Source organism: Caulobacter sp., assembly GCF_017744445.1.
Lineage (GTDB): Bacteria > Pseudomonadota > Alphaproteobacteria > Caulobacterales > Caulobacteraceae > Caulobacter.
Map to the genome: position 1 here is coordinate 1 of NZ_JAGIBH010000022.1, position 41,049 is coordinate 41,049.

A 41,049-nucleotide genomic window follows, 5' to 3' on the forward strand; every position below is an offset into this window, starting at 1 on the left:
CCAAGGGCCATCACAGCCAGATCGACATCTACAGCGGCCAGAAGGCCACCCTCGGGATCCGCGCACGGTTCTGATCCCGCATCCACCGGGCGCGCCTCGACGGCGCGCCCGGCAGCAAGCCATGACCAGGAGCACACCCATGAAGGCATTCCTGCCCGCGCTCGCGCTATTAGCGTTGGCGTCCAGCGCCAACGCGCAACCGTCCGTAACCGAAATCGGCAAGCCCCTGCCCGCCTGGCAAAAGGGCGAGTTTGACATCCACCACATCAACACGGGACGCGGCGAAGCCCAGTTGATGATCCTGCCGGACGGCACCAGCCTGTTGGTCGACATGAGCGGCAAGACCAAGGAACAGCCGCCCTTCTCACTGCCGACCCGTCCCGATGCGTCGCGCCCGCCCGGCGAGTGGGTGGCGCGCTACGTGCGACGCGTGCTTCCACAAGGCGCGGACAAGATCGACTACGCGCTGATCTCCCACTTCCACGGCGACCACATGGGCGGGATCGTCAAGGATTCACCGCCAGCGTCGAACGGCGCCTATCGCTTGAGCGGCGTCACCGAGGTCGCCGAACATCTGCCGATCGCCAAGCTGATCGACCGCGGATGGCCGGACTACAGCTACCCCGAGCCGATCCATAACCCGACCATGGACAACTACCGCGCCTTCCTCGCTTGGCAAATCCAGCACCAGGGCCTGCAGGTCGAGCAGTTCAAGCCCGGGCGCAACGATCAGCTCGTCCTGAAGCACGAGCCCGCAGCCTACCCGCGGTTCCAGATCCGCAACCTGTACGCCAACGGTGTGCTGTGGACCGGCGCGGGCGACGAGACCCGCAGCCTATTTCCACCCGTGAGCGCCTGGCCCGCGAACCAGCAACTCGATGAGAACAAGTTCAGCATCGCGTTCCGCGTCAGCTACGGCGCATTCGACTACTATACCGGCGGCGACATCTCCTCCATCGACGAGGAGACCTCTTCCGCGCCGCCGCCGTGGGGCAACGTAGAGCCCCTGGTGGGCCAGGCCGCTGGCCCCGTCGAGGCGATGAAGGCCAACCACCATGGGAGCTGGGACGCCAACAGCATCCCGTTCCTGGCGGCGCTACGCCCTCGGGTGATCGTGATCGGCGCGCGCGCGGATGGCCATCCGGCGGTGAACACCTGGAAGCGCATGACGTCGAAAAAGGTGTGGCCGGGCGACAGGGACATCTTCGTCACCAACGTCTCACCGGCGACGGCCAAGACGACCTACGACATCGAAAAGACGGCCAAGAGCACCCAGGGTCACGTGGTGATCCGGGTGGCGGAAGGCGGCTCCAGCTTCCGCGTCTTCGTCCTGGACGACACTGACGAGGACATGCGCGTCAAGGCCGTCTTCGGGCCATACGTCAGCCAGCCAAGCGGCAGATAGCCGGCGAGCTGTCAGGCCAGGGCGCCGGGGACCTCCCCGGCGCCAAGAGGCAAGGTCGCGCCACTTGCTGCCATTGGCGCTCCGCCCGGAACGCGACGTCCGATATGGTCATCTGCGGCAATTGCTGGTTCCTGACGTCATGTGAGGTCCGACGACAATGGGCCCACGTCGAAGCACCAAACAGCGGCTGCCGAGATGCGGCTCGAACCTGGAGGCGTAGGCGGCGGCCGAGCTGTCGGCTTCTAAACAGACGCCGCAACGCAATCGGTCCAAACCCGTTCAAGCATGGCCGTGAGGCCGCTCGGGAGGGTATGAATCAATGACAGACGGGACTTCCCGCATCTCGACGGGTAACGAGGGCCTGGACCTCATTCTGAACGGCGGCCTGCCCGCCAACCGCCTCTACCTGGTCGAGGGCGAGCCGGGTTCCGGCAAGACCACCCTGGGCCTTCAGTTTCTGCGCCATGGCGTCGCCGCGGGCGAGCGCGTCCTCTACATCACCCTATCGGAGACCGCCGAAGAGCTGCGCGGTGTCGCCGCTTCGCATGGCTGGGATCTCGACAAGATCGACCTCTTCGAACTGTCCTCGGCCGAGGAGGTCCTGGGCGATGACCGGAAACAATCGGTCCTTCATCCCTGGGAGATCGAACTGGGCGGCACGATCAAGCTGATCCAGGACGAAGTCGAACGCGTATCGCCGACCCGCGTGGTGTTCGACAGCCTCTCGGAAATGCGCTTGCTGGCCCAGGATCCCCTTCGCTATCGTCGCCAGGTCCTGGCGCTGAAGCAGTACTTCGCCACCCGAGAATGCACGGTCCTCTTGGTCGACGACTTGACGACCAACGAAGGCGGCCGCGACAGCCACCTCCACAGCCTTTGCCACGGCGTCGTCACCCTGGAGCGCCTGACCCTGGAGTTCGGCGCGGCGCGGCGACGCCTGCAGGTCCAGAAGCTGCGCGGCGTCGACTTCACCGCCGGATACCACGACATGGAAATCCGGCGCGGGGGCCTGCAAGTCTTCCCCCGCCTGATCGCCGCCGAGCATCACAGCCCGTTCGTCGGCGAACCGACGCCAAGCGGCGTACCAGAACTTGACGCCCTCTTCTCAGGTGGCCCGCTGCGAGGGACCTGCACCTTGCTCACCGGCCCCGCCGGCTCGGGCAAGTCGACCATCGCCCTGCAGTACATCCATGCGGCCTGCGCGCGCGGCGAGAAGGCGACGTTCTTCGAGTTCGACGAGCGGGTCGGCACCCTGATGGTTCGCGCCAAGGCCATGAACCTGGATCTCCAGCCGTTCATCGATCAGGGACTGCTGAACGTCCAGCAAATAGACCCTGCCCAGATGTCGCCTGGCGAATTCGCCTCGATCCTCCGCCGAGAAGTCGAGGCGCGCGGCGTGCGCATGGTCGCGATCGATAGCCTCAACGGCTACCTGGCGGCCATGCCGGAGGAAAAGCAGCTGATCCTGCAGATGCACGAGATGCTGTCCTACCTGAACCAGCAGGGCGTCGTGACGCTGCTGATCAACCCGCAGTCGGGCCTCGTCGGCGGGATGTCGACCTCGCTGAACGTGTCCTATGTTTGCGACGCCCTGGTGCTCATTCGGTTTTTCGAAGCCGACGGCCGGATCCGCAAGGCGATCTCCGTCCTGAAGAACCGGGGCGGGCCGCACGAGGACACCATCCGCGAGCTTCGCATCGACGGTGGCGGTGTCCGAGTCGGCCAGCCGCTTACCCAGTTCAAGGGCGTCATGACAGGCACGCCGGAGTATGTCGGCAAGAGCGGTCCCCTGATGGAAGACCGCGGCCTTGCCGAATAGACGGATCCCAGAAGGTAGCTGTGTTCTCGTCGCCGCCCCCTACGGCAGCGACGCGGAGAACATTGGCCGTTTGCTGGACGGGCGAAGCCTGCATTGGCGCGCGTGCTCCAACCCGCAAGCGATCGCCGAGCATTTGAACGAGAATACAGGCGTCGTCCTGGTCACCGATGAAGCGCTGCGCGGCGACCTTGGCCCGCTCCGCCAAGCGCTCGAACAGCAGGCCGAATGGTCGGATACGCCGTTCATCCTGCTCATCGCCCGCAACGCCCGCTATCCCGGTGGCGGCGAGCTGGCCCGCCAGGCGCTCGGCGACCTGACGACCAACCTGATCGTCCTGGAACGCCCCTTGAGCTCGGTGTCGCTCCTGAGCGCGGTCGACACGGCGCTTCGAGCTCGGGCCCGCCAGTTCGACCTCCGCGACCGCCTCGCTGAACTGAACACCAGCCGCTCGGCGCTCGCCGCCAGCGAGGCCGAGGTCCGGCTGATCGCCGACGCCCTGCCGGTGCTGATCGGCTTCATTGACAAGGACCTGGTCTATCGTTTCGCCAACAAGGCTTATGCGGACTGGTTCTATCGTGATCCGGCCGAGGTCGTCGGTCGCCACGTCGGCGAGATCGTCGGCGCCGGGGGCCTCGCCGCCCGACGCCCGGCGATGGAGCAGGCCCTGGCCGGCGAGCCTGCACAGTTCTCGCTGGCCTGGCCCCATGCGGACGGAGGCCGCCGCGATGCGGATATCCGCTACCTGCCGCGCCGGAACGCCAGCGGCGAGGTCGACGGCTTCCACGTCTTCGTCGCCGACGTCACGGATCACGTGCAAGGCGAGGAGATGCTGCGTCTCACCGCCCAGGCGCTGGAACAGCGCGTTCGGGACCGCACCGCGGACTTGGAAACCGAGATGGAGCGTCGCGCAGGCGTCGAGGCGGCGCTGCGCCAGAGCCAGAAGATGGAGGCCGTTGGTCAGCTCACGGGCGGCATCGCCCACGACTTCAACAACATGCTGACCGGTGTGATCGGGGCCCTGGACATGATCAAGCGTCGGCGCGCGGCCGGTCGCGACCAGGACACCGATCGCTATCTGGAGACGGCCCTGACCTCGGCGCACAGGGCGGCGGGCCTCACCCATCGCCTGCTGGCGTTCTCGCGCCGCCAGTCGCTCGATCCGCGCGCGCTCGACGTCAATGCGCTGGTGCTGTCCCTGGAAGACCTGATCCAGCGGACGGTCTCCGAACAGATCGCCGTCGACTTCCAGCTGACCGCGGACGCCCCGGCCGTCGCCGACGCCAACCAGCTGGAAAGCGCCATCCTCAACCTGGCGATCAACGCGCGTGACGCCATGCCGGACGGCGGACGCCTGACCATCGAGACGTCCACCGTCGACCTCGACACCCGCTACGTCGAGACACGGCCCGACACGCGGGCCGGCCGGTACGTGGTGATCGCCGTGTCCGACACCGGCGTCGGCATGGCGGCCGACGTCCTGGAGAAGGTGTTCGATCCTTTCTTCACCACCAAGCCTATCGGCCAGGGGACCGGCCTTGGCCTCTCCATGGTCTACGGCTTCGCCAAGCAGAGCGGCGGCCACATACGCATCCACAGCCAACCGGGCCAGGGCGCATCCGTGAAGATATTCCTGCCGCTCGCCGAGGAAGAGGCCGCGCCGGCGCCTCAGGCCAGGCCGCCCGCAGCGGCCGATGGCGCTGGACGCACCGTTCTGCTGGTCGAGGACGAGAGCGCCGTACGCCTGCTGGTCCGCGAGGTCCTGGAGGAGTTGGGCTACCGAGCCATCGAAGTCGCCGAGCCCCAGGCCGCGATCAGTGTGCTGAAATCCCAGACGCCGATCCACCTGATGATCTCCGACGTCGGCCTGCCCGGCATGAACGGACGCCAGTTGGCGGAGGTAGCGCGCGACGCCCGTCCCGATCTCGCGATTCTGTTCATCACCGGATACGCCGAGAACGCCGCGATCCGAGCCGGCTTCCTCGGCTCCAACATGCAGATGATCAGCAAGCCCTTCGCGCTTGACGCCCTGGCCGCGAAGATTGGGGAAATGATGACGGCGCCGCCCTAGAGAGACCGAAGCGCGCCAGAAGCTGACCTTCGCTCATATCCAGAAAGCCGACGTTCGCCATGGCCATGCAAGCCGGCGACCAACGAACCCATCGTGCAATGTCGCCGGCCCCGCAGCCCACGTCTCATTACGGCTCTCGACAGCCGTAATGCCCATCGCCCGCCAACCCGCGGGCATTGGGCCTTTTCCGCCCGCAAGCGCGAAGTCCGCGGGTTCGTTCCGTCAAATTCACATTCAACACTCTGAATCTGCGCTGGAAACGCCGCCGGAACCGACCTTGCAGACCCACCGTTGCTCAGGCCTCGGGGAGTTCAGGAAGAGGCCCAATGACCCAACGTACGCTGACCGTCGCCCTCGTGGGCGCCGTCTCTGCCCTGGCCCTCACGGCGGCCGGCTGCTCCAGGAAAAACGAAGAGAACAAGACGACGGGCGACAGCCCCGCCGCCGCCAGCCAGACCACCGACGCCGGCAAGGCCGACGCCGACATGCAGGCGGTGCTGGACAAGCTGGCCTCGCTGGGCGGCAAACCGATCGAAACCCTGACGCCGACCGAAGCCCGCGCCCAGCCGACCCCGGCCGCGGCGGTCATGGCGCTGATGAAGGAAAAGGGTATCGCCGCCGACACGACGGTGACGACCAAGGACATCGCCTACACGGCCGGCGCCGGCTCGCAAAAGGCTCGCGTCTACACGCCTGTCGGCGCGGGGGCGAACACGCCGGTGGTGCTGTACATCCATGGCGGCGGCTGGGTGATCGCCGACCTCGACACCTATGACGGCGGCGCTCGCGCTCTGGCCAAGGAAAGCGGCGCGATCGTCGTCTCGATCGAGTATCGCCACGCGCCGGAGGCCAAGTTCCCGGCCGCCCACGACGACGCTGTCGCCGCCTATAGGTGGCTGCTGGCGAACGCAAAGACCATCGGCGGCGACCCGACTCGCATCGCCGTGGCCGGCGAAAGCGCCGGCGGCAACATGGCGGTGAACGTCGCCATCGCCGCGCGAGATATGAAGCTTCAGGCTCCGAAAGCGATCATCGCCGTCTACCCAGTCGCCGACAGCAACATGGCCACGGGTTCGAAGGTGGCCAAGGCGACCGCCAAGCCGCTGAACACACCGATGTTGGCCTGGTTCTTCACCAATATCCTGGCCAAGCCGGGCGACGCCCTGGACCCGCGTCTGAACCTGGTCGCGGCCACGCTGGAAGGCCTGCCGCCGACCACCATCATCCTGGCCGAGATCGACCCGCTGCACGACGACGGCGTCAACTTGGCCGACAAGCTGAAGGCGGCCGGCGTCCAGACCGACCTCAAGGAATATGCCGGCGTCACCCACGAGTTCTTCGGCATGGGCCCGGTCGTGGCCGACGCCAAGGACGCCGAGGCCTATGCAGGCAGCAAGCTCAAGGCTGCCTTCGGAATTTAGCCTCCGATGCGGATCGCCACCTTCAACGTCAACGGCGTCAACGGCCGGCTCGCCTCGCTTCTAAGGTGGCTGGAGGAAGACAAGCCCGACGTGGCCTGCCTGCAGGAACTGAAGGCGCCGCAGAACCGGTTTCCGACCAAGGCGATCCGCGAGGCCGGCTACGGCGCCATCTGGCACGGCCAAAGCGCCTGGAACGGCGTGGCGATCCTGGCGCGAGGAACCGATCCGGTCGAGCGCCGCCGGGGCCTGGCCGGCGATCCCGAGGACACCCACAGTCGCTATATTGAGGCCGAAATCGGCGACCTTGTCGTCGGCTGCCTTTACGCTCCTAACGGCAATCCGGCGCCGGGACCCAAGTTTGACTACAAGCTCAAATGGCTGGCGCGGTTTCTGCTGCACGCTGAAGCGTTGCTCGAGGAAGGCCGGCCGGTGATCCTGGCCGGCGACTACAACATCATCCCCACTGATCTGGACGTCTATGTTCCCGACCGTTGGCGGGACGACGCCCTGTTTCGACCCGAGGTGCGGACAGCCTATCGCTACATGGTCGACCAGGGCTGGACCGACGCCTTGCGCACCCTGCATCCGCATGAGCGGATCTATACGTTCTGGGACTATCTGCGCCGCCGCTTCGACCGGGACTCGGGACTGCGGATCGACCACCTGATGCTCGATCCGCGCCTTGCCAGGCGCCTTAAGGCCGCCGGGGTCGACCGGCATGTGCGGGCTCGCGAGAAGCCCAGCGACCACGCGCCGGTGTGGGTAGAGCTCGACGTTGCCTAAGATCGGTTGCAGGACAGCGCGCAAGTATGCGAACCAGGCCTCGCCTCGTGAGTTCCTCAAGACATGGAACAGCGTTGGCCCACTCGTCTTTGGATCGTCCGCCACGGCCAGAGCGCCGGCAACGTCGCGCGCGACGCGGCCGATGCGGCGGGACTGGCGCGGATCGACATCGCTGACCGCGACATGGACGTGTCCCTGAGCGGGCTCGGAAAAGAACAGGCGCGGGCGCTAGGCCGATGGTTCGGCAAACTGCCAGCGGACCAGCGCCCCTGCACCGTCATGTCTTCGCCCTATCTACGCGCGGTGCAGACCAGTGCGTCGATCCGCGACGCCGGCGGGCTCGCGTCTCCGACCCGCAAGTTCTGCATAGACGAACGGCTGCGCGAGAAGGAGTTCGGCGTCCTCGATCGCCTGACCCGCCACGGCATAGAGCAGCAGTTCCCTGAACAGGCCGAGTTTCGTCGCCTGCTGGGGAAGTTTCATCACCGGCCGCCGGGCGGCGAGAGCTGGTGTGATGTCATCCTGCGCCTGCGCAGCCTGCTTGATACGCTGAGCCTGCACCACGGCGGCGACCGGGTGCTGATCGTCGCCCACCAAGTCGTCGTGCTCTGCATGCGATACCTGCTCGAAGGCCTGAGCGAGGAAGAAATCCTGGCGATCGACCGGCAGGCCGACATCGCCAACTGCGGCGTCACGGAATACCGCTTCGACCCGAACAGCGGCCCGGACGGAGAACTCGTCCTGACGCGCTACAACTTCACCGCGCCGCTGGAACAGGAAGCCGCGCCCGTGACGGCAGAGCCTGACGCAAACGTGGCGGCGCGATGAGCGACATCGAAACGCTCGACGCCGGCTGGATGCGCGAGCGCCCGCTCCCCGAGCGGGGCGATGAAGGCAAGCATGCGCGGGGTCAGGTGCTCGTCGTCGGCGGTGAGGCGGAACTGGCCGGCGCGGCCATGCTGGCGGGCGTGGCGGCCTTGCGCGCCGGCGCCGGAAAATTGCAGGTGGCGGTCGCGGGCGCCGCCGTGGCTCCGCTCAGCGTCGCCCTTCCGGAAGCGCGCATCCTCGCCCTTCCTGACGCTGAGTCCAGCGCTGCGGCCGATCTGGTCATGCAGCATGCCGAGCGTTGCGACGCCCTATTGATCGGCCCCGGCATGATGGACGATCGTGCGGGGCTGGCTGCGGCCCTCCTCGCGCTCGAAACCGAGGATCCCGTCGTGGTCGACGCCGGCGCCCTTATGGCCGTGCCGTCGGCGCCGGGCCGGCCCGGCCGCGTGCTCACCCCGAACGCCGGCGAGATGGCGCGGCTGCTGGATTTCGAGAAACGCGCGGTCGACGCCGATCCGTTAGCGGCCGGTCGTCAGGCCGCCCAAAGATTCGAGGCGATCGTGGTCATGAAGGGCGCCGCCACCTTTGTCGCCTCACCCGACGGCCAGATCGGCCGCTATGCCGGCGGCGGTCCCGGCCTGGGCGTCTCCGGCTCGGGCGACGTGCTGGGCGGATTGATCGCCGGCTTGCTGGCGCGCGGGGCCTCTCCCTTTGAAGCCGCGGCCTGGGGCGTCTACCTGCATGGCGAGGCTGGCGCACGTCTGGCGTCGCGGATCGGCAAGCTAGGCTTTCTCGCCCGCGAGATCGCCGACGAGGCGCCGCTTATCCTGTCGAGCTACTGACGTCCTGCAATTCGGCCACCTGGCCATGCCGAGCTACAAGCTTCATGGGCTTGCCGCGAACCCACAGTCGATCGACCTCGATCGCCTCCCACCCCGTCGGCAGGACGACAGGCGCGCACGGCCAGGTTTCCGGCGCCTCGTCACCGGGTTCAAGGCGTGGAAAACCCAGCAGCAGCCCGGATAGGAACCCGCCCATATTGGCGAAAAATGGCCCGGCGCGCGGTTGGTCGGGGAACTTGTCTGGACGGTACTCCAGGATCTGGCCAAAACGTCCGCTCTCGAACTTGGCGTAGCCTTCCTCGAGCATTTTCAGCGCCAGGGCTCGATCTCCCGTTCGCGCCGCCCAGGCGCCGTAGAGCGCCGAGAGCATGGGACTGCCCAGATAGCGATCGGCCTGATCGAGATAGAATGCCAACGTCGCTTGTTCTTGCGCTTCCGGCAGCGGAAAGCCGAACGGCCACAGTCCCATCAACGGGTCCGGGGTCGCGCCCTTTTCCTCGGTCTTGCGATAGCCGTCGTGGGAGAGCACCACCTCCCCGCGCCGAGGAAGAGTCATTCCGGCGGCGATCGCGCGCCATTCGGGGTCGATCTGGCGTCCCGTACGCTCGGCGCAGCGGATCGTATCGTTCAGCACCACGACCGCGGCCATGTTTGTGAAGGCGGCGTTGTCCACCGGCAACGCGCGCTCGGCGATGCCCATGGAGGCGCGGATCGCATAGCCGTCGTCCGTGCGGTGGACACGCGAAACGATCCACTCGGCGACACCCGATAGCACTGGCCAGGCCCTGTCCCGACGAAACTCCGCCTGCCCCGTCACATCGGCATGGAGCGCGAAGGCTCGGCTCACGTCCAGCGATACGTGATCCTCGTGCCAGGCGGCGGTTCCGGGCAAGGGCGCGGCTTCCTCGCCCCATGAGGGCGAGCTCTCCCACGGAAACTGCGCGCCCAGCCGCCCCATCAGCTTGGCATTGGCGCGGGCTCGATCAAGGTTTCGAAAACGATAGTCCAAGAGGCTGGCCGCGGCCTGCGGCTGGACGAGACTCAGCACCGGAACGGCGAAGGCCTCGATGTCCCACATCACGTGGCCATAGTAGTAGTGATAGTCGTGCCAGGTCGCGAGGCCGAAGATCGATGTCGAGGCGCACGACGACGAGTGCACCGAGCTGTTCAGGTAGAAGAACGCCGCGTCCGCCGAGGCTTGCCAGCGCGGCTCGGCGCCGACGAGCTGGATGCGTCCCTTCCAGATCTCTTTCCAAGCCGCCCGGTTCTCAACGCGGAGCGTGTCAAAGCCATCGAAGGCGGCCTTGGCGACCATTCGTCCTGCCTGTTCATCGGGACGGGTGTGCATGGCGCTGGGCGTCAGGCTGGCGATCTGCCGCAGATGGTACGATTTCCCCGCCTGCGCTCGGAAGCCGTAGGTCGTGATCAGCCCACTGCCGTCCAGCGCTGGCCGCTTGGGCTCGATCGCTTTCGCCTCGCCCCCGGATATCTCTGTGACATAGGCCAAGCCCAGGCGCCCCAGCTTGCCGGCCGACTCCCAAAGCAGCGTTCCGTCGGAGTGCCGCGCCCCTTCGCCCGGCGTGTCGCGCCTGAAGCGGAGCGCTCTCCCGAGGACGCCCGCCGTCGACACGCCCCCACGGAGTTGCAAGTCACACGCGCCATCCACCCGCACGGTCAGTTCTTGGCAGACCAGTGTCGGATCCTCGCGGCTGGCGAACGTCAGGACCGTGCAGTCGATGCGCCTTCCCTGGGCGGCGAACACGAAGCGTGAGGTCAGCTCACCGCAGGAAAAGTCATAGGCCTGTTCCAGATCCACGACCTGATGGCCCAGGTCCGACAGCCAGACTCCGTTGACCGCGATGTCGCCCGCCAGCGGATAGGGCGCCGGCGCGGCTGCCTCGATCCCACGCTCGGGATCCTCGCCGACGTAGCCGCTGACCAACGCCATGCCCGACTGCAGCGGCTGACAGCGCACTCGCAGGCCGATCAGGCCATTGCTGACATAGGCCGGGAGGTCCTGGCCGCCCTCACCTGAGACCGGCGGCGGACTGATCGGTTCGGACATCACGTCCCCTGGGCGGTTGGCAGACCTGATGAACTCGGCGTCATGGGAAAGGTTCGCGAACCGCTCGATTGATCCGACGTTGGCCTCCGGACACCAAACGAGGAACAGACCATGGGACAGCTGGACGGCAGGATCGCGATCGTCACCGGATCGGATTCGGGGATCGGCCAAGGGATCGCCGAGGAACTCGCCCGCGAGGGCGCCGATGTCGCCATTACATATCTTCATGACGAGCAAGGCGCGGACGAAACGCGGCGCAGGATCGAGGCGTGCGGTCGGCGCGCCTTCGTCGCACGCCTGGATCAGGCCGACGAGGCGTCGGTTACGGCTCTGTTCGACGGCGTTGTGGAAGCTCTCGGCAGGCCCGACATCCTTGTCAACAACGCCGGCGCCACGGATATCAAGCAGACGCCCTTCGCCGAGACCCCAACGGCGGATTTCGACCGGATGCTGAAAGTCGACCTGTACGGTCCATTCTTCTGCAGCCGTGAATTCGTGCGCCGGCGTGAGCATGGCGGCAAGATCATCAACATCACCTCGGTGCACGAGGTCACGCCCAGTCCGAAATATACTGCTTACAATGCCGCCAAAGGCGGGTTGCTGAGCTTCACGCGCGGCCTGGCCCTTGAGCTAGCGTCGCGGCGGACGACGGTGAACGCCATCGCGCCCGGCCTGACGCGGGCCCCGCCCACGCTGGAGCGGATTGAAAGCCCCCAAGGTCAGGAAAAGATCAAGAAGAACATCCCGCTGCAGCGCGCCGGCGAACCGCGGGAGATCGGGCGCCTGGCCGTCTACCTCGCCTCCGACGACGCCGACTATGTCACCGGCCAAACCTTCACGATCGACGGTGGCCTGGAGACCAACTGGGGCCAGGGCGCTTAGGCAAGCCGGCGCGCATACGCGGCTGGATAGGCTTTGGATCTCGCGCCGAACGAAGATTTTTGGACCCGGAACTGCTCCTCCCAGCCGTCATTACCCCTTGCGACAAATCGCTGTGAGGCTGGGAAAGATGGGCTGTTTTGAACCTCGGCGAGTTCTGCTGACGGCAAGTTTCGCCGCCCTGCTCGGCCTTACCGCCTGCGCGACCGGGCAAGGCAGTTTCGTCGCCGGCTCGGGTGGGTCGTCCAGCGATGGCGAAGCCTTCGCCTTCGACGAAAGCGGCGATACGAGCTTCGAGCAGAATGCGCCCGGACTGCTGGCGGCGAGCGGCAACGCCCTGCTGCCGGGCGGCCGCAACCTGGCGCCGCCCCGCCTGAACGCCGCTACGACTAACGCAGCCCCGCTGCTGAGCACTGGTCCGGTCAATGCCGACCTCAACGCCAATGTCAGCCTGCTGAACGGGAGCAACGCTTCAGTGGGCCTGAACAGCGCCTTGGGCTCGGTGAACGTCAACGCCGCCCTCGGCGGGCCGCTGCTGGCGCTGAACGGCTCCAACGCCGCACTGCTCGGGATCAACGCCATCGGTCCCAACGTGATGGGCGTCACCCCCAATCTCACGGCCTCGCTGGGCGGGGCCATCAATCCCGCCACGGCCGCCACTCAGACCCTGATCAGCGCCACCGTCGGCGCCACGCAGCAGCCGAGCCAGCCCACGACGGGCCAGCCGCCGCTGCTGCCGCCAGTGCTGGGCGTGCCCGGCGCGACGCCGTTGCAGACGCTGCTGCCATTGCTGACGACGCCGAAGCCGCCCGTCCTCCCCGGCCTGCTGGGCCAATAAGAGATCCTCGATGCTCAAATGCACCCTGCTCGTCGCGGCCGCGCTGGCGCTGCCGCTGTCCGTCCATGCCCAGACCAGCACCAGCCGGGTGGTGCCCCAGGACCGCCCGGACCAGAACCCGCGCGCCAGCCGCGCCAAACCCGCGCCCGGTCCGCGCGCGCCGCGGGGCCGCATGCGCTCGACGCCTGTCGCGCCGTTCCAGCTGCAAGATGTCCGCATCGAGGGCTCGACACTTCCGATCGCCGATCTGCAGGCCGCCTGGCGTCCGTTCGTTGGCCAAACGGTCGACACCAAGGGGCTGGTGAAGATCACCGACGCGGTGGCCCGGCTCTATGAGCGCGAAGGCTATGCCATCTACACCGTGCTGGTCCCCGACCAGACCTTCGAGGGTGGCGTCCTGCGCCTGCGGGCCCTGGAGGGCTACATCTCCGAAGCCGTCGTCACCGCGCCTAACGCCAAGAGCCGCGCCCTGGCCGATCAGTACGTGGCTCGGCTGAAGGTCGATCGCCCGCTGAAGCGCAGGACGCTGGAACGCTACGTCTCGCTGATCCGCGACATTCCCGGAACCAGCAACGAAATGGTCCTGGAGAACGGCGACGGCGACAACGGCGTGCGGCTGAAGATGGCGCTGAAGCCCCGGCCCGTGCAGGTCGCCGTTTCGGTCAACAACCGGGGCACCGCCTATCTTGGCCGGACCCAGGTGCAGGCTGACCTTTACCTGAACAGCCTGCTGCGCTCGGGCGACCAGACCCGCTTCACCGTCGCGGTCCCCACCGACATCGACCGCTTCCGGTCGTACTCGATCGGCCACGTCACGCCGCTCGGCTCGAACGGCCTGTCGCTGGGTCTCAACGCCGGCTACCTGAAGACCAAGCCCGCGGTCGGCGGCCTGGTCGGCCACGCCAAGTCGGCCGGCGCCCAGCTGTCCTATCCCATCATCCGGGGCTACGAGCGCGACCTCTACGTCAACGTCTCGATCGACGGCGTCGACAGCGACAACGCTTTCCTCGGCTATACCTTCGCCAACGACAAGACGCGCGCGGCCCGCGCCGCCCTGTCGACCAGCGTCCAGAAGGATCGCAGCCTGTGGTACGTCAGCGCGACGGTCAGCCAGGGCATCGACGGCCTGGGCGCGCGCACCGATCCGGCGCTGGCCAAGCTGGCCTTCCGCAAGCTGAACGTCCGCGGCGGCGCGGCCTGGAGCATCGGCAAGCAGGGCGCGTTGCGCGTCAACGCCGCCGGCCAGACAACGTCGGACCGCCTGCCCGGCACCGAGCAGTTCGCCGTGGGCGGCGACGAGTTCGGCCGGGGCTACGAGGCCTCCGTGATCGCCGGCGACAGCGGCGTGGCGGCTTCCGCCGAGCTGGCCTTCGTGCCCGCCAAGCCGCCGAAGGGCTTTGGCGGTTCGGAGCTCTACAGCTTCATCGACGGCGGCAAGGTCCGGTACCGGGGCCGCTTCGGCTACGCCACCTCGCACGCCGACCTGCGCTCGGCCGGCGGCGGCGTGCGGGTGCGGATCCAGAACAAGGCGATCGTCCAGGTCGAGGCGGCCAAGGCGCTATCCAACGACATCGCTTTCTTGGACGGACGCGCTTGGCGGGGCGTCGTGAGCGTCAAGACCGTCTGGTGACGGCTTCCATCCGCCGCACAAAAGAAAGGCCGCCTGATTGGGCGGCCTTTTTAGTTGGGCTTTTGAGGGAGAGACGTAGCGGGCGCGGCCGAAGCCGCGCCCTGTAGGCCCGTTAGCGCGGGGTCGACGACGACGAGTTGTTCTGGCTGCCGTTGCTCGAACGGTTCGACATCGACGAACGGCCCGAGCTCTTGTCGCTCGAGGACTTGCTCGAGTTGTTGTAGCTGTTGCCGCCGGCGCTCGAGCGCGAGACGCCGCCCAGGGTCACGCCGTCGGTGCTGACCGGCACGCCGATGTGCAGGCCGCTCGACGAGGCGTCCGAGCTGTTGTTGTTGGCGTTGTTGGCGCCGTTGCTGTTACCGCCGCCGGCATTGTTGCTCGACGAAGCATTGTTGCTGGACGTGTCGCGGTACGTGCCGATCTGCGGATCGGCGTGGATGCCGCCGATCGTCGTGTCACGCAGATTGGTGTTGTTGTCGTGCCAGCGTTCGCCGCTCTTGTTGCTCTCGCGGTTCTGGACATTGTTCTTCCAGGACTCGTTCGAGTTCGAGCTCTGCGAGTTGTTCGTCGAGCTGTTTTGCTGGGCGTTGCTGCCGTTGGTGTTGCCGCCGCGGCCGAGCAGGTTCGAGCCATTGCCGCTGCTGATCTGGGCGAAGGCGGGCGCGGCGATCATGGTCAGCGCGACCGCGCCGGTCAGAATGTAATTACGCACTGAAAAATCTCCTGAATTTAAGTCTGTGGGCGCCGGCGGGCGCCGACATAGAGCTAACTCAGGGGAAGGATCTTGGTTTCTAAAATAAGAGTATTATCCAGTATTTTCTAAGTTTATAATGTCACGCTTACAAACTTTAGTCGACATGCCGACCAAACTTCTCAAAACTTATACTTCACTGCGTACGACGATTTACTGATATTGGATCTCTCTGCATCGATATTTTTTGATGCCTCGCCGAACCAACTCGGAGACCAAGGGTTGGTGAAGCACCCTGCGCCGAATGCGGAACGCGATGCCCCCCTTCTCTGCCGCCACCCTACGCCGCGTCGAGACGCCGGCCGACTGGATCGCTCGCATCGCGCATCAGCGTGATCGCCAGGCTTTCGCCGACCTGTTCCGGCGCTTCGCGCCAAAGCTGAAGAGCTACTTCCTGCGCAATGGCTTCGACGATGGCGAGGCCGAGGACCTGACCCAGGAGGCGATGCTGCGCGTCTGGCGCTGCGCGGAACAGTTCGATCCCGCGCGATGCGAGCCGTGGGGCTGGATCTACGCGATCGCGCGCAATTTGCGGATCGACCGCTTCCGCAAGGCCGTACGGCAGGCGCGGCACGACCACACGCCGCCCGATGCGCCGCCCAACCCCGAAAGTGAAATTCTCCGCACCGACGACGCCAGACGCCTCAAAGGCGCCCTCGACACCTTGCCGAACGACCAGATCGCGGTCGTACATCTAGCCTATTGGGTCGAAAGTCCCCATTCTGAGATCGCCCGACGGCTGAGCCTTCCGCTTGGAACGGTCAAGTCGCGACTGCGCCGCGCCGCGGCGCGACTTCGGGAGAGCCTCGGTGAGTAAGCGTTGTCGGCCCACAGTCATCCCTCCCCCCTCCTGCTGAGACGGTTCGCGGCCGGCGACCTGGCGATCGCGCCGGCGCTGGTGGTCGAATGCCATCTGGAAACTTGCCGCGCCTGCGCTGACGCGGTGTCGCGCGCCGAGACCGAGCACGGACACGCCTTGTCGCGTCTCCCGAACGCGCCGCTACGTCCGGACGCTCTGGCGCGGGCGCTTGATCAGCTGGATGTAGATGCGGCGCCTGAGAGACCTTTCCTCGGCGACGTCGCTCTGACCGACGCTCTGGTCAGACAGGGATTTCACGCGCGGCGCTTTCTGGGCCCTGACTACTGGGTCGCCCCGGTCCGTCGCACCCGACAGGACGGCTGGCGCGCTTATCTGCTGCGCGCCCCGGCCGGAACCGGGATCCCGGCGCACCGGCATCTGGGGCAGGAGTATTTTCAGGTGCTGATGGGTACGGTCACGGACGGTGAACGGCGCGAGGCCGGAGACTTCGTGAGCGGCGCGCCGGGCGATGATCATGCGCTTCAGGTCACAACGGACGGCCCCTGCGCCTGCCTGATCGCCGCCGAGCATGGCGCGCAGTGGCGCGGGATCACGCGACTGCTTTCGCCATGGCTCGGCATCTAGACTGGCGCGGGCTCAGCGTTCTCCAGAACCCGGCTCGGCCACCTTGCGGTGCTGTTCGGCCAAAACGCTCTGAGGCGTCACGGCCGCCATCGCCGCCTGCAGCTTGTTCTTGAAGCCGGCGACGACATCGCCCTCGCCCTTCTGCATGGCGCGGTAGCCGACCAGAGCCACGTCGGCCGGATCGGCCTTCTTGGGATCGGCGCCGACCTTGGTGTCCAGCATGCCGGCGCGCTCGAAGAACTCGGTATCGGTCGCGCCCGGCATCAGGCAACTGACCGAGACGCCGGTCTCCTTCAGCTCGTTGCGCAGCGCCCAGGCGAAGCTGTCCAGGAAGGCCTTGGTGCCGTTGTAGACGGCCTGGAACGAGCCCGGCATCAAGCCAGCGATCGAACCCGTGATCAGGATGCGACCACGATCACGATCGCGCATGTCGCGGGCCACCTTCTGGATCAGATAGACCGTGCCGGTGATGTTGGTGTCGATCACGAACCTGGCCTCGGTCCAATCCTGGTCGAGGAAGCCGTGACCAAGGCCGCGTCCGGCATTGGCCATTAGGGCGTCGACCTGTCGGCCGCCGATCAAGGCCAGCAGCTGGTCGACGCCTCCGACGGTCGAAAGATCGACCTGGAGCGCCTCGACCTTGCCGCCATGCCGCTCGAGGCCGGCCTGGGCCTCGACGATGGCCGGCTCGTCGGCGGCAATAACGAGGTCATAGCCGTCTTCGGCCGCCAGGCGGGCCAGCTCATAGCCGATGCCGGAGGAGGCGCCGGTGACCACGGCCAGGGGGCGAATATCGTCGATCATCACGCGGCTTCCTTTTCCCATTCCGGCTTGAGGACGACCTTGGTCACCTCGTTCTGGTTTTCCTTGAACATCTTGTAGCCGTCCGGCGCGCGCTCCAGCGGCAGGCGGTGGCTGATCAGGAAGGTTGTGTCGATGACGCCCTCGCCGATCAGGTCAAGCAGCGGCCGGAGATACTTCTGGACGTGGGTCTGACCCGTGCGGATCTGCAGGCCCTTCTCCATCAGCGCGCCGATCGGGATCTTGTCGCCCATGCCGCCATAGACGCCGGGGATCGAGACACGGCCGCCGGTGCGGCAGGCCATCAGCACTTCGCGCAGTACGTGGGCGCGGTCGGTGCCGATGCGGGTAGCGACCTTGACCGCGTCGACCACGTTGTCGATCGAGAAGCCGTGGCTCTCCATGCCGACGGCGTCGATGCAGGCGTCTGGCCCGATGCCGCCAGTCATGGCCATCAGCGCTTCGCGCACCTTGACGTCGTGATAGTTCAGCACCTGGGCGCCCAGAGACTTGGCCAGCTCCAGACGGTGGGGGTGGTGGTCGATGGCGATCACCTTGTGGGCGCCCTGGATTAGGGCGCTCTGGATCGCGAAGAGGCCGACCGGGCCACAGCCCCAGACCGCCACCGTGTCGCCGGGCTCGATCTGGCAGTTCTCGGCCGCCATCCAGCCCGTGGGCAGGATGTCGGAAAGGAACAGCACCTTCTCGTCCTCCAGACCGTCCGGGATGACGATGGGCCCAACGTCGCTATAGGGCACCCGGACATACTCAGCCTGGCCGCCGGCATAGCCGCCAGTCATGTGCGAATAGCCGAACAGGCCGGTCATCGGCGTGCCATAGGCGATCTCGCCTAGGTCCTGGGTCTCGGCGGGGTTCGAGTTTTCGCAGCCCGAGAACTGCTGCTTCTCGCAGTGGAAGCATTTGCCGCAGGCGATCACGAATGGGACGACGACGCGCTGGCCCTTCCGCAGGGTCGAGCCCGGCCCGGTCTCGACGACCTCGCCCATGAACTCGTGGCCCAGAATGTCGCCCTTCTCCATCGACGGGATGAAGCTGTCATAGAGGTGCAGGTCAGAGCCGCAGATGGCCGTCGAGGTGATCCTGATGATCGCATCACGCGGATTGACGATTTGCGGGTCAGGAACGGTGTCCATGCGGACGTCGTGTTTGCCGTGCCAGGTCAAGGCGCGCATGCGCTCTCCAGTTCTTGAGGATGTTGCGGGATCAGCCTTGCGGCGCGGCTTCGGGGGTTTTGGCGGTGGAGATCTCGCCGGTCTCCATCAGCTGCTTGAAGCGGCGCAGCTCGCGGCGCGCCTGGATCTTCGGCTCCTTCTGGAACAGCTTGGCGATCAGCTTGCCCAGGTCCCCGCCCGGGGGCTCGTAGACGATGGTGGCGGTGACCTCCGTGCCGCGCCCGGGCGGCCCGTCGCGAAACTCGATGCGGCCGGCGTTCTTGATGTCGGCGCCGGGGGCCGACTCCCAGGCCAGCAGTTCGTTCTCGACTTCTTCGGTCAGGACGCTGTCCCACTCGACGGTGCGCCCGGCCGGCGCCTTGACCACCCAGTGCGAGCGCTGGTCGTCGCCAGGCGTGACGCTCTCGACGTTCTCCATGAAGGTCGAGAGATTTCGGGAGTCGCGCCAGAAGGCGTAGAGCTCGGCGCGCGGACGATTGATGGTCACGGTGCGGCCCACGAGGGCGGCTTCATGCCACCCTCGCTCCTCCGCGATCTCATGACCCACATCACGTTGATGCACAGCGGCGGCTAGCGGCGCGTCGCTTTCCAGCGCGCGAGCGATCGTCTCTTCAGACATCGTCGATCTCCAGGGGTTCGGGAGATCAACCGGTCGGCGCCCGGTGCGTTCCTAGGGCCAAGTTCTCGCGCGTCTCAGGCCATCAAATGAGAATTTCCCGCATCATCGGACTTGAGCCAGACTTCAACGGTGTGGACCGCGCCAGGGCCGTCTTCATTGAGGCTCAAGGCGACGCGCCAGGCGGCCAGGTCGGGATGGCGACTGAAGAAGTCCAGATCGTGCGCGGCGTGGACGACGAAGGTCGCGTCGGCGGGGCGTTCGGGAATGTCGTGCTTGGGCTCAGGGCTCGCCGCGGCCCAGCTGGCTTCGGGCTTAAGCCAGATGAGGACATCCCAGTCTTGAACGTCGGCCTGGCCCGCCTTCATCGCCACCTTGTAGCGCTCGACATCCGGATGGCGGTCCCAGAACGCCTCGTCGTGCGGCTGGCCGCGGATCAGAAGATCGGCGCCCTCCGGCGCTTCCGGAGCAGGAACCGGCGCGGCCTGGGACGGATCGGATGACGGTGTCTCGAACATAGGCATCTCCCTGTCCGCGCCCCTGCGACGCGGATCCGCCTTAAACGCGCGAAACGCCCGAGACCCGATCCGGGTTGACTTACGGCGCCCCAAGGAACCCGTAGCCAACGGAGACCGTTGCTGCTCGCCGATCCGAATGGAGCCGTCCGTCATGTACACCTATCTTGTCTTTCCCAGCGTAGACGGCTGGCGCGTTCAGCTGCAGGACGAGATGAGGATGGCGCTGTTCACGAGCTTCGCCGCAGCCGAACGGCGCGCGCGATGGCTGGCCGCACACGCCAGCGTCAAGGGCCACGACAGCGAGATCCTGCTGCTGGACGCCGAGGGCGCTCTGGTCGGACGCTGGCATGCCGAGGTCTATGCGCCAGCGGCCCCGCCCGCCCACGAGGTCGCCGCATGAGCGATGGATCGGCGCCCATTTTCGACGACGGCCTGACCCTGCCGCCGGCCGCTTTCGCCGGCCCGCGGATCCTCCTCGCCGGCCCCGTCGACTACGGCATGTACGCCCACTTCCGCGATCAGCTCGCGACTGCGCGTGATGACTTGGTCATCGTCGAGCTCTCCACGCTGGGCGGCGATCCGGAGGTGGCGCGGATGATGGGCGAGGATGTGCGCTTCCACAGCGAGATCACGCCCCAGCGCCGGTTCGTCTTCCTGGGCAAGGCGGCGATCTATTCGGCGGGCGCGACCTTCATGAGCTTCTTCGCCACGGCCAACCGCTACCTGACGCGCGGCACGCGCCTGATGATCCACGAGCGCAAGCTGGCCAAGACCCTGGATCTCAACGGCCCCCTTACCTCGTGCGTGGCCTCGGTCAAGGCCGTGCTGCACGAGATCGAACACTCGATCGCCATCCAGAACGAAGGCTTCGCCAATCTGGTCGCCGGCTCGTCGGTCGACATGGCCACCGTGCTCGAGCGCGCGCCGGAGAACTGGTACATCGAGGCTGAAGAAGCTCGCCAGCTAGGCCTGATCCGCGCCGTCATCTGAGCAAACGCCAGCCTTAGCCCGCGCGCCGCAAGGCCTCTTCCGGCAACTGCGCGTAGAACCACGCCAGCTCCGGATGACGCTCGGCGAGGTTGGCGAAGGCCCGGCGGATCCTGGGCGTCAGCGACGTGTCCTTGGCGCACATCGAGACCACTAGCGCGGCGCTGGTGCGCAAGCTCGGGTTCCGCAGGGCCACACGTTGCTCCTCCAGGCGCCGACGATAACGGACAGCGCCGTCCTTGGACGGCAGCTCGGCGATCGACCTGTCGATGCCGCGAAGGGTTTCGGCGATGGTCTCGGCCAGGCCGATTTCCAGCGCCAAGGTCAGGAACTCACCCTCGATACGCGACACGCTAAGCACTCCCCACTGATGCGACGATGGACCGTTTCGCCGCGTCCGTCGTCTGCGACGCGGCGTCGCAATCCTCACGGTTTCAGCGCGTCTCGTGTTCTCGCGCAAGCGGAAAGTTCTCATTATGTTCACGCAGAGCGATTGACCTGCTCGCCACGATCTTCCACTGGCCTGCCGCATAGGTTGGAGCCGGGAACCGGTGCCAGAAACGCCCATTTCTCAAGTCTCCGTAGGAGCGCATCGACCTTGGCGCCTGTCGTGAGGCGACCTGGCCGTTCCGGCCGCCTGGTGGGGGACCGGCGGCCGGTCGCGCCCCATCTCCACGAGATAGGGCGCTTCCAGGTCGGTCAGTAGGTGACGTCCTGCGCTTCCATGAAGGCCTCGGCGTCGAGATCGTTCTTGATCTCGCGATCCCACTGCCGCAGTTGGCCGCACGCCAGCAGGAACTCGGGGACGTCGTCGGCGGTCTCCAGCAGGATCACGCCTTCGTCGCCCTGTTCGATCCCGGCCTTCTGGAACAGGACCTTGGCCGCGGCCGTATGGCCGATGAACTTGCCGTGAGCGAAGGCGTCGTTGACGAAGTCGAGCGCCGTCTTGTCCTTCGCCAGTTTCTTGGCGCCAGCTTCGGACACCACCAGGGCCACAGCGTCGTAGAGCACCGAAGGACCGCCATCGATCTTCTGCTTGGCCTCGACCATCGTGCCGTCGTCGAGTTCGGCTCCGGCGATGTGAGGCGCGACAATCTCGTAGACTGCTTTGAGCGCCTTGACCCGGTCGATCAACGCCGCGACCAGGGCCGCTGGCGCGCCGTCGGTCACCAGGATGCCGAGCTTGCGACCCTCGAACGTTCCGGTGATGCGCTTGACGATACTAAGGGCGTCCGACGGCGGCAGGTCCATGCGTGTCGGCTGCTTGGCTGGCGCGGGCTCAGGCAGCGTCTTCATGCCCAAGCCCGTGGCCACGGCCTTGGCCAGGGCCTCGTCGATGTTGAGCAGGTGGGCGACCATGCGCTGGCGAATATCGACTCGCTCGCACTTGGAGAGTTCGAACACCAGGGCGTCGCCGATGTGCTTCTGCTCGATCGGAGCCTGGCTGATGAGGAACTGCCGGGCCTGGCTGTAGTGGTCGCCGAACGACTCCGGGCGCAGCTGGCGCTTCTCTCCGCTGACCGGCTCGGCGAAGTGCTTGTAGCCGGTGGTCGGGCTCTCGCGCGGCCCGCCCCAGGTATTGGGCTCGTAGTTCACGCGTCCTGTCGGATTACGCATGGCCATGTGGCCGTCCTGCTGGAAGTGATGCATCGGACAGCGCGGCGCATTGATCGGGATGTGGGTGAAGTTCGGCCCGCCCAGGCGCTTCAGCTGAGTATCCAGGTACGAGAAGTTCCGCCCCTGCAGCAGCGGATCGTTCGAGAAGCCGATGCCTGGCACGACGTTCTGGGTGCAGAAGGCGACCTGCTCGGTCTCGGCGAAGAAGTTGTCGACCCGACGATCCAGCGCGAAGCTGCCGATGATCCGGACCGGGATCTGCTCTTCCGGGATGATCTTGGTCGGATCCAGCACGTCGAACTCGAACCGCTCGGCGAAGGCGTCGTCGAACAGCTGCACGCCCAGGTCCCACACGGGCGGATTGCCCAGGTCGATGGCGTCCCACAGGTCGCGGCGGTGATAGTCGGGGTCGGCGCCGTTGATCTTCACCGCCTCGTTCCACATCACCGACTGCAGGCCCAGGCGGGGCTTGAAGTGGAACTTGACGAAGGTGCTGGCGCCCTGGGCGTTGATCAGGCGGAAAGTGTGGACGCCGAAGCCTTCCATGAACCGGAAGCCGCGCGGGATCGCCCGGTCGGACATGGTCCACATGATCATGTGCATCGACTCCGGGGTCAGAGTGATGAAGTCCCAGAAGTTGTCATGGGCGGTCTGGGCCTGCGGGAACTCACGGTCCGGGGCCGGCTTGGCGGCGTGGACGAGATCGGGGAATTTGATGGCGTCCTGGATGAAGAACACCGGGATGTTGTTGCCGACGAGGTCCCAGTTGCCTTCCTTGGTGTAGAACTTGGCGGCGAAGCCGCGCACGTCGCGGGCCAGGTCGAACGAGCCCTTGGCGCCGGCCACGGTCGAGAAGCGCACGAACATCGGCGTCTGCTCGCCGACCTCGGTCAGGACCTTGGCGGTCGTGTATTCGGCCAGGGACTCATTCAGCGTGAAGACGCCATGGACGCCGTAGCCACGGGCATGGACAACGCGCTCGGGAATGCGCTCATGATCGAAGTGGAAGATCTTCTCGCGGAAATGGAAGTCTTCGAGTAGCGCCGGCCCCCTATCGCCCGCCCGCAGCGTGTTCTGGTCGTCGGCGACCGGCACGCCCTGGGAGGTGGTCAACACCTCGCCGCCGTCCGGCGCGATCTGATGGGTTTCGCCGGCCGCGCCCGGCCTATTTTCGAAAGTCTGCGCGTTCGAGATCGCGCCCAGGTCCTTGCCCAAAGTGCCGGCCATCATTTCCCTCCACGAATTGGCGGGACTTCAACCAGAGGCCGGCCCTGCGGTTGCCGCGCCTGTCCTATGATGGGCGGGCCGGCTGTGGGCGCCGGCCCGCACACCTTATCGGTAGAGGCTTTCGGGGACCTGGCCACCGTTGTCGGCGAGCTTCTTCATGACGGCCTTGTGCAGGGCGATGTTCTGCTCGGCGCTGCCAGCCTCGCCGGCGTGGACGCCGAGCTCATCGGCCAGCGCCTTGCGAGCCTCCAGGCTCGAATCGAGCTTCAGCAACTTCAGCAGGTCGACGATCGAGGTGCGCCAGTTACCGCCGCCGCCCTCGATCTCGGCCATGGAGGTCAGTACGGCCTCAACATCGACCGGCGCGGCGGGCGCGACCGGAGCGGTGGGCGTCAGCGCGGCGGCGGGCGTTACCGGCGCCGCCGAAGGCGTGGGCGCTAGCGCCGGGGCCGCACCGCTGGGCGCGGCCTTGTCGTGATGGAAGATCTTGTCGACAATCTTGGAAAACAGACCCATGTGGCCGCTCCTTCTATCCAATGGGGGTTAGTGAGCGCCCGACGCCAGGCCTTGGACATGGTCCAGGTGCGCCTTGATCTTGGGCAGGGCCTTGGCCGCGCCGCCCTTCAGGCCGGCGTCGTCGCCGTGATCGGCGTAACCCTGCATCAGGGTCAGGGCCTCGTTGTGGGCGGCCTCCTGCTGGGTCAGATAGACCTTGTCGAAGTCGGCCGGCGCGGCGGCGTTCAGATTGTCAATCATCCCCTTGCGGCGCTCGTCCAGACCCGTCGGCGCGGTCTTGCCGGCGGCCACGACCAGCGGCTTCATGGCGTTGGACAGGGCCGTGTGGTCCACGACCATCTGCTTGCCGAAGTCCTTTACCGCCTGCGTCTGACCCCGAGCCTGAGCGATCTGACCAGCCTGGATCTCGTACATGTCGCTGATCGCGGCGTTGGTCACGAAGGCGTCGGTCGACATCGGACCGGTAACGGCCGCGGCGGTCCCCACGGCCGCCCCGGTCGCGTCCTGGGCGGCGTTGACCGCGGCGTTGGACGTGCCTGGATCGACCGGCGCGGGCGCGGCGTCCTTCTTCTGGCAAGCGGCGAGAGACAGGGCCGTCAGGGCGGCGGCGGCCAGCAGGGTGTGTCGAACCATCGGTCAGGCGTCTCCAGGAATTTGAGAGACCCTCTGAACGACGCGACACCCGCGACGTTCCGCGCCGTGCCTTAAGCGCAACCGTCCTAGCCACCAGCCATGCCTCGACCAATCATTGCTCACGGTCAGTTTTGCGCGAGGCCCAAGGCGTAGCGGCGGCAGTGTTCGAGATAGGCGGCCTCGTGGACGGCGGTCAGGTCCACCACGCTCGACCAAAGCCACGACGGTGCGTCGAGCGCCCCCGACCTGTTACGGGCCAGGTGGGCGATCCAAGCCTTGCGATCGGCTCCGTCCATCTGCCGCCCATGGGCGTGCCCCACGACCCGGGCCAGGGATTTGGCCGCGTCCATCGCCTCGGCTGGCGACAAGCCGACGATCTCCAGCTTCATGTCCTGCGGCATCAGTTCGCGCACGAAGACGGCCTTGTCCAACAGGCGCCCCGCCGCCATGCGCTGTCCAAGATTAGGCGACAGGGCCAGCGCCCCGGCCACCACCCGCTCGGCGTTATCGCGCGGCATGGCGGCCTTGGGCTCGCGCGGCGCGGCGGCCTTGATCGCCTCCTTGATGTCGAGGAAGCAGATGTCGGGCGCCCCCTCCCCGCCATCGACCTCCAGCAGCACCGCAAAGCGCAGACGCCCCAGCGAACTGCAGCCCTTGACCCAATAGGCGGCGTCCAGGACGCGTATCTCATCGCTACGACGTCGCGATTTGAGGCTGGTGACAAGATCGCGCACGGCGTCGCTCTGGCAGATCGCCTCGATCTCGTGGCGTTCGGTGCGGGTGATCGGCCAGAAGCGCCGGCCGATCGGAATCTCGGGCCGCGCGCCGCGCAGGCGCTCGCCGGCCAGGTGTTTCCAGGTCCGCCGCTCGGCCTCGCGCACGACCGCGCCGATCATCGGCGGGTGCGGCGCTTCGATATCGAAATCGCCAGCAAGCGCGTCCTCATAACCTTCGACCATCGCCTCCAGCATCTGGGCGGTGATGACGCCGGGCAGGTCCGAGCCACGCGCGGCCGAGGCCAGTGAAAGACCCAGCCGGACCAGATCGTGGGCTGGATTGCCGATCACGGTCTGGTCGAGGTCGCGGATCTGGATGTCGACCTCACCTCGCGCGTTGGCCAGGGGGCCAAGATTGCCCAGATGGCAGTCGCCACAGATCCAGACCGGCGGCCCGCTGGGCAGGGTCTTTTGCCGACTCTCAAGCCATTCGTAGAACTTGACGGTGGAGCCGCGCACATAAGCGTGGGCCGAACGCGCCATCTTGAGATTACGCGTGCGCACGAGCACGGGTCCGCGCTGGGCGGGCCGCGCCGCCAAGGCTTCGCGCGCGGCGCCTTTGGCGCGGTCGATACGATCCTTGGCCATCAGGGCAGCGCCTCGGCCGGACGAATATGTCGGAAGGCCGCCTCGACGAAACCGAACAGCCCGAAGGCGACCAGCCCCATGGCGAGCAGCGCCAGCACCCCCGATCCGAACGGCTGGGCCTCGACCGCTTGCAGCGCTCCGCCCCAGCTGCGCGCGTCGCTGCTGCGTGCATCAAGGCCCGCTTCGATCAGGAAGACGCCCGCCGGCACGGTCGCCAGCCCTCGGGCCGCGTAGCCGATCTTGGCCATTGGCACGACCCAGCGACAGACCTTGTCATCGCACGACAACCGCTTGGCGAAGTCCTGCTTCAGGCCTTGGATGACATTGCCGACCCCGACCCCGACCAGCGTCGCGCCGGCCAGCATCAGCAGGAGGTCGCCGTATGGCAAGGCCAGGATGGTCGCCGCCGCGCCATGGGCGGCCTGTTCCTCGTCCGCCTCGCCGACATCCTCGACCTCGTCGAGCAACTCCAGCGCCCAGAGGCCAAGACCGCCATAGATCAGTCCGCTGATGGCCTGGCCAATCCGGATGGCGATGCCCTTGAGCGAGGTCCCGTGGCGGTCGGCGTCGAACACGGCTTGCAATGCCCGCCAGGCCGCGAACCCCAGGAGACCGACCGCGACCAGCGCCACGATGACGAGGCCAAGAGACCAATCGGCCCAGGCCGCCAGCATCGCCTTGGCCCCGCGCGCCTTGGGCAGCACGTCCGCGGCGGCCAGCAAGACGATCGCGCCGAGACCAAGATAGACCACCCCGCGCGCCGCGTAGCCCAGGCGCGAGGCCCACTCCAGCGACCGCGCCAGATCGAAACGCCTCGCCCAACGCGGTATCTTCAGTCCTGCCAGCACGGCCCTGCTGCGCCCCACGTCCAGCCCTCATGAAATCCGCGGCGGCCAAGCGCTGCCGTCGGGCAAGGTCAACGGCGCCCTGGTCATCGGCGTTCCCGCCGCCCCACTCACTTGTTTCAAAAGATTGCTGGAAACGCGCCGATCGTCCCTGCGCGGGCTTGCCCCCGGCGCGCCTGCAACTTCCCTGATCATCGGGTGTTCTGGCCCTGCTCGCGGCTGGGCGAGTGTCTGTTGTTCGAAGAGCTTTCACATGTCCGAGACCGCCGGCCTGACCCCCACCGTCGGCGAGACCCTGGCGCCGGGCGCGCGGCCGCACCGCGAGGCGAAGGCAGCCAGCGTCCAGACGCCGGCCTCGGCCACGGCCCTGGCGCTGTCCCGCAAGATCGGCGCCGGGCGCGGCGCCCCGCTCGTCCACTTAGCCTCGAGTGAGCGACGGGCCGAGGAGATCGGGCGGGCGCTGGCGGGCTTTGCGCCCGCGCTCGAGGTCTTGGTCCTGCCGCCATGGGACTGCCTGCCCTACGACCGCGCCTCGCCGTCGCGTGACGTCATGGGTCGGCGCATGCGGGTGCTGCAGCGATTGAACGACGGTGGACGAGGACGTGTCCTAATCACCTCGCCAGAAGCACTCGTGCAAAAGTTGCCGCCGCGTGAGACGTTTACGGCCGCTTTCCTCGACCTGGAGTGTGGCCAGACCGTCGATCGCCAGGCCCTCGCCGACTTCGCCGCTGCGGCCGGCTATGTGATCGACGACCGGATCGACGAGCCCGGCGAGATCGCCTTCCTGGGTGAGGTCATCGACGTCTTTCCCGCCGACGCGGCCCGTCCCGTGCGGATCGTGGTCGACCAGGACCGCATCGCCGAGATGCGGACTTATGATCCTCTCACCCAGCGGTCAGAAGGCGAGATCGAGATCCTGCATCTGGGGCCGGCCAGCGAATTGATCCTCTCGCCGGGACCGGACGGCGCCCTGCCGGACCGCGCGTCAGGCGCTGAACATTCGATGGCGCAGCACTACGGCGCGCTGGTCTCGCTGTTCGATCTCTTGCCCAAGGCGCGCCTGTCGACCGACGCGAAGGCCTTGGCCCGGTTGGCCGAGGTCGAGGAACACGTGCTGGACGCCTTCGAGGCGCGAAAAAGCCTGGGTGGCGGCGGCCAGGAGCCGACATCGCCGGACGCGCTCAACGTGCTCGGTCCAGCGCTCAAGGCCGAATTGGCCGCATGGTCGAACGCCCGCTTAGACCTCAAGGGTTTCGCGCCCGTCAGCAATCTGGCGCTGCAGCGCAATCCCGGGCGGGCATTTTGCGATTTGGTCGACAGCCATCGCCAGGCCCATCGCCGTGTCGTGCTGACCGGGCTTCGCCAAGAGCTTCGGCCACTGGCCAGGGCCCTCGCCCGGGGTCTGGATCTCAGGCCTCAGCCGATCTCGGACTGGTCGGCGGCGTTGTCGGCGGAGCGCGGCGCGGTGGTCAGCGTCGAGCTGGATCTCGATACCGGCTTTGTCGAGATCGCCAACGATCTCGTGGTCATCGCCGCCAGTGACGTCGCTGGCGGCCGGACAGCGGCGCGCGGCGCCACCAATGTCGAGGACCTGCTGGCTGAACCGGACCTGCGCCCTGGCGACGTCGTCCTGCACGAGGACCACGGGGTCGGCGTACTGCGCGAGCTGGCCCGCATCGAGATCGACGGAGTCGGTCGCGACACTCTGCAGCTCGAATACTACGGCGGCGACATCCTGCAGGCGCCTGTCGAGGAGATCGGCCGGATCTGGCGCTACGGGGCCGAGGAAAGCGCGGTGACCCTCGATCGGCTCAAGGGAGACGGCTGGGCCAAGCGTCGGGCCGAGGTCCATCGCCATCTCGAGACGGCCGCCGAACAGCTGGTGGCCCTGGCCAAAGCCCGACAGGAACGCCAGTGCGCGCCTATCGTCCCGCCCAAGGCCGCCTATGCCAAGTTCGCCGCCCGCTTTGCCTATCCCGAGACCCCCGACCAATCCGTCGCGATCGACGCGGTGCTGGCCGACCTCGCCTCGGGCCGGCCGATGGATCGGCTGGTGTGCGGCGACGTCGGTTTCGGCAAGACCGAAGTGGCCTTGCGCGCGGCGGCAGCCGTGGCCCTGAGCGGCCGTCAGGTGGCTGTGGCCGCCCCGACCACGGTGCTGGCCCGCCAACATGTCGAGACCTTCAAGCGCCGCTTCGCCGGCACAGGGGTCGGCGTGGCGCATCTGTCACGCTTGGTCACGCCAGGAGAAGCCAAGGCGGTTAAGCAAGGCCTGGAGAGCGGCGAAGTCCGCATTGTTATCGGCACGCAGGCCCTGGGCGGCAAGGACGTAGCCTTCGACAACCTCGGCCTGATGATCATCGATGAGGAGCAGAAGTTTGGCGCGGCGCTAAAGGGCCAATTGCGCGCCCTTCCAGACGACGGCCACCTCCTGACCCTGACCGCCACCCCGATCCCGCGCACTCTGCAGGCGGCGATGGTCGGCGTGCAGGACGTTTCGGTGATCGCCAGCCCGCCGGCCCGCCGTCGGCCGATCCGCACCTTCTTGGCGCCGTTCGATGCGGCCAGTGTCCGCACGGCCCTGCTGCGCGAGAAACGACGCGGCGGTCAGAGCTTCCTGGTCGTGCCGCGCATCGAAGACATCGCGCCGATCGCCGAGCAACTGGCCAAGCTCGTTCCGGAACTGCAGGTCCGTGTGGCGCATGGCGGTCTTTCCGCCGACGAAGCCGATGCTGTCATGGTCTGGTTCGCCGATGGCGATGGTGACGTGCTGCTGGCGACCAACATCATCGAAAGCGGCCTCGACGTGCCGCGCGCCAATACCATGATCGTCTGGCGACCCGACCGCTTCGGTCTCTCGCAACTGCACCAACTGCGCGGTCGGGTTGGCCGGGGCCGCATCCAGGGTGTGGCCTATCTGCTCTCGGACCCGCAGGACGATCTCTCCGACGCCACGCGGGCGCGGCTTTCCACCTTGGAGGCGTTCGATCGGCTGGGTTCGGGACTGGCGATCAGCGCGCGCGACCTTGATCTGCGCGGCGGCGGCGATCTGGTGGGCGAGGATCAAGCCGGGCACGTGCGGATGATCGGCGCGGGTCTCTATCAGCGACTGTTGACACGGGCGGTTCAAGTGGCGCGCGGCGAGGCGGATGTCGCCGACTGGACGCCTGATATCAGCCTGGGCGATCCCGGTGCGATCCCCGTCGACTACGTTCCCGACGCGGTGACCCGGATCAACCTCTATGGTCGGCTGGCCCGGTTCGACGGTTCCGGCGACATCGACGCCTTCGAGGAGGAACTGGAGGATCGCTTCGGAAGCCTTCCCGCGCAGCTCACCGACCTGCTCGACCAGGCCCGACTCCAACGCCTGGCCAGAGCGGCGGGCGTGCGCCAGCTCCGGGCCGGTCCCAAGGGCGTGTCGCTAGCCATGCCGGCCGCGGCCATTCCCGTCGCCGAGAAGGCCTTGTCCAGGTGGGGCGGCAAACTCTCTACAGGCGATGGCAAGATCGTTGTCGGTGTCGCCACCGAGACCGATGCGGAGCGCCGAGACCTGGTCCAGAGCCTGCTGTCGGCGCTCGCCTAGAGCCTCCGGCAACGCCCCGCCATTCGAGGCGTTCTGAAATCCCAACCGAATGAGGACGCGGCGATGGCCAAGGAACGCACCGACGACAACCCCATGTCGCCGCAAGAGGTACAGGACCGCATCTGGGAGCTGGCAGAGAAGATCGATATCTGCATGTTCACGACCTGGGATGGCGAGCAGCAGCACGCCCGTCCGCTGTCGGCGCGCGTGCGGCGCGACGAGCACGCCATCTACTTCCTGGTCGACGTCGAGGGCGACAAGAATGGACAGGTCGAGCACTTCCCCAGCGTCTCGTGCGCCTGGGCCGACAACGGGAACTACAAGTACGTGCTGATGGCGGGCAGGGCGCGGATCAGCAACGACCGCGCCAAGATCAAGCAGCTCTGGACCAAGTTCGACGAGGCCTGGTGGGAGGACGATACCGACCCGTCGATCCGGCTTCTGACCTTCGCACCCGAGAACGGCGAACTCTGGGACAGCCCCGGCAAGGCCGTGGCGTTGGTGAAAATGGTCGTGGCGGCGGTCACCGGCGCCGCGCCGGAAATGGGCGACAACGCCAAGGTGACGCTCTAGGGACCATTTCAATGTTCTGCGCCGATGCCCGTCGGCGCAGAACATTGACGTCGGCCAACGCCGCATCTGTGTGTCTCGGCTTACCGCGAACAGACCTTCCCAAGATCAGCGAAGAGTCATGAGCTGCCGTTAGCGCGCCGCCAGGAACGCGACCTTCATGAGCCAGGCGCGCCAAGAGGCCTTGCCGTTCAGCGCAACAGCTTTTCCCGGCGCGCGAAGTCGACGAACAACGGCAGCCACGGACCGTCGGGGCGGCCAGGCTCGGCGCCGACGCCAAAACCGTGACCCCCGTGCGCGAAGAGATGGGTTTCGACTGGAACCTTGGCGGCCAGCAGCGCCTCGCGCAGCCGCGTCGTATTGGCGACCGGCACCAGGGTGTCGTCCTCGGCGTGAGCCAGGAAGGTCGGCGCGGCCTGCGGCGTGACGTTCAGGTCCGGCGACCATTCGCGGATCTGGGCCGGCGACGGCGGACCGCCGAACAGTGACGGAGCGACGCCCACATAGGCGTAGGCGGGATCGACGGACTGCACGGGATAGATCGGCGCGGCCACCAAGGGCCTCGCGCTGAGCTGATCGGCCGCGTCGACCGGCGCATAGAACCGCGCCCCATGCCGGATCGCCAGGGTCGCGGCCAGAAAGCCGCCGGCGCTGAAGCCCATGACGCCCACGCGCGCGGGATCAACGCCAAAGCGCTGGGACCGAGCTCGGATGAGGCGCAGGGCGCGCTGGGCGTCGGCCGGACCAACGCTGGCCGGATCCGCCCACCCGTCGTTGGCCAGGCGATAGAACAGGACGAAGCAGCTGATGCCGGCCCGGTTCAGCACGTCGGCGACGTAATAGCCCTCGTGCTCGAAATAGTTCCAGCCAAAGCCCCCGCCTGGGATGATCAGCATGGCCGCGCCATTGGGCGAGGCCGCCGGGCGGGCGACCATATGCGGTGTGAGAATGCCCTTCCGGCGACGGCTGCTGTAGCCGGGCGTCGTCGAGGTCTGCTCGATGACTTCCGGCATCTGCGGATGCAGAGCGCCGGCCGGCGTGCTCGGCCATAGCGGAATGATCTCGCCCGGACCTTGCCGGGCCTGGGCCTTGCCCAGCCCGAGCGCCGAGACGCCGCCCAGGGCCAGGGCCGACTGCAGCAGATGGCGTCGCGACGGGCTCATGCGCGCACCAGGGCGCCGTTGCGCACCACGAGGCGAGCGCTCTGGCCCTTTTTCAGCATCACTTTCAACGTCGAGCCGGCATGGACCACGGTGTGCTCGCCATCGGCCTTGGCGGTCAACACCGCCTCGGTCAGCTTGCCGCCCGCCCAGCGGACATCGACGCCGACCGCGCCTCGCGCCCGCAGGCCCGTGATGTGACCCGTCGGCCAGGCCGACGGCAGGGCCGGCAGCAGGTAGATGCGGTCGTTGCGGCTTTGCAGGACCATCTCGGTCATGCCCGAGGTCCCGCCGAAATTGCCGTCGATCTGGAACGGCGGGTGGGCGTCGAACATGTTCGGATAGGTGCGCTCGGGACCGAGCAGCAACCGCAGAACCGCGTGGGCGTGGTCGCCGTCGCCCAGACGCGCCCAGAGGTTCAGACGCCAGGCGATGGCCCAGCCGGTCGTCATGTCGCCACGCTTCAGTAGAGTGACCTTGGCCGCGGCCGCCAGCTTGGGCGTCGTGTCGATCGAGATCTGATCCGACGGGAAAAGCCCATAAAGGTGCGAGACGTGGCGGTGCTGGGACTCCTTGGCGTCGGCGTCCCAGTCCTCCTGCCACTCCTGCAGCTGGCCTTCCTTGCCGATCTTGTAGGGGGCCAGCTTGTCGCGGGCCGTCTTCAGCTCGGCGACGAAAGCGTCGTCGGCGCCCAGGATGGCTTCCGCCCTCAGGCAGTTGTCGAACAGGTCGCGGATGATCGCCTGGTCCATGGTCGGGCCCGCCACGAGCGACGAGCCATGGCCGTGTTCGTTCTCAGGCGAGATCGACGGATTGGTGACCAGCACGCCGAACTTGGGATCGACCACCAGGGTGTCGAGGAAGAACCGCGCCGAGCCCTTCATCAGCGGGTAGACGCGGGCCAGATAGGTCTTGTCGCGGCTGTAGTCGTAGTGGTCGTAGACGTGCTTGCAGAGCCACGCGCCGCCGGTCGGCCAGACGCCCCAGAGCGGGCCATCGATCGGCGCCGTCGCCCGCCAGAGATCGGTGTTGTGATGCACGACCCAGCCGCGCGCGCCGTACATGGCCTTGGCCATCCGCGCGCCGGTCTCGGCCAGCCCCTCGACCATCTTGATCAGCGGCTCGACCAGCTCGGGCAGGCTGGTCGGCTCGGCCGGCCAATAGTTCATCTCGGTGTTGATGTTGATCGTGTATTTGCTCTCCCAAGGCGCGGAGGTCTTGTCGTTCCAGATGCCTTGCAGGTTGGCCGGCTGGCTGCCGGGCCGTGAGCTGGCGATCAGCAGGTAGCGGCCATACTGGTAGTACAGCGCCGCCAGGGACGGATCGTCGGTCGTCTCCGAGGCCTTGATCCGCTGGTCGGTCGGCAAAAGGTCGGCGCGGGTGCGGCCAAAGTCGACGCCGACGCGGCGGAACAGGCCCCGGTGGTCGGCCTGATGCTCGGCCAGCATCTTGGCCCACGGCTTGGTCGTGAGTTTGGACAGCGTCGCCTTGTTCAGCGCCACGGGATTCCCCGAGACGTCGTCGTAGCGCCTGTAGCTGGTGGCGGCCGCGATCAGCAGGAGCACCTCGTCAGCGCCCTTCACTGACAGCTTATCACCCTGCCCGCTCACCCTGCCGCCCTTGGCGCGCACGTCGACGCGACACTCGAACGTCAGCCTGGCCGGGATGCCCTCCTGGCTGTCGTTCGTCCCGGCCAGGATCAGCTGGCTTCCCTCGACCGAGGCGACAGGCTTGGACTTCAGCGGCGAGGCGAACGACAGGTCGACGCTGATCGCGCCCTTCTTGCTGGCGGTCAGGCGCACGGCGATGACGCCGTCGGGCGCGCTGCCGATCACTTCGCGGACATAGCGAACCCCGTCAGCCGTAAAGCTGGTCGTGGCGATCGCGCCGTCGATGTCGAGGTCGCGGACATAGTCGCCGCCGGCCTGGCCCAGGCCCGGAAAATCCAGCTTCAAATCGCCGATCGTCTGGTACGACATCTGGCGCTTGGGGGTCCCCATGAACTTGGCGCCGGCAAGCTCGGTCGCCTTGGCGTATTCGCCGGCGTCGATCAGGCGGCGGATCTCCGGCAGGGCCGCATGAGCCTCCGGATTGATCGGCTCGTACGGACCGCCGGCCCACAGGGTGTCCTCGTTCAGTTGCAGCCGCTCGGCCGCGACGCCGCCGAAGATCATCGCCCCCAGCTTGCCCGAGCCGACCGGCAGGGCCTCGACCCATTCCTTGGCCGGCTGGCGGTACCAGAGGCGCAGCGGGCCGGCCTTCACCTGGGCGCGGGCGGGCGCGGCGGTCAGGGCCGAGGCGGCGCCGAGAACAGCAAGGGTGGAACGGCGCGTCAGGGTCATGGGGCTCTCAAACGGCAACAATACTCCGACAAAAGCACAGCGAACCGCTACCTTACAAGCCGGTTCCGTCTATCGATATTTTCCAGAAAGTTAGCGCTACCATTGAGAAAACACGCGCGCTAGGGTGTGCCCGAAGCCGTCTCGGCACGGTAATCAGAGCCGGCAACTAGCCAGACATAATAAGGACTGCGCGTCAGCCGCAGCCGGTAGATAGGAAACGCCATGTCCGCGTACGCTTCATCAGGCCATCGGTCGCGACAGTCGCTCTATGGAATGGCGGCGGCCCTCGCGCTGCTCGCCGCCAGCGCCGGCCAGGCGCACGCCCTCGAGGCCAAGGCCCAATCGCCCGCCCCCAACGCCGCCTTCGACTGGTTCGAGTACGAAGGCGCCGATCCGTCGGACGCGGCTTTCAAGCCGACCGCTGGCCAGTACGCCAACCCGATCCTCAAGGGCACCTATCCCGACCCGGCGGTCATGCGGGTGGGCAAGGACTTCTACTTCGTCAGCTCGACCTTCGCCTGGTTCCCCGGCCTGCCGGTCTTCCACTCCACGGATCTCGTGACCTGGAACCAGATCAGCAACGCCATCGACCGTCCGGGCATGCTGGACTTCGGCAAGCTGGGCCTGTCGCGCGCCGTGTTCGCGCCCACGCTGAGCCATCACGACGGGGTCTTCTACATCCTCAACACCTGCGTCGACTGCCAGGGCAACTTCCTGATCACGGCCAAGGATCCCAAGGGTCCGTGGTCGGATCCCGTCTGGCTGCCGGCGGTCGAGGGCATCGATCCGTATCTGTTCTTCGACGACGACGGCAGCGCCATGATCGTCTTCAACGGCGAGCCGCCCGGCCCGCCGGAGTATCAGGGCCACCGCGCCATCTGGGCGATCAAGTACGACCTCAAGACCCAGAAGACCGTCGGCGAGCGCAAGCTGCTGCTGGACAAGGGCGTCAATCCGGCCGCCAAGCCGATCTGGCCCGAAGGCCCGCACATCCTCAAGAAGGACGGCTGGTACTATCTGGTCGCGGCCGAGGGCGGCACCGCCGAAGGCCACAGCCAGGTGGTCCTGCGATCCAAGGACCGCTGGGGGCCGTATGTCCCCTATGAGCACAACCCGATCCTGACCCAGCGCGGTCTGCCCAAGGACCGGCCGCTGCCGATCACCTCGGCCGGCCACGCCAACCTGGTCGACACGCCAGACGGCAAGTGGTGGGCGACCTTCCTGGCCGTGCGTCCTTATGGCGACGACCTCTACAACACCGGCCGCGAGACCTTCCTGCTGCCGGTGGAATGGAAGGACGGCTGGCCGGTCATCCTGGAGAACGGCAAGACCATCCCCTACGTCCACGCCAAGCCGGACCTGCCGGCGACGACGCCCAAGCCGCCACCGATGTCGGGCGCCTTCAAGGTGCGCGAAGAGTTCGACGGCAAGGCCCTGCCGCTCAGCTGGGTGACCATGCGCATCCCGCAGCAACGCTGGTGGAAACTGGAGGGCGGCAAGCTGGTCCTCAACGCCCGCCCCGAGACCATCGGCGGCATGACCCAGCCGTCGTTCTGGGGCCGGCGCCAGCAGCACATCAACGCCAGCGCCTCGACCGAGATGCGCTTCGCGCCCGCAAAGCCCGGTGACAAGGCCGGCATGGTCGCCGTGCAGAACGACGACTTTTTCTTCTTCCTGGGCCTGGAACGGAACGCCGCCGGCCAGGACGAGATCGTGCTGGAGCGTCGCGCCGGTCCGAAAGATCCCGAGAATGGCGTGAAGATCGCCAGCGCCCCGGTGACGCTGAAGGCCGGCGCGCCGGTGCAGCTGAAGATCACCGCCCGCGGCGGCGCCTACGACTTCTCGTACGCTCTCGCCGCCGGCCAGTGGAAAACGCTGAAGGCGGGCGAGGACGGCTCGATTCTCTCGACCAAGACGGCGGGCGGCTTCGTGGGCGTGCTGATGGGCGTCTACGCCCATGGCGGCGCGGCCAAGGCTCAATAAGGGGAAACGCCATGATCAGAATGACCTGGCCGATGGCCGCCTGCGCGCTCGCGCTCACCGTGGCCGCGCCGGCCCTGGCCCAGACCAAGGCCGATGCGCCGATCGCCGTGCAGATCGATACGGACGCCAAGGGCGCGAAGATCGACCGCAACATCTTCGGCCAGTTCGCCGAGCACCTGGGCTCGGGGATCTATGGCGGCGTCTGGGTGGGCAAGGACTCGCCCATCCCCAACACGCGCGGCATCCGCAAGGACGTGGTCGAAGCGCTGAAGGCCATCAAGGTGCCCAACGTCCGCTGGCCGGGCGGCTGCTTCGCCGACGAGTATCACTGGCGTCACGGCATCGGCCCGATCGCCAGCCGCCGCAAGACCATCAACTCCAACTGGGGCGGCGCGGTCGAGCCCAACACCTTCGGCACCGACGAGTTCATGGACTTCGTCGACCAGATCGGCTCGGAGGCCTATGTCTCGGTGAACGTCGGCTCGGGCACGGTGCAAGAAGCGGCCGAGTGGGTCGAATACATGACCGCCGATCCAAACACGACGGCCGGCAAGGAGCGCGCGGCCAACGACCACCCCGCGCCCTACAAGGTCAAGTATCTGGGCATCGGCAACGAGAGCTGGAGCTGCGGCGGCGCCATGCGGCCCGAGTACTATGCCGACGAGATGAAGCGCTACGCCCGCTTCGTCCGCAACTACAATCCCAAGCAGACCGGCGCCGAGGCCATGCAGCGGATCGCCGTGGGTCCCAACCAGGCCGACCCGGCCTATACCGAAGCGGTGATGGCCGCCCAGAAGGGCCACGACTGGGCCTGGAACATCGAAGGCCTGTCGCTGCACTCCTACACGACGGGCGGCTGGCCGCCGTCCTATTCCAGCACCAAGTTCGACGAAACCGCCTACGCCAAGCTCCTGAAGGAAACGCTGGGCATGGACGACCTAGTCACCAAGCACTCGGCGATCATGGACAAGTATGATCCCGACAAGAAGGTGCCGCTGGTCGTCGACGAATGGGGCGTCTGGCTGGCGCCGCTGGAAGGCACCGATCCCGGCTTCCTGGTCCAGCAGAACTCGCTGCGCGACGCCATCGTCGCGGCGCTGAACCTGAACATCTTCGCGCGTCACGCCGACCGCGTGCGGATGACCAACATCGCCCAGATGGTCAATGTGCTGCAGGCGATGATCCTGACCGACAAGGACAAGATGGTCCTGACCCCGACCTACTACGTCTACAAGATGTATCTGCCCTTCCAGGATGCGACCTTCGTGCCGGTCAGCTTCGACGCCGGGACCTACACGCAGGGCGACGTCAAGCTGCCGCGCATCGACGCCACGGCCGTGCGCGACACCAATGGCAAGCTGTGGCTGGCGGTGACCAACCTGGATCCGGTCAAGCCGGCGACCATCGCGCCGAAGCTGGCCGGGGCCGAGACCGCCAGCGCCAAGGGCCAGGTGCTGACCGCGTCCCGCGTCGACGCCTTCAACACGTTCGAGGCGCCCAACACGGTTTCGCCCAAGCCCTATACGGCCAGGACCACGGCCAAGGGCCTGGTGCTGGACATCCCGCCCAAGTCGGTGGTGGTTGTTCAGCTTGAGCCTGAGGTCTGACCATAGATGTCGCGAGGTGGGCATGATCCTGCCCCCTCGCGGCCAATGGGACTGAAAATATCTTCGGATTTCAACGAAGACACGCCTCGCAAGCAATTGGCGCCGACGCTGCAAATTGCCTGACAACTTGCCAAGACTCGCTGGGTTGCGCTTATAGATTCACGCGCAACCCAGGAATCGCACGCCCATGCCTTCGGACGAGCCAGACGACAAGCCGATCACGCGATCGGTGAGAGGGTCTGGCCGACGCCTGCGCGGCGCTGTCGCCCACTACCTGGGCACCGCGATCGTCTCGGGCCAGATCGCGCCTGGCGAGACGCTGAGCGGCGAGATCGCCAATGCCGAAGCGTTGGACGTGTCTCGCAGCGCCTATCGTGAAGCCGTCCAGGTCCTGACCGCCAAGGGCCTGGTGGAAAGCCGCCCCAAGGCGGGCACACGGGTGCTGCCGCGCAGCCGCTGGAACATTCTGGACCCGGCGGTGCTGGCCTGGGCCTTCGCGGCCGAGCCGGACGTGGCCTTCGTGCGCGACATCTTCGAGCTGCGGGCTGTGGTCGAGCCAGCCGCCGCGCGCTTCGCCGCCGAGCGTCGCGACAAGGACGACATCAAGGCCATGCGCGAGGCCCTGGCCAAGATGAAGCGCCACACCCTGGCGACGGAAGCGGGCCGCATGGCCGACCGCGAGTTCCACGACGCCCTGCTGCGCGCCACCCACAACGACGCGATGATCGCGCTGAGCGCCAGCATCAGCGCCGCGGTCAGCTGGACCACCGAATTCAAGCAGCGCTCGCGCGCCCTGCCCCGCGATCCGGTGCCCGATCACGCCAAGGTCTGTGACGCCATCGCCGCCGGCGATCCGGACGCGGCCGCCGCGGCGATGCGGACCCTGGTCGACCTGGCGCTGGAGGATACGCGCCTGTCGATGTAGCTACGGCTTGTCCAGGGTGAAGCTGTCGATATCCAACCGCCCCTGACCGCCCTTGGGATTGTAGCAGAACAGGCCGTACTGCTCGCCCTGGAAGGTGCCGGTGCGCCAGTCGAACTTCAGCGGGAAATCGTCCGGCATCTTGGTCCAGGTCTTGCCGTCCAGGCTGTAGCCCAGGGCGCTCTTGTCGGTGGTGAAGTCCATGGCCACCGACAGCCAGAGGTCCTTCAACGGGATCGATTGCGGCGTCGACTGCGATCGGGTCTTGGGGCCCTCGGTCGTGCTCTCGATCAGCCGGGCGCTGACCTGGCCCTGACCAGCGGCCGTGCGGGTGACCACCAGCTGGCCGGAGAACTTGCCGAACGTGCCCAGGCCGCATTCGTCGCCGACCGCCAGGCCGCGCAAATCGAGCTTGGCCACGGCCCGACTACGAGGCCCCTGCCCCTTCTGAACCAGCGTGTTGCGCGCGGTCCAGAACCCGTCGCTTGTCGTCGCCTTCAGGCGCATGAACCCCGGCCGCTCGGTCAGCGACCAGCGCGTATCGTCGGGATTGTGGTTCCACTGCCACTGACGGCCCAGCACGCGGCCGGAGAAGTCGTCGGAGCTGGGCGGTTCCTTGAAGGGCTGCCCCAGGATCGGCTTGGCGGCGGTGTCGGGAACGCGGTTGGGCGCCTCCGGCGTGCCCCACACCGGCCAGTCATCCTGCCAGAACACCGGGCTGATATTGGTCACCCGGCCCACGGCCCCGGCGTCCAGCATGACAAAGCCGTACCACCCGCCATTGGGCAGATCCACCAGCGCGCCCTGGTGGCCGCCGCCGGTCTTGTCGTCGATCTGCGGGCGGGTCTCCCACGGTCCCGTCAGACTCTTGGCGCGCGACACGGTCAGGGCCAGACGCGAGGGAATGGCGTTGAACAGATAGTACCAGTCGCCGCGCCGGATCAGCTTGGAGCCCTCGGCCCCCTTGTTGAAATAGACCACCTTGGCGTCGGTCACCGCCGACAGGTCGTCGGTCAGGCTCAGCAGCGTGATCGTGCCGTCCGAGCCGATCGAGGTGACCAGATAGGCCTTGCCGTCCTTGTCGATGAACAGGCCGGGATCGAAGGCCTCGCGGTCCAGTTCGCGCATGGTCCACGGGCCGGTGATCTTGGCCGACGAATAGATCCGCGTCTTGCCGCCGACCGGGGTGACGGCGATGTAGAAACGCCCCTTGTGGTAGCGCAGGCTGGGCGCATAGACCCCGTGCCGATAGTCGCCGCCGTCAGCCAGATCGTACTTCGGGCTGCCCGTCAGCCGGGGCATGACGTGGCTGACGATGTCCCAGTTCACCAGATCCTTGGAGTGCAGGATCACCAGCCCCGGCGCGTTCATGAACGTCGTCGAGGCGAAGTAGAAGTCCTCGCCGACCCGGATGATGTCGGGGTCGGGATAGTCGGCGTTCAGCGGCGGATTGGCGTAGGTCCCGTGTCCGGAATCCGAGCGCCAGACCTGGGCGGACGCGCCCGTGGCCGTGGCGACAACCGCCAGGCCCAGCAAGGTCGCGCCCAGCGCGTTCAGGCTCTTCCGCATGACGCCTACTCCTAGTGATTATCGCGCGGCAGGCCCTTGGACTGGGCGATACGCTGGTACTTCACGGCAGGCTCCAGCACCGCGCCGGTATCCATCTGGCCGACGACGGCGCGCTGCATTTCCTGCCACGGCGTCTGGCTTTCGGGATAGGCAAAGCCGCCGGCGGCCTCCAGCGCCTTGCGACGCTCGACGATCTCGCTGGGCGAGACCAGCACGTCGACGC

The 41,049-nt window shown here is 66.9% G+C and carries 34 protein-coding genes and 1 pseudogene; 19 read left to right on the forward strand and 16 right to left on the reverse strand.

Annotated elements, in window-relative coordinates; all coding sequences use genetic code 11:
• The first annotated feature begins 139 nt into the window (after nt 1-139).
• From J7528_RS22105 to J7528_RS22135, 7 genes are all read left to right on the forward strand, one after another.
• A complete protein-coding gene (locus J7528_RS22105; RefSeq protein WP_291879058.1) occupies nt 140-1,405 on the forward strand; it encodes a hypothetical protein in 1,266 nt (421 codons plus the stop codon).
• A 319-nt stretch (nt 1,406-1,724) separates the two neighbouring features.
• Nucleotides 1,725-3,224, forward strand: a complete 1,500-nt coding sequence (locus tag J7528_RS22110) for an ATPase domain-containing protein (RefSeq protein WP_291879061.1) — start codon at nt 1,725-1,727, stop codon at nt 3,222-3,224.
• A 133-nt stretch (nt 3,225-3,357) separates the two neighbouring features.
• Nucleotides 3,358-5,292 (forward strand): PAS domain-containing sensor histidine kinase, encoded by a 1,935-nt coding sequence (locus J7528_RS22115; RefSeq protein WP_291879063.1) that lies wholly within the window; start codon nt 3,358-3,360, stop codon nt 5,290-5,292.
• Between the two features lie 326 nt (nt 5,293-5,618).
• Complete coding sequence (locus tag J7528_RS22120) at nt 5,619-6,713, forward strand: alpha/beta hydrolase (protein WP_291879066.1); 1,095 nt, start codon at nt 5,619-5,621, stop codon at nt 6,711-6,713.
• Nucleotides 6,714-6,719: 6 nt separating this feature from the next.
• A complete protein-coding gene (gene xth / locus J7528_RS22125) occupies nt 6,720-7,496 on the forward strand; it encodes an exodeoxyribonuclease III (protein WP_291879069.1) in 777 nt (258 codons plus the stop codon).
• 63 nt (nt 7,497-7,559) lie between these two features.
• Nucleotides 7,560-8,324 carry a histidine phosphatase family protein gene (locus J7528_RS22130; RefSeq protein ID WP_291879072.1) on the forward strand — a complete coding sequence of 255 codons (765 nt, stop codon included), beginning with the start codon at nt 7,560-7,562 and terminating at the stop codon, nt 8,322-8,324.
• Entirely contained in the window at nt 8,321-9,166 is an 846-nt protein-coding gene (locus J7528_RS22135; protein ID WP_291879076.1) for an NAD(P)H-hydrate dehydratase, read from the forward strand. The genes J7528_RS22130 and J7528_RS22135 overlap by 4 nt, the downstream gene beginning before the upstream one ends.
• Here the strand turns inward: J7528_RS22135 and J7528_RS22140 are convergent.
• Nucleotides 9,147-11,231 (reverse strand): glycoside hydrolase family 65 protein, encoded by a 2,085-nt coding sequence (locus J7528_RS22140; RefSeq protein ID WP_291879078.1) that lies wholly within the window; start codon nt 11,229-11,231, stop codon nt 9,147-9,149. The two genes, J7528_RS22135 and J7528_RS22140, sit on opposite strands and share 20 nt — an antisense overlap.
• A 111-nt stretch (nt 11,232-11,342) precedes the next feature.
• Between J7528_RS22140 and J7528_RS22145 the strand changes: the two genes are divergently transcribed.
• From J7528_RS22145 to J7528_RS22155, 3 genes are all read left to right on the forward strand, one after another.
• Complete coding sequence (locus J7528_RS22145) at nt 11,343-12,113, forward strand: 3-oxoacyl-ACP reductase family protein (RefSeq protein ID WP_291879080.1); 771 nt, start codon at nt 11,343-11,345, stop codon at nt 12,111-12,113.
• A gap of 127 nt (nt 12,114-12,240) precedes the next feature.
• Nucleotides 12,241-12,948, forward strand: coding sequence for a hypothetical protein (locus tag J7528_RS22150; protein ID WP_291879082.1), 708 nt, complete (start codon nt 12,241-12,243; stop codon nt 12,946-12,948).
• A 10-nt stretch (nt 12,949-12,958) separates the two neighbouring features.
• A complete protein-coding gene (locus tag J7528_RS22155) occupies nt 12,959-14,578 on the forward strand; it encodes a ShlB/FhaC/HecB family hemolysin secretion/activation protein (RefSeq protein WP_291879085.1) in 1,620 nt (539 codons plus the stop codon).
• Between the two features lie 112 nt (nt 14,579-14,690).
• Here the strand turns inward: J7528_RS22155 and J7528_RS22160 are convergent, their stop codons facing one another.
• A complete protein-coding gene (locus J7528_RS22160; RefSeq protein ID WP_291879086.1) occupies nt 14,691-15,290 on the reverse strand; it encodes a hypothetical protein in 600 nt (199 codons plus the stop codon).
• A 283-nt stretch (nt 15,291-15,573) separates the two neighbouring features.
• On the opposite strand from J7528_RS22160, the gene J7528_RS22165 reads away from it, so the two are divergent.
• The gene (locus tag J7528_RS22165; protein ID WP_291879089.1) at nt 15,574-16,146 is read left to right on the forward strand and encodes a sigma-70 family RNA polymerase sigma factor; all 573 of its coding nucleotides are present in this window, start codon (nt 15,574-15,576) and stop codon (nt 16,144-16,146) included.
• A gap of 3 nt (nt 16,147-16,149) precedes the next feature.
• Nucleotides 16,150-16,773 (forward strand): cupin domain-containing protein, encoded by a 624-nt coding sequence (locus J7528_RS22170; RefSeq protein WP_291879092.1) that lies wholly within the window; start codon nt 16,150-16,152, stop codon nt 16,771-16,773.
• A gap of 12 nt (nt 16,774-16,785) precedes the next feature.
• On the opposite strand, the gene J7528_RS22175 is transcribed toward J7528_RS22170, so the two are convergent.
• The 4 genes from J7528_RS22175 to J7528_RS22190 form a co-directional block, all read right to left on the reverse strand.
• On the reverse strand, nt 16,786-17,577 hold the full coding sequence (locus J7528_RS22175; RefSeq protein WP_291879094.1) for an SDR family NAD(P)-dependent oxidoreductase: 792 nt from the start codon (nt 17,575-17,577) through the stop codon (nt 16,786-16,788).
• The gene (locus tag J7528_RS22180; RefSeq protein WP_291879096.1) at nt 17,577-18,767 is read right to left on the reverse strand and encodes a zinc-dependent alcohol dehydrogenase; all 1,191 of its coding nucleotides are present in this window, start codon (nt 18,765-18,767) and stop codon (nt 17,577-17,579) included. Before J7528_RS22180 ends, J7528_RS22175 begins: the two co-directional genes overlap by 1 nt.
• 31 nt (nt 18,768-18,798) lie before the next feature.
• On the reverse strand, nt 18,799-19,386 hold the full coding sequence (locus tag J7528_RS22185) for an SRPBCC family protein (RefSeq protein ID WP_291879098.1): 588 nt from the start codon (nt 19,384-19,386) through the stop codon (nt 18,799-18,801).
• A 74-nt stretch (nt 19,387-19,460) separates the two neighbouring features.
• A complete protein-coding gene (locus tag J7528_RS22190) occupies nt 19,461-19,901 on the reverse strand; it encodes a hypothetical protein (protein WP_291879100.1) in 441 nt (146 codons plus the stop codon).
• A 151-nt stretch (nt 19,902-20,052) separates the two neighbouring features.
• Between J7528_RS22190 and J7528_RS22195 the strand changes: the two genes are divergently transcribed.
• Nucleotides 20,053-20,301: a hypothetical protein gene (locus tag J7528_RS22195; protein WP_291879103.1), complete on the forward strand. Its 249-nt coding sequence runs from the start codon at nt 20,053-20,055 to the stop codon at nt 20,299-20,301.
• Entirely contained in the window at nt 20,298-20,891 is a 594-nt protein-coding gene (locus tag J7528_RS22200) for a peptidase S14 (protein ID WP_291879105.1), read from the forward strand. The genes J7528_RS22195 and J7528_RS22200 overlap by 4 nt, the downstream gene beginning before the upstream one ends.
• A 13-nt stretch (nt 20,892-20,904) precedes the next feature.
• Here J7528_RS22200 and J7528_RS22205 read toward each other — a convergent pair whose 3' ends face one another.
• From J7528_RS22205 to J7528_RS22230, 6 genes are all read right to left on the reverse strand, one after another.
• Nucleotides 20,905-21,240 carry a hypothetical protein gene (locus J7528_RS22205; protein WP_291879107.1) on the reverse strand — a complete coding sequence of 112 codons (336 nt, stop codon included), beginning with the start codon at nt 21,238-21,240 and terminating at the stop codon, nt 20,905-20,907.
• A 347-nt stretch (nt 21,241-21,587) separates the two neighbouring features.
• Complete coding sequence (locus J7528_RS22210; RefSeq protein WP_291879110.1) at nt 21,588-23,732, reverse strand: catalase; 2,145 nt, start codon at nt 23,730-23,732, stop codon at nt 21,588-21,590.
• A gap of 105 nt (nt 23,733-23,837) precedes the next feature.
• On the reverse strand, nt 23,838-24,248 hold the full coding sequence (locus J7528_RS22215; protein ID WP_291879113.1) for a DUF3597 domain-containing protein: 411 nt from the start codon (nt 24,246-24,248) through the stop codon (nt 23,838-23,840).
• 27 nt (nt 24,249-24,275) lie between these two features.
• Nucleotides 24,276-24,881 carry a DUF4142 domain-containing protein gene (locus J7528_RS22220; RefSeq protein ID WP_291879115.1) on the reverse strand — a complete coding sequence of 202 codons (606 nt, stop codon included), beginning with the start codon at nt 24,879-24,881 and terminating at the stop codon, nt 24,276-24,278.
• Nucleotides 24,882-25,006: 125 nt separating this feature from the next.
• Nucleotides 25,007-26,245, reverse strand: coding sequence for a DUF2252 family protein (locus J7528_RS22225; protein ID WP_291879118.1), 1,239 nt, complete (start codon nt 26,243-26,245; stop codon nt 25,007-25,009).
• On the reverse strand, nt 26,245-27,111 hold the full coding sequence (locus J7528_RS22230) for a DUF1206 domain-containing protein (protein WP_291879119.1): 867 nt from the start codon (nt 27,109-27,111) through the stop codon (nt 26,245-26,247). Before J7528_RS22230 ends, J7528_RS22225 begins: the two co-directional genes overlap by 1 nt.
• 232 nt (nt 27,112-27,343) lie before the next feature.
• Between J7528_RS22230 and J7528_RS22235 the strand changes: the two genes are divergently transcribed.
• Complete coding sequence (locus J7528_RS22235; RefSeq protein WP_291879122.1) at nt 27,344-30,673, forward strand: DEAD/DEAH box helicase; 3,330 nt, start codon at nt 27,344-27,346, stop codon at nt 30,671-30,673.
• Nucleotides 30,674-30,736: 63 nt separating this feature from the next.
• A complete protein-coding gene (locus tag J7528_RS22240) occupies nt 30,737-31,246 on the forward strand; it encodes a pyridoxamine 5'-phosphate oxidase family protein (RefSeq protein ID WP_291879124.1) in 510 nt (169 codons plus the stop codon).
• Between the two features lie 188 nt (nt 31,247-31,434).
• Here J7528_RS22240 and J7528_RS22245 read toward each other — a convergent pair whose 3' ends face one another.
• Both J7528_RS22245 and J7528_RS22250 read right to left on the reverse strand, forming a co-directional pair.
• Nucleotides 31,435-32,406, reverse strand: a complete 972-nt coding sequence (locus tag J7528_RS22245; RefSeq protein ID WP_291879128.1) for an alpha/beta hydrolase — start codon at nt 32,404-32,406, stop codon at nt 31,435-31,437.
• Nucleotides 32,403-34,745, reverse strand: coding sequence for a glycoside hydrolase family 95 protein (locus J7528_RS22250; protein WP_291879130.1), 2,343 nt, complete (start codon nt 34,743-34,745; stop codon nt 32,403-32,405). Before J7528_RS22250 ends, J7528_RS22245 begins: the two co-directional genes overlap by 4 nt.
• 273 nt (nt 34,746-35,018) lie before the next feature.
• Here J7528_RS22250 and J7528_RS22255 point away from each other — a divergent pair, with 273 nt between their 5' ends.
• From J7528_RS22255 to J7528_RS22265, 3 genes are all read left to right on the forward strand, one after another.
• Nucleotides 35,019-36,728 (forward strand): glycoside hydrolase family 43 protein, encoded by a 1,710-nt coding sequence (locus tag J7528_RS22255; protein WP_291879133.1) that lies wholly within the window; start codon nt 35,019-35,021, stop codon nt 36,726-36,728.
• A gap of 11 nt (nt 36,729-36,739) precedes the next feature.
• On the forward strand, nt 36,740-38,335 hold the full coding sequence (locus tag J7528_RS22260) for an alpha-L-arabinofuranosidase C-terminal domain-containing protein (RefSeq protein WP_291879136.1): 1,596 nt from the start codon (nt 36,740-36,742) through the stop codon (nt 38,333-38,335).
• 187 nt (nt 38,336-38,522) lie between these two features.
• Complete coding sequence (locus J7528_RS22265) at nt 38,523-39,260, forward strand: FCD domain-containing protein (protein ID WP_291879139.1); 738 nt, start codon at nt 38,523-38,525, stop codon at nt 39,258-39,260.
• Here the strand turns inward: J7528_RS22265 and J7528_RS22270 are convergent, their stop codons facing one another.
• Nucleotides 39,261-40,826, reverse strand: coding sequence for a glycoside hydrolase 43 family protein (locus J7528_RS22270; RefSeq protein ID WP_291879141.1), 1,566 nt, complete (start codon nt 40,824-40,826; stop codon nt 39,261-39,263).
• A gap of 11 nt (nt 40,827-40,837) precedes the next feature.
• Nucleotides 40,838-41,049: pseudogene (locus J7528_RS22275) on the reverse strand (dihydroxy-acid dehydratase); the annotation flags it as partial.

Coding starts and splice junctions, on each gene's coding strand:
- J7528_RS22200 (WP_291879105.1), top strand. CDS start 20,298: ATGAGCGATGGATCGGCGCCCATTTTCGACGACGGCCTGACCCTGCCG.
- J7528_RS22165 (WP_291879089.1), top strand. CDS start 15,574: ATGCGGAACGCGATGCCCCCCTTCTCTGCCGCCACCCTACGCCGCGTC.
- J7528_RS22210 (WP_291879110.1), bottom strand. CDS start 23,732: ATGGCCGGCACTTTGGGCAAGGACCTGGGCGCGATCTCGAACGCGCAG.
- J7528_RS22250 (WP_291879130.1), bottom strand. CDS start 34,745: ATGACCCTGACGCGCCGTTCCACCCTTGCTGTTCTCGGCGCCGCCTCG.
- J7528_RS22270 (WP_291879141.1), bottom strand. CDS start 40,826: ATGCGGAAGAGCCTGAACGCGCTGGGCGCGACCTTGCTGGGCCTGGCG.
- J7528_RS22195 (WP_291879103.1), top strand. CDS start 20,053: ATGTACACCTATCTTGTCTTTCCCAGCGTAGACGGCTGGCGCGTTCAG.
- J7528_RS22260 (WP_291879136.1), top strand. CDS start 36,740: ATGATCAGAATGACCTGGCCGATGGCCGCCTGCGCGCTCGCGCTCACC.
- J7528_RS22155 (WP_291879085.1), top strand. CDS start 12,959: ATGCTCAAATGCACCCTGCTCGTCGCGGCCGCGCTGGCGCTGCCGCTG.
- J7528_RS22145 (WP_291879080.1), top strand. CDS start 11,343: ATGGGACAGCTGGACGGCAGGATCGCGATCGTCACCGGATCGGATTCG.
- J7528_RS22240 (WP_291879124.1), top strand. CDS start 30,737: ATGGCCAAGGAACGCACCGACGACAACCCCATGTCGCCGCAAGAGGTA.
- J7528_RS22175 (WP_291879094.1), bottom strand. CDS start 17,577: ATGATCGACGATATTCGCCCCCTGGCCGTGGTCACCGGCGCCTCCTCC.
- J7528_RS22120 (WP_291879066.1), top strand. CDS start 5,619: ATGACCCAACGTACGCTGACCGTCGCCCTCGTGGGCGCCGTCTCTGCC.
- J7528_RS22225 (WP_291879118.1), bottom strand. CDS start 26,245: ATGGCCAAGGATCGTATCGACCGCGCCAAAGGCGCCGCGCGCGAAGCC.
- J7528_RS22215 (WP_291879113.1), bottom strand. CDS start 24,248: ATGGGTCTGTTTTCCAAGATTGTCGACAAGATCTTCCATCACGACAAG.
- J7528_RS22150 (WP_291879082.1), top strand. CDS start 12,241: ATGGGCTGTTTTGAACCTCGGCGAGTTCTGCTGACGGCAAGTTTCGCC.
- J7528_RS22180 (WP_291879096.1), bottom strand. CDS start 18,767: ATGCGCGCCTTGACCTGGCACGGCAAACACGACGTCCGCATGGACACC.
- J7528_RS22135 (WP_291879076.1), top strand. CDS start 8,321: ATGAGCGACATCGAAACGCTCGACGCCGGCTGGATGCGCGAGCGCCCG.
- J7528_RS22265 (WP_291879139.1), top strand. CDS start 38,523: ATGCCTTCGGACGAGCCAGACGACAAGCCGATCACGCGATCGGTGAGA.
- J7528_RS22235 (WP_291879122.1), top strand. CDS start 27,344: ATGTCCGAGACCGCCGGCCTGACCCCCACCGTCGGCGAGACCCTGGCG.
- J7528_RS22190 (WP_291879100.1), bottom strand. CDS start 19,901: ATGTTCGAGACACCGTCATCCGATCCGTCCCAGGCCGCGCCGGTTCCT.
- J7528_RS22255 (WP_291879133.1), top strand. CDS start 35,019: ATGGCGGCGGCCCTCGCGCTGCTCGCCGCCAGCGCCGGCCAGGCGCAC.
- J7528_RS22130 (WP_291879072.1), top strand. CDS start 7,560: ATGGAACAGCGTTGGCCCACTCGTCTTTGGATCGTCCGCCACGGCCAG.
- J7528_RS22185 (WP_291879098.1), bottom strand. CDS start 19,386: ATGTCTGAAGAGACGATCGCTCGCGCGCTGGAAAGCGACGCGCCGCTA.
- J7528_RS22110 (WP_291879061.1), top strand. CDS start 1,725: ATGACAGACGGGACTTCCCGCATCTCGACGGGTAACGAGGGCCTGGAC.
- xth (WP_291879069.1), top strand. CDS start 6,720: ATGCGGATCGCCACCTTCAACGTCAACGGCGTCAACGGCCGGCTCGCC.
- J7528_RS22245 (WP_291879128.1), bottom strand. CDS start 32,406: ATGAGCCCGTCGCGACGCCATCTGCTGCAGTCGGCCCTGGCCCTGGGC.
- J7528_RS22220 (WP_291879115.1), bottom strand. CDS start 24,881: ATGGTTCGACACACCCTGCTGGCCGCCGCCGCCCTGACGGCCCTGTCT.
- J7528_RS22105 (WP_291879058.1), top strand. CDS start 140: ATGAAGGCATTCCTGCCCGCGCTCGCGCTATTAGCGTTGGCGTCCAGC.
- J7528_RS22140 (WP_291879078.1), bottom strand. CDS start 11,231: ATGTCCGAACCGATCAGTCCGCCGCCGGTCTCAGGTGAGGGCGGCCAG.